The following is a 53865-nucleotide window of genomic DNA, read 5'->3' as shown; positions in this document are numbered from 1 at the left end:
CATGGAATGGAGTCCTCTCTGTAGATGTTCGAGTCAATTGTCCGTTTACACTCAAGCATCATACAAGAGGGCTTTTTTATTTTCAAGTCCACGAAAAGTTTTCTAACAGGAATGCTCCTTTCTTTATTCATTAGACTAGCCGAGCAAGAAACGATTCAATTATAAAATATTTGGAAATAAACAGGTTTTTTAGAGGGAATATGGAGAATTGAATCGAATAGGTACTGTATGTAAGCTATAAAGGGGAGAGAAGATGGAGAAGCTAAATCTGAAGTTACAACATTGTTATGGAATTGATCATTTAGAGCATACATTTGATTTCACAAAAGAAAAGTCTGTACAAATAATTTATGCTCCAAATGGTATTATGAAAACGTCCTTGGCTAAAACATTTGATGATTATAGTAAAGGGAAAGAGTCGTCGGATCAATTATCGCCACATTTAACAACAGTAAGAGATATTTTTGATGAGCAAGGTGAAAAGATTTCTGAAGAATCAATTTTCGTTATCAAATCGTATGAAAAATCATTTAAACCAACTATGGTATCTACACTTTTAGTTAATGAAGAATTGAAAAGTAAATATGAATCGGTGAACGAGAAAATTGAAGCTGAAACCAAAAAATTAATTTCAAATATAAATAAAATCGCGGGCTTAAGAAATGATACTGTTGTTAAATTTTGTGAATCGTTCGATGGTGACAGTTTCATAGAGGTTCTGTTCAGCATTTCGGAACATTTAAAAGAAAAGTCAAATGAAATTTACAGTGATATTAAGTATAATAAAATCTTCGATCCTAAAGTAGTAGACTTAGTTAAAACGAAAGATTTTCAAGATTGCATAATAGATTACATTACAAAGTATGATGATTTAGTAAATAATTCTAAATTATTTAAAAAAGAATTTAATCATTATAATGCGTTAACTATTCAAAAACAGTTAAAAGAGAATGGGTATTTTAAAGCAAATCATAGCGTAGTATTAAATTTGAGTGGTGAAGAACAGCATTTTCAAGATGAGGCTAGTTTGTTAGATGCAATTCAGCGAGAACAGGAAGAAATTTTGGGGGACGCCGCTTTAAAAGAAATTTTTGATAAAATTGACCAGAAGCTTACTACTTCAACATTGAGAGAGTTTCGAAATCTGTTACTAGAGAAGCGATTTTTAGTAACAGAATTACGTGATTTAGAGGCATTGAAAAGAAAGATGTGGCTATCGTACATTTTAAAAAATATTGAGCAATATAATTTGGTAATAGAAGAATACGAAGCGGGACAAGATATATTAAACGAGGTGTTGTTACAGGCTAAACAAGAACGAACTGAGTGGGAAAAAGTGATTGAAATTTTTAACAGCAGGTTTTATGTTCCATACAAATTAGAAATTGAAAATAAAGCAGATGCGATTGTTAAAGATAAGGACCCTAATATACATTATTTTTTTAATAATGTGACGCATCATGTTGAGAAGGAAGTGTTATTGCAAGTATTAAGCCAAGGTGAGAAACGCACATTTTATTTATTAAATATAATCTTTGAAATAGAGTCCAGAAGAAATAAAGGATTAAAAACTGTTTTAGTGGTAGATGATATTGCAGATTCATTTGATTATAAAAATAAATATGCAATTGTAGAGTACTTAAAAGATATTGCTAGTTACGAAAATTTTTATCTCATTGTGTTAACGCATAATTTCGATTTTATGAGGACGGTTCAAGACAGGATAAGCACTAGTGAATCAAAATATCATGCGACATTTATTGCGATGAAAGAAACTGACTCTATCATTTTAGAGAATGTGCCATACAAGTACATTTGTAATCCGTTAAAGAATTGGAAGCGAGATTTATCCGATGAAACAAAGTTAATTGCTTCAATAACATTTGCAAGGAACTTGGCAGAATATATAGGGGATACAGCTAATTTTAAGAAACTGACTTCATTATTACATTTGAAAGATGATACAAAGCATTTAAGAGTACGAGATATTGAAAACATTTATAAAGAAATATTTAAAGAGATAGATACAAGCAAGTTAACTAATAAAGAAGAAACAGTATATGATATTATAATACGATCTGCAGATATGATAGCTACACAGCATAGTCAAAAAGTGAATTTAGAAAATAAGATTGTGCTATCTATTGCAATTAGATTGAAAGCTGAAGAATATATGATTCGAGAAATCAATGACGATGCATTTGTTTCAAATATTAAGGATTGTCAAACAGGAAAATTATTAGGTAAATATAGAGATATTCCAAATAAAAGAAATTCTTCTGTTGATGTTTTGGAACGTGTAAATATAATGACACCCGAAAATATTCATTTGAATTCATTTATGTTTGAGCCAATATTAGATTTATCTAATGATCATTTAATCAAACTGTACAATGATGTAAATGATTTACTTAATCAAGTAGGATGCGTTTAAAGTACATTTTAAGGCATTACTTCATAAATAAGTGTTAAATGATGTAAATAGTAGCTTAATCCAAATATTTTTTATTCTGACGATTCAAAGAGTAGCGAGGACATACGCTGCTCTTTTTTCTTTTGACTGAGCGTATCTCATTTCCGCCAAATATAAAAATCGCCCCGAACGTATTCGAGGCGGTATTTCGTATATACTTCTCTTTGTGAGATCAATCATACTGAGTAGCAGTAGCCATCTCGTTAAAATATCGTCAAGTGGCTGTAATTGCTCGTCGTACTACGCTTTTAAGTACGTATACTGCTTTTTAAAATGTGAGAGTTATTGAAATATGATGTAAAAAGCCACTTCGAACAAGTTCTAGCGACTTCATACGTTACATATGTCGTTGTAATTGTTCGAGCTCGTCGATAGACAGACCCGTTGCTTGTTGAATTGTTTCAAGTTCGACGTGTAATGCAAGGAAGTTTTTCGCTAGCTGAAGTCGTTCCTCGTGGCGACCTTCTTCAATCCCTTTATCCTTCGCATCACTCAATCTCGCCTCGTCATCAATAATCGCCTTCAACCGCATCTCGTAAGCAAACCGTGTCTCCGGCGTTTGACTCAGCTCTTCCCACGTCCCGAACGCGTCAATTAAGTTTTCGTCCTTCATCGCCAACTCCTCCAATTCTTCGTAAATTTCCGTATACACTTTTTCTTTGCGTGCATCGACCATGCCGAGTAGCAACAACCATCTCGCTAAAATATCATCAAGTGGCTGTAATTTTTTATCATGCCACGCCTTCAAAAATTTATTCATCTCGATAAAATGCACTTCTAATACATCATCAATCGGACGTAAACGCTTTAACTCCGCGTCTTCGTACAAATGATACGTCGTGTGATAGTGCGCCAAATCGTTAAACACCGTGAAATTGCAAATGTTAATCGTAATCGTCGGCAAGAGCGTGCGATAACCTTTACCTTTCTCTAATTGTTTCGCAAACAGGCGCGACCAGTAATACAACGTGCGCTTCATCATATCGTCTTGATTCGATAGCTGCATTTCAATGTTAATGTGCTCACCCGACTGCGTTTTTACGAGCAAGTCGAGGCGTGATTGCTTGTCGCCATCATACTGACCACCGAGTTCCTCATTCAAAAACGTTACTTCTTTAATCGTGTCGCGTCCTGTTCGCGCTAAAATGGCATTCAAGAACACAATTGTAATGTGCTTGTTACGCTCGCTGCCGAACAGTTGCTTAAAGGCAAAATCTACTTTCAAATCAATGAGCTTGTGCAGCGGAATGCGTCGCAATGCTTGTTGATTCATCGAAAATCACCTCTATGTTAGTTTTGATTATAGCATACGAGCAAGTCGAGTCGCCGTCGAGGAAGTGGCGCAAAATAAAAATTTGTCTCATATTTTTCATTTTCAGAAAAATGAAAAATAAGTTGCTATTGTCGTGAAAACACCGTACACTGAAACTAATTAAATGATTTTGCAGGGGGACACATGTGTGTTGAGAAGGTTAAAACCTGACCCTTAGAACCTGATCCGTTAACACGGGCGTAGGGAGCAAGCAGTACAGCACCATTGTACATAATGCTCTCCATTTGTTGGAGGGCTTTTCTTTTGCAAATAATTTAGTTGCGGGGGGACGCTTAGCGTTGAGAAGGTTAAAACCTGACCCTTAGAACCTGACAGTTAATACTGGCGTAGGGAGCAATGGAGTGCATACGTATGCATTTTTTTAGGCGTCCCGCTTCGTGTAGGGCGCTTTTTTTAGTGCGAATATTACAGCGCAAATGAGCGACTGCGACGTATGCTTTTAAGTATTCCTCCTTACGCCTCGACAAAAGGAGAATGGATGATGGATTTTTGTGAAAAAGCAAGACAGCAAACCGCATACTTTTGGGAGGCAAGCTTTACCCACCCGTTCGTCACGGGTATTGCAGATGGCACGTTGCCACTGGAGAAATTCACGTATTACATGCTGCAAGATGCGTATTACTTAAAGCATTACAGTAAATTACTGGCGATGCTTGCGGCGAAGGCAACAGAGGAAGCAGACGTGGCGTACTTTTTGGAGTCGGCACATTTTATTCGCGAGGCAGAGCTTGAGCTGCACCGCACGACGTTTCGTGAGCTTGGCGTGACGACAGAAATGATGGCAAACTTTGAGCCAGCACCTGCTGCATACAATTACGTCAGCCATATGTATCAAGCGTTTTTCACAGGCACAATCGCGGAGGCGTATGCGGCAATTTTACCGTGTCCGTGGCTCTATCAAGAAATCGGCGTGCGACTGCGCGGTGCTACGCCAAACGTAAAGCTATACGATGAATGGTTGCAGCTGTACGGCTCTGAGGATATGGAGCGAAAAATCGGTGAACAAAAGGCGATGATGAACCGCTTCGCTGCGATGCCTGGAAACGACGAGCGCACGCTGCTGGAACATTTTAAGCGCAGCTGCTATTACGAATGGCAGTTCTGGGAAATGAGTTGGACGGCGCAAACGTGGGAAAGCGAGGTGTATATGAAATGACGCTAGCACATATTGCGGCGAAACAGCCACTTGTACATTGTATGACGAATACGGTCGTAACGAATTTCACAGCGAACGGCTTGTTGGCGATCGGTGCATCACCGATTATGGCAGATGCGATGGAGGAAGCGGCGCATATTACGTCGATTGCCGATGCACTGCTCATTAACATCGGCACGATTCAAGCACATACCGTTGAAGCGATGCATGCGGCGATGAAATCCGCAAAGGCACATCATAAGCCAGTTGTGCTTGACCCAGTCGGTGCAGGGGCAAGTCGCTACCGAATCGAGACGGTACGCGCATTATTAACGCACGGTGTTACGCTCATTCGCGGCAATGCGGGGGAGCTTGCGGCCATTGCGGGTGTCACATGGTCGGCAAAAGGCGTTGACGGTGGTGATGGAGAAGCGGACGTTGCGCACATTGCGAAAACGGTTGCAAAGGCGCATCGTTGCATCGTCGTTATTACGGGTGAGGAAGATGTCGTAACGGACGGTGAGACAGTCATTCATGTAGCAGGTGGCAACGCACAAGTAACACGCATTACAGGAAGCGGCTGCTTGCTTAGTGCAATCGTTGCGGCGTTACTCGCAAGCTGTGATGGTACGCTCGAGCAAATTGCGGCACTGCTTGCACAATATAAGGAAGCAGCAGTGAATGCGAACGGATTTGCTGGCACGTACGCGGTAACATTTTTAGATGCATTACAACAACTTTCGGAGGTGGACGTATGATTGCATGTACAATTGCAGGATCAGATAGTGGGGGCGGCGCAGGCATTCAAGCAGATGTGAAAACGTTTCAGGAGCTTGGTGTGTTCGGCACGACGGCGATTACGGCACTGACAGCACAAAATACGCTCGGGGTGCACGACATTCACGCAGTAGCACCAGCGTTCGTCGTAGCACAGCTCGATGCGATTTTAGCAGACTTTGACGTGAAGGCAGTGAAGACGGGCATGCTGTTTAGTAGCGATATTATTGAAGCGGTAGCAAGTCGCTTAAAGGTTGAACATTTACCGCTCATTATCGATCCGGTCATGATTGCAAAAGGTGGACAAAGCTTGTTGCAGCAGCAAGCAATCGATGCATTAAAGACGTATTTATTGCCGCTTGCGACCGTATGCACGCCGAACATTCCAGAAGCGGAGGCGTTAACGGGCATCGTCATTGATAGCGAGGAAACGATGCAGCAAGCCGCGTCGCATTTACTTGCATGTGGTGTGCAGTACGTCGTTATTAAAGGTGGACATGCAGCAGGAAATACAGCGCGTGATGCTATTTTTACGCAGCATGATGCACCGTTTTACGTCGAAACGTCGCGTGCGGACACGAAGCATACACACGGTACGGGATGCACGTTTTCAGCGGCGGTAACAGCATGTATCGCAAAAAACTTGTCGGTGCGTGATGCCATTATTGAAGCGAAGCGTTTTGTTGATGCGGCAATTAAGCATCCACTCGGTATCGGGCAAGGGTTCGGTCCGACGAATCATTTTGCATACAATCAAAAGCTAGCGAAGGAGAATGTATATGTGCTGTAATGTGAAAACGTATTTTATTATGGGCTCGGTAAACTGTGTGCGCGATCCGCTTGTCGTGCTAGAAGAGGCACTCGCAGCAGGCATTACGATGTTTCAGCTGCGTGAAAAAGGAGACGGTGCAAAAACGGGCGAGCAGTATGTCGCATTTGCGAAGGCGTGCCAGCATCTTTGTGCGCGCTATGCCGTACCGTTTATCGTCAATGATGATGTGGCGCTTGCAGTCGCGCTCGATGCGGACGGCGTGCATGTCGGGCAGGACGATGCGTCAATTCAAGCATATCGTCGTGCACATCCACAAAAAATCGTCGGTGTGTCGGTGCACAATGTAGCGGAGTTTGAACGGGCAATTGATGACGGGGCAAATTACGTCGGCATCGGTCCGATTTTTGAAACGACGTCAAAGCTTGATGCGAAGCCGCCAAGCATTGCATTTTTGCGCGAGGCTAGACGTGCGTATCCGAATTTTCCAATCGTTGCAATCGGAGGAATTACAACTGAGAATTGTAGCGTAGTACGAGCAGCAGGAGCGGACGGTGTGGCGGTCATTCGAGATATTGCGATGAATGAAAATGTCGCGCAAACGGTCGAGAAGTTTAATATGTCGTCAATTGGGTAAAGTCGCGGGACTAGCAGTAGTCAATTCGATTTACATAAAGGAGCGAATGATTTATTACATCATCTTCGTATACAATTGACGGTGGCTTATATAATGTATAATTAATAAACCCGAGTGTTCACGTTCATTACGTGAGGCACTCGGGTTTTTTTAGACGCTGAATCGGTCAGCGAGTAGTTGTTGATCAGCTGCGCGTGCGTTTAAGTCATCTGAAATGCTCGTTAGCTGTGTAATGACGGTTGAAATGTCTTGTACGGAGCCGTTTACTTGCTCTAGTTGCTGCGACTCGATGTTGATAGCGCTTGCGATATCGGAAATCGATGCCGATACTTCTTGAGCGGATGCCGACAGTTGCTCTGTTACTGCTGAAACGTCACGAATTTCGTCTTGCATATGGTTAACAGAAGCAGCGATTTTTTGGAACGCGACGTCGACTGTTTCGATGGACTCGACACCTTCTGCTACGACGGCATTATTGTGTAAAATGGATTTTTCCACGCTTTGTGTCGAATATTGAATTTGATCAATTAAACCGCGAATTTGCTCCGCTGATGCCTTTGATTGCTCCGCTAAGTTTCGCACTTCGTCTGCTACGACGGCGAATCCTTTTCCTGCTTCACCAGCACGTGCTGCTTCAATCGCGGCATTTAATGCGAGTAAGTTCGTTTGATCAGTAATATCGGTAATAACTTGAACGATTGCTGTAATCTCACTAGATTGTGTTGCAAGCGTGCGCACTTGTTCTGTCGTCTGCTGTGTGTTGTCTGAAATTTCATGCATTTTTTTCGATACGTCCGCAATTGTTTTTTGACCATCCTCTGAAATCATTACGGATTGCTGTGCGGCCTCTTGTAGTAGCTGTGTTGCCTCGGCAATGCGCTGTACGCCGGCTGCTGTTTCGTCCATCGCAATGGCACAGTCATTTGCCGTGAGCGTATTTTGCTGCGCTAAATGAAGGACGTCGCGCACATTTGTTGTAATGCCTACGCTTTTTTCTTCAGTCGTTTCAATTGAGCTACGCATATGACGCGTTGTCACTTGTACGTTGCTCGTGCCTTGCTGAAGTGTGAAAATGACGTCTGTTAGCGATTGTTTCATTTGATTAAATGAGTGAGCGAGTTCAGCAATTTCATCGTTTGTGCGAAGCGTAATGTCGCTGCCACCTAAATTGCCTGCTGCGACTTCTTGAACGGCGCTATGTAATTTTAGAAGCGGTAGCGTAATGACTTGACGTAAATAATAAAGTGTTGCGCCAATGCAACCAATTAATACGACAATTAGTGCAATACCTATTAAAATCGTGCGGTCTGTTTCGTTTGAGCTTTCACCACTCGTTGAAGCGAAAACATTGACGATATTATCTTCTAATGCTTTCGTATGCTCTAGTAAATGGGCTTCTGCTTGGAGACCTTTTGTATTGACTAGCTCGGTTGCATCTTTAATGTTGCGACGTGTTGCAAGCTGCATCGTTTCATCTAAAATTACAATGTATTCATCATATGCTTGCTGTAAATTATGTAGTAGCTGCTTGCTTTCGTCTTTCGTTGCGACTGCTTTCGTTTCCTCCATTAACGTGTTGATCGTTGCTTTAAAATTTTCGTACTTCACTTTGCCATCTGCTACACCTAGAATATAGCTTTGTACAGCGCTTCGACCATCCGTTGCCGCTGTCGAAATATCGCCTGCATTGCGTAAAATTGGCACTAAACTATCGATTCGGCTGCTATACGCTTCATCTGTCTTCTGTAGTTGAAAAATAAAATTAATGCTAATAATAAGCGTTACCGTTAAGATAAAGCTAAGGACGACTAGTATTTTTTTATTAATCGACATACGTAAACCCCCCTATTTTAAATATTTGCAAAAAAGAAGTAGAATTCTCTTTCTGTTTTATTTTACACGATTTATAGCTTTTATACTGTTTTATTTTTAAAGTTACGTGAAAAAATTGTTGTGACGTACATAATGAAAAAGACCCACTTCACTTAAAATAGGAAGTGGGCTATTTTGTATATTATTCGCCGTACAATAGCTCATATTCTTTTTGAAGCATTTTGTATACGTAAGCATCCTTTTTTTCATAATGCTTAATAAACTGTAACATGATCGTATGATGTTTGACGTTATATTGCTCACGATAAAGCGTTGCCCATGCGTAATCTTTGTCGCTAAATAACGAGCCGCGCTTTGAAATACCACACATTAAATCCATTGCCTCATCTGTGCTAACGTCCTCATCCGTTAAGTTTTGAAACGCATGCATATCGACTTTTACCTTCTCTAAAAATTCCAGCATATAGCCTTCATTTTTATTAACGACACGAATTGGCAAATGGAATTCCTTTAATGTTTTATTCAGTAAGTATACGGAGTTATAAATATTGTTCATACCTTTATTTGGCCATAAATCCTCAGACAGCCGCCATTTATTGACGATGCACTGGTGATGCGTCAACAAATATGCAAACAGTTCCTCGACTTTGCGCGTCGGCCATTTAATCGCCTGCTCTTGCGACGCGAACACGGTGAATGTACCGAAGCAATGGATGAAAGGTTCCTTTTTATTTCTTATGTCGTTTACTTCGTTATACATTTGCTGCATTTTATGTTTTTTTAATAGTTTTGGCGTAATGGCCTCGATGTTTTCAGGCATGATAGGTTTAAGCAAATAATCGCTTGCCTCTAGTTTTAGTGCATCAAGTGCGTAATGTGTATAAGCAGTAGTGAATACGAGCTGACAGTTGTCTGATTGAATATGTGTCGCAAGTTCAATACCGTTCATTTTAGGCATTGCAATATCTAAAAATAAAATATCTGGCGCAAGCGTTGGAAATTCCTTTAGCGCTTCCTCAGGGTTTGAAAATGCCCCAACGACTTCGTATGCTGGATGAGCGTTTAAAAAATAAACGAGCATGTGTAATAAATTTTCTTCATCCTCTACTACAACGGTTTTAAGCATGTATTCCTCATCTCTCTTTCTATAACAACTGCTCATATGTCGTTACTATATTACCATATCAGATCTGTTGATACGCCACTTTTATACAGCTGAATTGGTTGTTTTCGGCAGCAAAGTAGTGTAGTGGCATTGAGCGTGCGACGATACTGCTAAAGGAACAGCTGAAATTCTTTTGGCGACGAGTAACCACAGCAGCATGTGCCTCAAAATTTTGTAAGCCGCGAACTGCCAGATGAATGGCGTATTCAAAGAATTATAAAATTGGAATACGTAGTTCGACGCGTGTACCAATACTAGGTGTGGAATCGATCGCCACATTGCTATTTGGCATGAGTTGCAAACGCTTCTTCACGTTCATGACACCGATACCTTGATTTTCGTATGTGCCGCGCTGAATATTTTTAAGTACGTGCGGCTCCATACCGATGCCGGTGTCCTCAACAATGACGAGCAGTATGTTGTCTTGTTTCGTAATTGTAACCGTAACGCTTCCTTCATCAACTTGATTAAATAAACCATGGCGAATCGCATTTTCGACAAATGGTTGAATGACGAGCGGTGGAATAAACAACGACATGAGCGCATCATCGACATAAGAACTGTACGTAATTTTATTCGGAAATCGCGCCTGCTCGATTTCGACATATGCATCAATTAACGACAGCTCCTTTTGCAATGTAATCGCGTCGTTACTATTGTTATTTTCGAAAATAAAGCGTAAGTACGTGCTAAATTTGCCGAGTAAATGAGCGGCCTTCATGTTGTCGATGTAGCAAAGTGCCATAATATTACTTAGTGCGTTATAAATGAAATGTGGTTTAATTTGTGCATTGAAAAATGAGATTTTGGATTGCATTACTTCTTTTTTCGATAAATGAAGCTCCTGTGCTAAGTTGCGATGATGTAGCAAGGCGTATAAGAAAATATTGAAAATAAACATGAGCATCCATAAAATCGTTTGAACGTTTGTACCAAAAATTGTGTAATAGAGTCGCAAGCTTAAATATGTGCATAAATAAAGTAATGCTTGTATTAAAACGACATGCTCTAACGATAGCTCCTTGCGTTTATAAAAGGAGTAGCATAACAGGCATGTGAAGAAAAAAAGTGTCGTAATTAATAGCAGCCATAGTGATAGCTCAAGCTTATTATAAATATGTGTTTGCACGAAAAAGAGCGAGCAGATGGCGACTGCAACTAGTATGATGAGTAAAGAAAATGCCTTTTTTCGCAGCGGTCGATCGTACAACGTCGTAATTAAAACGTATAGTGGGATGATAGTTAATAAGCCGGCGACCGTTTTTAGCTGAAGCGGCAAATTACTGTCAATAAATGGCCACATATCGAGTAAGCCGTCGCTTGAGACGAAAAATGAACAGCTAATAAAAATAAAATATAAACTAATTTGCAGCTGGAACACGAAACGTTTTTGCGCATAAATGCCAAACGAGTACAAACTCACGAAAAGAAAGCTACAAAGAATCATGAGCGTCATAGCAAATTGTTTAAAGATGAATCGCTGCATCGTATCGAGCGGTGCAATCGTCGGAGCTTGCAAAAAGCCGATGCGTCCGTTTACAGGTGTAACGAGAAGTTCGATTGTCGTCACTTTTTTGGGCGCATAAAAGTTAATTGTTTTACCGAAGTTAAATTGCTTTGAAGCATCGAATCGTTGTCCGTCGATAAACATCGTAAACGGTTCATGTTTGTGCGTTGATGAAGTTAACTTTTCTGTTAATATTGGTGCTTTTTCGTCCTTTTCTGAAAAAATAAAACACTAGTTATGTAGTTAACTTAAACGAATAAGGTTAACTTCAAGTTGATTTATCACACAATCGGAGCACAACAAAAAAACGACGAAATGAACTCGTCGTTGAACGTCATATACCTGCATCGCAAATGTTTTGAGGATTTTATTCGTATCAATGCAGCTAAATGATCTTCTTCGTATTTACTAGCTCTTCTTTACATTCAACTGTCTGACCAGAGTCATCTGGATAATACAACTCTTTTCGAAGACATACATCTTTATGAACTAGCTGTTCCCCTTTGAATCGAAGCCAAATTTCATCATCTGCCATCACACCATGTGTTTTGCGGACAATGCCCCAACGGTTGTACGCTTGCATGCCGAGGCTTTCAAGCAGCTCCTTTGCATTTGCGCGTGTCGGTGGGAAGGTACGCCACTTTAGCCACTTCTCCAGCTCCTCTAGCGTAATATGCCCCTCCATATTCGGTGAGAACTGCTTATTGAAATCCGTAATGTAATTCACTACATACGGCGTGCCACCATTTGCGGGCTTTAAATCAACCGTTGCGATAACGTCGTCCATCCACATCACATCGAACTTCATATAATCAATCATGTATTTCACGTCCTTCTATGAAAGAGTGTTGTTAAAATAGGTGTTTCCGTCAGAAAAAATCCCTTAACGTTGTAAATCCGCATTTTTCTGACGGGACCCCATCCCTTCTTAGGACAACTCGCCTTCATTTTTGCTCATCTAATTGTGTTTAACAAAGCATCTAATTCTTGTATTTTTTCTTTTTGAAACGCTTTTAATAGTTTTCTTACTTTTGATTCAGGCGCAATTTTATGTAGACATATGTAATAACAAAAGTCCTTTAGTGTATCTTGTACCAACTTCCTATTTTCCGTTTCGTCTTCTGAAGCAACCTCAAGTTCATTATCATCAATGACCTCTTGAATATCCCCGTCATTACTACAAATAATGGCGGCACTTATTAAGAGAGCTGCAGCTAGGCAATGAATCTCACCTAAGTCATTGGTGCCTTTTAAACGACGTCCTTGTTCCATTTTTTTCTGGTCGAGCTGGCGAAATGCTTGCTTCATCTGATGAACATATCCTTCATAAATATCATACAAATCATCTGATAAGCAATTTTCATCATCTGGATTAAACAAATGCCATCGACCGTCATCAATATATTGTGTCACTTTATTTCGAGCACTCACGCTCAATAGTTCGTCTAATACCATTTGATGAATATATACTTCTTCATACAGTGCGTCGATCCACTCGAAAATAGAATCGTGTTGATACCAATCTGCCTGTAAAAGAATATTTGTATCGACAAATACTTTCCCCAAGCGCTTATTCATTCGCGATTCCCTCTTGTCGCAGCTGTTCACTCACGCTCGGTGCAAATCCTGCTAACTTATTGCTGGCCGTTAACGGGTCTAATCCCTTCTCCACATGCATTAACACTTGTTTTTCATATGCATGAAATTTTGTGTCATGAAGAGCTAAATCAAGTGGCGAATCAGGCAAAGCATAGTGTTGGCGTAATTGTTGCCACTCTTCTTCTGAATGCGATACGTTAATTGTTTCTCCTACCTCAACTATTCTACGTTCAACCGTTTTATAAGGAGCTGCTGATAAATCAGCAATGGTCAGTACAGCCTGTTCTTCGTTCCACTTTTCGTTGAACCGTTTCCAGAGTGCTTTGACAAGAGGCTTTGGTAATAGTAAACAGGCGGCAAAGCGGTCTGCAGCACGTTCATGATCAAACCGTTCTTGTTGCATTTGACTTGCTTCTGAAAGGTGCCAAAGCTCATGTGCCGCAGTAAAATACCGTGTTCGTAATGGGTGATGTGTATTTAATACGACAAATTTATCGCCTGATTGATGTGTAATCGCTGCACCAAAAAAAGCAGGATCTTCAATATTTTTATACACTAAATGTACTTTCTCACTTAAAATACGTTCAATTTGAGAGCCTACAAACAAATCATAGCCATATACATCATCTAAAAAAGAGGCAGCAAAGGCTTCAGCCGTTTTTTCAGCTTGTTCGCGTCTATTCATTTAATCCACCTGCTTCATCGTCACATAATCTTCAATCGCAAAAAGGACGGCTTCAAACGCTCGTTTCGACTGGCGATTCGTCAGTTCCCCTCTAAAAACAACTTCCAAAGGCTCGTTTGTTTCATTCCCTTTGACGAGATCCTTTACTTCAGTACCTAATGCTTTTGCAATAGCAATTAAACGCTCAGGCTTCATAACACGTTCCCCTGATAGCATATGACCGATTAACGATTTACTAATCCCTGTATCATTACTTAAATCTTGATAGGATTTTCCTTGTTCCTGTAATAAAACTTTAATGCGGTTTAACACATATTCATTGGATTTCATACAATCCCTCCATTGTCTACATTTATCCTATTTTACTTGTAGACGTCTACAATATACTCTTATTATATGATGATGCATACAGATTTACAACGTTAGAGCGCTATCACCGAAATGCGGTAGTAAGCGACGATGTATGCACGATTATATGCAGCCTTCGACAAATGTTGAATTTTGTCGAAGGTTGCTGTACCAGTGTTTGGTGGACGTTGCATAAAAAGCTGTATAACGGATGAACACAAAGAAACCCACGAAACGTTGCTGTATCAACGATTTGTGGGTTTTGTCGAGGTTCCCAAACTTTGATTTGGGAACGTTATTTAATTATGAGGTGTATAAGCCATTCAAAAAATGTTTTTATAAAAATTGAATCCACTTATGCCCGGGTTCGTGCAGTTCAAGTGCAGACCGTAGCCATTGTTTTTTTTCATTATCGAGATAGTCTTTTATAGTGTAAAAATCTTGATGGTCTTTTTCTCTTGTATTCCTCGCCTTATATAAAAGTACAATTTCTGGGTTTAGGTAAGGGATGCCTGTATCAGAATAACTCCATACTAAATCAAGTGGCGAGGAAATTCTTAAATCCCTTCTAAATATCCAATTATTATCTTTCGTTTCATTTAGTAGAATTTCTATATTATCTCCATTCAGTTTATTAGTAGCGTGTATTTCGTGAGTAGGTAACTCTAAAAACTCATCTCCCCAATTATGGAACTCACCTTTTACCACTTTTTTAAAATCCCATTCTTTTAAATATTCTTTTAAATTTAGTTGGTCTTTTCGGAATAAAGCAATCTCTAAGTCTTTGTGTTCTCTTGTTTCTTTTCCTAAAAAAAGGTCAATTGCCCATCCACCAGCAATGAACCAAGTTTTATTAAAACTATTCATTAGTGAAATAATACTTTGGCATTGTTCAAATAACATTAAAATTCCCCCTGAAAAATTCATCTTTCCATCATACCATTTCCACTTTAAATTCCAATTCCTTATTAAGGTTCCCAAAGCGCTGTTTGGGAAACAAAAAGCAGTTGAGACAATGAGTGTCTAACTGCTTAATCTGAGGTTCCAAATGTCAAAAGCAAAATACAGATGTTGGACAAGCGTATATTTGTAACGCTACTCTTTGTTACTACTTATTAGAGAAAAAACTTCAGGTATGATTTCACCTATAACAAAAAATCTATTAGATACTTCATACTCATCTTCAAGTAAAACTTCTTGCATACTTACTAGATCCATATTTGTAGAGTAATTTATATTTAGAGTTTTTTTAATGTCATATTCAGGATTAACAACTTCCCAACGTTGCCATAATGAATCTCTAATATAAAAATCTTGATAACTTTCTATATTTTTATGAATAATAATCTGAGTATTTCTAATTTCTTCAGGTCTAATTAATAATGTAATTAATACGTCAGAATAACCCGGAAGTTTATTTTGAATTAAATAAAGTGTACTATCAATCATCTCTTGTAAGATTTGAGAACGCACCTTATTTGAATAATTTAATAGATCACTAGAAGCAGGCACATAAAAATTGAAATAAGAGTCATTATAAAATTCAGTTGGGAAATTCTTGGTTTTTTTTTTGATTTCTAAAAGCACATTACGAACTTTTCTTTTTAAGCCTCGTTGCTTTTTCATACAGTTTGACACCACTTTCTAAATACGTAATAATACCACTTATTTCTTACAGCTTAATAGTACGACCATTTACAGGTCCTTTATACATTGTCCCATCAAATGGATCCATACTAAAGAGTTAATGAGTAAGCGATTTTTTTATTTAATATCCATCGTTTTGTAAGGTGAAAAACTAATAGTGTCGAGAAGACAAATACTAATAAGGTAGTTACAAGAATAATAACGCTAACAACATTTAAATTCCATTCGGTCAGCCTACTAATACGATATATGTTGGCTATAAGTTCAATTGGAATAAATAGTGATAAAGCATATAAGATACTAATAAAATTGATTTTTATAATTTGATTCACATAATTTCTCCTTTACCAGTTAATGTAGTTGAAAAGACGAAATATTGCCATTTGTAAACTGATTAGGTTGCGCCTAAAACTCACTAATTCCGGCTAAATGGAGGTTATAAAATAGTTTCAGACCAAACCTAATAAAAATTAAAAAATTATCAGGTCTGTTGATTAGCCATTTTTATAAAGCTGAATCTGTTGTTTTCAGTAGCAAAACTGACATGAATGCAGCATTGTAGTGGCATGGGAGCGTGCGGCGAGACTCCTTGGGGAAAAGCTCGTGCCTCAAGACCCCGTAAGCCGCGACGTAGGAGCGGTGCGGAGGCATGAGGAAGGTGATGAGCGCCACATCCATGTGGCATCACCTTCATGACCAACATCGTGTTCGCCGCCGAGCCCCAGGAATTTATCTGTCTCGAGTAATCGCAGAGACAAAGCGAGCCGCCATACGCGAAATGCCAGTTGAATGGCTAATCAACACGCTTGATTTAGATATAGATAAATATATTTTTATAATAGCATGATATACATTGATGGAATGAAATTTATTTTTATCAATAAATAAAATGTTTATTTTTAATTTAATTTTCTTTTAAAATCAATAATATATGTATTTTGTTTTGCGAACGCATATAATGGGAGTATGACTAGAAAGGATGGATTTATGGTGAAATCATTATATGAATTGATTGGAGAACGAATTCAATCGTATTTGAATCAATACAATGTATCTCAAAAAGAATTTGCTGAGCAGATTAACGTATCCCCCCAAGTAATGAATAAAATTATTCAAGGGAAGAAAGCAATTAATGCTATGGAAATTCAACAAATTGCGAAAGCATTATCGATTTCAACGGATCAGCTTGTTGGCGAAGTTCAACCAGCTGCGCCAATTACAGACCCTGTACTTTACATGATGGGGAAAACTGAAAATGAGCAGACGAAAGAAAAGCTACGTTTCTTAGACCACATTATGGAGCAAATGCTTCGTATTAAAGAAATTGCGAAGTAAGGAGATTGGACGATGAATGAATTAACCGCAGAAGATATTAAACTTCTCGATCAACGGGTGAATGAACAGCTAGGTCGCTTACAATTAACGAATCAAATTGTCCGAGAACAAATTTTTCGTATTTTACAAAACGAAACAACTTTTATGCACTATCCGATTGAAGACGATGAGCTATGTGCATTTGTTTGTCAGAAAAAGGGGCAATTGTTTTCTTATATCAATAGCTATATACCACACGATAAACAAATCTTTGCGGCAGCTCATGAACTGTATCATATTTGGTATGAAAAGCAACGACTTAACGAAATTGAAATGTTGTTGAATCGAACACTTGAAGAAGAGCCAGTTGAACGAAGTGAGAAGATGGCAAATCGTTTCGCTGCTATGTTTCTTGTTCCAGAGCTAGTTCTGCGCCAGCAATTGAATGCTCTGCAAATTCGCCGAGAAACGATTGCGTTAAAGGATATAGTTAAGTTAATTCCTATTTTCCAAGTGCCTTATAAAACACTCGTGTTGCGTTTATTTGAAATCGGTTTTATTTCTGAAAAACAATGTCAGCAATTTTTAATCGTTCCAGATCGAGATCCTTCGCAAGGTGTCGTGTATCAAATGAAGGTTTCGCAATTGCCGCTAGATTCACAGCAACGCTCAAACGTCATTATGCTCGATGGTTATATTGAACATGTACTGAGAGCGTATGATGACGAAAAAATCTCTTATGCCGAGTTAAGAGAATATTTAGCACTAGCCAATCAAACACCAGGTGATTTCGGCTATCCTGAAATGACAGCAGATGACATGTCGATGCTATTAGAGGACTGCGATGATTAAATGGGAGAAAGCATTATTAGATTCGGACTTTTCTTTTAAACTCGGACAATGGACAAGTGTGAATGTAATTGAAGATTATGTAGGCGCATTAGTCGGAAAAATTTATATACATCGACATATATACGAGCAAGAGATTTTAACGCCTCGCAGTGTGAAAGAGCAAATCGATCGGTTGATTGCGAAAGGAAAAGCAGAAGTCGTTGATTTAAGTACACTTCCTTCACCGCTTGAAAAATCACCTCGATAAATTGCCCGATAAATGGTAGTAAAACTAATCGTAAAAGCGGCTTTCTCGAACTGAATGCGATTGGCGATCTGTTCTCGTGACCACTCTCATGTAAAAACAATTTTTTAACAAGCGCTTTTAATTCAGCGTTGTCTAACAGGCGTTTGCGACTACAGTTTGTTTTTCTTTTCGTATAGTTATGTTGAGCAGTTGAAGGCGAATCGTTTCGTTTATCTTGATTTCTCGCGAGTTCTCGGCTAATTGTAGAAGGACTTCTTTTTACTTTTTTCGCAATCGCTCGAATCGAATGCCCTTGAGCAGAAAGAAGAAATATCTGTTCGCGTTCGTTTATGGTAAGATGTGTATAGAGGCTCATTGCGTTCATTCCTTTCAATAGTTGTCGTCGTAAACACTATTTTACTAGGTTTGAATCGATGCGTCTCTTTTGGTGTTGCACTTAAAGTGTAAATTCAAGTTATAAAACCTAATTCAGCATTAGAACTTTTAGAAAGAACTCTGTTCCTTTGAAAGATTAGAAAGAAAAGCAGCTGCGCGATTTATGCGTAGCTGCTTAAACATTGATTGGTTTAGTAGTGATCTTTCACAGAATAAATATAAATCGTATTGTTCTCTACACGATAAATTAATCGATGTTCATCTGTGATTCGACGCGACCATTTGCCCGACAACTCATACTTTAACGGTTCAGGCTTGCCAATTCCTTCGAATGGATTACAGTCAATGTCTTTAATTAAGCGATTAATTTTTTTGATTGTACTTTTATCTCCTTGATCATGCCAATACATATAATCTGACCAAGCATCATCTGACCAGGTTTTAATCATCTTCGACCTCGATTAATTCACGTACTGTCCCTTGTCCAGACTGAAATTGTTCATCGCCGCGACGAATTTTGTCCATTACATAGTTATTCGATAATGTGCGTAACGTTTCTTGCATGGCATCATAGTCACGTTTTGACATCACAACCACCGTATCTTCTACATTTTTCGTTGTCACAATGAATGTATCCGAGTCTTCGTTGATTTGTCGCATATAGCCACGTAAATTTTGGCGGAAATTAGAATACGCAATAGCTTCCATCGAAAGCACCTCCTAGTTGTACGATATATTGTACAAATAATTATAATTCATTTTGATGTATTTGACAAACGTCACGTTGACGGATATTGGGCATTCGTGTAGGTGTTTCGGTATACGTCTGGGAAGGTGCATTTTCACACCGATTCTCCTATTGTTGTCGAAATTCTGGAAAATATTTGTCAGATGCGCGTGAGAACGCTAGTATGGAAAGTAATATTTCCCTTTTATATTTGGCATATCCAACATAAAGTATTCAGCCTTTACTACTTCGCCACGACTCCCTCGATGACCTTTTAATGAAGCCTTTTCTTCCGTATGTATATAAAAGTATAAAGAAATATAATTTTTTATAACAAAGTATAAGCATGTATAAGAAAATCACTCCTTTTCATTCAACGCAAAAAAACCTGTTTCACGTTAGCAGCACGCGAAACAGGACGAATATGTAACACTCAAAAAAATATTTTCTTGCAAAAAGTTCCCTCAACATCTAGTATTAATTTTAACAAATCAAAACGAACGTGAAAAAAAACCTTCAGCGTGAATAGTTTCGGATTGCCGTCCTTGACTATTCGCCATATCGTACCAAACCTACGATGCAGCTTACTGAAGGTGTTTTCCCATACAAGCTTAACGAGTAAACTTGTACAGACACATCATAACAAGTTTTATTCAATCGTTCAAGCTTTTTGGAAAACACTTTCTGTAAATATGTCATTCAAGACGTCTGCATCGCATTAAATTACGATGTAGGCGTTTTTGCGTTCCCGAAAAGGAGCAATTGACAATGACAAATGAACTGACAATGAACAAAGGCTTTATTATGGTAAACAAAACATTAGCAAAATTAGTCGGGCTAATCCCAACAACAATTTACGGCGAATTACTGAGCACATTCAACTATTGGGCAGGACGCAATAAGTTAACGATGATCGGTGGCAAAGCGTGGTTCTTCTGTACAATCGAAGACTTAGAAGACAAAACAACAATCAAAAAAGGGGCTCAAGCTCAAGCGATTAAATTGTTAGAACAAGAAGGCTTCATCGAAACGAAACGTTACGGCTTACCAGCAAAGCGCTATTTCCACATTACGAATAAATTCGATGAACTGTTTGTTTCGGACGCCGAGCCTGTTGAAAACACAGATGTACATAGCGACGAAGCTTGTTCTAATCAGATTGCCACAATCGAGCAATCTACTATGCCGACATCTGAACAACAACATGTCTCCATTTCAGACACTAATAATAAACAAACTAATAATAAAAAAAATACATTATCAAATGAATTAGCAATTGCCAATTATCAAGGGACGGCTCAAAATATGTCTCCATCTATTCCTAAAAACATACAACAACCAGTCATTGACGTTGACGACATCGCTCAACAAGTCGAACAGCAACGTAAAGCGAATGAACCGATCACAAATGAACACGAAGCAATTCGTTTACTGACAAACACCGCAAACGAATACTACAACGAATTCAAAATCGGACGCTGGAACAAAAAGCAATGGACAACGTTAATTTCTAAATTTGTCTCAGAAACAATTATGCACAAACGTTACCTAAACGTTACGTATGGCAAACTAAAAGGCTATGTATTTGCGGCGCTCAACAATATGGCAAAACACCATGACTACAAGTACAGCGAAGAGTTCAAACAGTATAAAGAAACGATGAAAGAAATGTACAGAGATTTTGAAGGCGTATCATTAGCACCAGGGGAGTACAATTGGTTAGAAGACCGTAGCTAAAGCGATCATATAGTTGCTGTTCTTCCGTGCGCAAAAAAATGCAACGACATTCGTAATAAAGTAATCGTCATTCTCGTTTTGACACCTATTTTGTAAATAAACGTTTATCCGTTTACACGATGATGTTACTATTAATATATAGTTAATTTTTAACATTAAAGTGGGGGGAATGGTAAATGAACGTAGGAACGAAACTGAAGATGGCTTTTTACTCCATCATTATCGTAATGGGCATTACAGCGACACTTAACTTTTTCAATTTAGAAAATATCGAACAGCAACAACAATATGCATTTGACCACAATGTGGAGCAGCTCATATTAGTCGAAGATTTGCGATACAATATGGCGACACAAGGCTTATTTTTACGCGCCTATTTTTTAGAAAGCTCAGATGAAAATAAAGAAACGTTGCAGCTATATGCAAGCAATGTTGATGAAAGCATTAAGTTATTAAAAGAGCGCTCGGTGCGAGAAGATATGATTGCGTTAACGAAAGAAGCTGAACAATATAATAACGCATTTAATACTTCTTTAGCCGATGCCATTGCAGCTATCGAAGCAGGGAAACGTGAGGAAGCGTTAGCTCATATTAACGGTCCGTTACGCGAGGCAAATACAGGCATTTCCACTGTAGCTGGACAAATGATTGACATTCAACGAGGGGATATCGAAAGCGCAAAAAGTAAAACAGCTTCTGAAATCTCAGCATCTAAAATTATCTCATTCATTTCCATCGTAGTTGGCTTTGCGATCGTAATTTTTTTAATTTTCTACGTAAAACGCACAATCGTTGCGCCGTTAAATGCTGTAACCGAAAAGGCAACCTATATGGCAAATGGTGATTTTTCACATGAAGAACTGACAATACATACAAAAGACGAAATCGGGCAATTAGCGATGACATTTAACCAAATGAAATCGAATTTAACGAGCTTAGTGCGCAACATACAAGGAAATGCGGTGCAACTAAGCACAGCAGCCGATCAATTATCCGCAAGCACAGAAGAAGTATCGGCAACGACAGAAGATGTGTCACGTCAAATTGAAATGACATCCGATACGTCTAAAATCGCTTCACAATCTTCTTTAGAAAGTGCACGTGCGATGGAAGAAACGTCACAAGGTGTTCAGCGTATTGCAGAAGCTGCGCAAACGTTAAATCAGTCGTCAATGCATGCAAGCACAACAGCCGAAAATGGTGTAGAAATTATTCACGAGGCGAAACGTCAAATGGAAGCGATTAATGACTCGACGATATTCGTTAACGATCTCGTCCACAAATTAGCGAAGCAAACAGAAGAAATTGAAGTCATGACAAATGCGATTACGAGCATTACCGAGCAAACAAACTTACTCGCGTTAAATGCGTCCATTGAAGCTGCACGAGCAGGCGATCACGGAAAAGGGTTTGCGGTTGTAGCGAATGAAGTGAAAAAGCTAGCAGAAGATTCGAATACGTCCGCAAAATCGATCGTACAACTAACGTCTGCAATTCAAAAAGACACAGCAGATGTCACAACCGCTGTGTCAAATGCGATTCGTTCCGTTGAGCAAGGCGTGACAATCATTAACGAAGCAGGTCAATCGTTTGGCAACATTACACATGCAGTGAACGACATGTCCGCTCAAATTCAAGAAATATCGGCAACGGCTGAGCAACTATCCGCAAGCGCTGAGGAAGTGACAGCTTCGGTGCACGAAATTGCGAACGGAGCTGAACTAACATCGGCAAGCATTGATTCGATTGCGGCTGCGATGGAAGAGCAAACGGCGACGATGCAAGAAGTAAGTGGTGTCGCGACCGCCCTTTCAGACAATGCGACACAGCTACAAAACGAAGTGCAACGCTTTAAAATATAACGAAAATGCCTACATCGTCCGTACACGCGATGTAGGCATTTTTGGCGGCTTACTTTGTTGCAGCTTGTACCCGTGCTTTTCCTTTACTTCGTAAGCATAATAACACGACGATGCTCACGACTGACAGCGCATAAAACGTAATGACGCCCGGTGATTGACTGTCTGAACCTGCAATGATCGCATGTACGAGTGACATCACCCATGCTGGAAATACGATGAAATGAATTTTCTTCCATATAGGAAATTTCATGTTGAAAATCGACACGTCCGACGTATACAGCACAATCGCAAAGCAGTAAAATGCAATGATGCCTAAACTCGTACCGAACGTTTCATAATCGGTTAAAAACGGCACGAACAAATCAAATAGCGTAAACGGCATGTACGAATCAATGAGCAAAATAAGCATATGACCGATAAGCATAAATAGCCCTAGCCAGCCCGCTAACGTATGTAATTGAAACAGTAAATTTTTATTGGATTTCAGCCAAGCTGACTTTCGAATGATGCCACAAATTGCTGAAATCGTAAAAAAATAATAGCTTAAAAATCCACAAAGACGAATCCAATCCCACGTATTTGCTAACATAAAAATCCTCCCTTCACTCGGCGTAGTAGCCGTTCGTCGTCACGATGTAGCGCGGAACATGACGAAAATGTTCCCTCGCCTTCTCTGTAAAAAAGCTTGTTTTCGCCGCCACTTCAGCAATATATGCATGCTTGGCAACGGCCGTAATTTGCAGTTTATCATTTGTCATCATTTGCCCCGTTTGCCCGTTTAACAAATGATGCTTTTTGCCGTTTGCCCAGCTTCTTTTGACCGTGCTGCTCGTCGCAATGCCACCGTTTTGAAGCGTCAGCGTCGCAATCGTTTGTGCCTCGTCGTGCGGGTGTGCAATGCCAATCGACCACACTTTGTCTGTATGCGACCACATTTCCATATCGCCGCCTACATCGACAATGCCAAATGACGTCGTACTTAACGACTGAAGCCATTTTGCGGCATAAAACGCAGCGTACCCTTTTGCGATGCCCCCAATATCCACTGTCGCATCGTTTACTTTTTTAATCGTGTTCTGTCCACAAAACTGTAGTGGCGCTGGACAAATGTTTGGCACACGCTCACTCGTCTCGTCCAACTGCGCAAACGTTCGCTTATAACCATGTGCTTCAATTTGCCTTTTTAAATACGGTGAAAATAAACCGTTCGTTTGCTCATATGAATGATGTGCAAGCTGCAAGCATTCATAGAGCGGCGATGCGAGCTGTAAACATTCCCCGATTGGCAACGTATTTAACGCATGTAGCTCATTGTCCTCTCGAAAGCGCGACCATTCATTCGCCACGTAATGAAACCATGTCGTCATCAGCGGTCTCCATGAAATCGGTTCCTCAAACTGGACACCGATATAAATTTCCGTATCCATTAAATGCAATGTGAGTGTTTCCATTTTATGATGCTTTCGTTTTGCGATCCGTATTTAAAGCGATCGGTTTGTCGCTTTCAAACGGCGTCCAATCAAGCGTCAATAACACTTGCTCATCTTGCTCTAGCGATAAATAGTCGCTATGGCTTATCCATTCATCACGCAGCGGTGGCATGACGTCATCTTTACTTTCTGCGTACTGTATTTGCGTCATAAGCGCAGCTGCTACAGCGACACCACTTGCCCCTAATATCCAACGCGCTCGTTTTTTGTCGACCATCATCGCTTTATTATCTTTCGTTGTCATCTGTTGCTTCCTCCAAAACAATTGCTCGTTGCTGCTCATTCCATTTCAGCTTATAGCCAAAACCATTTGCGACAACGTTAATCGGCACGAGTAAATCTTGCCCTTTTTGTAACGCTTGAGCAGAAGATGGTGTTTTCACGCCGTTTTCGTACACAATTTCCGTATTGCCACGAAACACGAGTGTCTGATCACCTTTTGCAAGCTGTAAAATTAAGCTTTCTGTATAAAATTCGCGCTCGATTTGTAAAAACTGTGCGATTTCTTTCGCGGTTACCGTTAACTGCCCATCTAAAATACGCACGTTCATCGTCGCTTCACGATCCTCTAACAAAAACGTAACGGCTTGATTGGATGCAATCGGCAAGTCTGCCTCTTTCGGCGATAAATCACGTTTCCACATCGACCACATATTTGTGCCATCGCTTTTTACTTCCTCAAATGTGAGTTGCTCACTTTCGAGATATTGTGCATGAATTGTTTGCGCTACGCTATCGTTCGGCTGCAATACTGTATACGTAATTGCCGCAGCTGTGGCACATGCTAATACCGTACTCGCAATCCACTTTCGTTTCATATGTCTCCCCCTTATTCTCAATCCATTCTCAATTATAGTGAAAACATACGGCAACGGACGGCAATTTTGAAAAATAGACAGAAATAGTATGAATTAAAAGAAATATTTGTCATTTAAGCAGCATTGTAGAAAAAATTATACATGTTGTAGCATATAAATGTTGTATTAAGGAAAAACTTGTGGCTAAGCGATGCAAAAATTCCTGAAAGAAATAAAGATGGTGCGTGGAACAGAATGAAATGTGGACGATCATTTTCGGCAATAAGCATAATATATGTACAAATAAGTATAAAAAAGTATAAGGAATTATAACTTTGTATAATCTAATACACGTCAGCCAGCATTTCAGCTTAGGAAACTGTATTAAGGGAATAGGCTCCTAACACTTACATGAAATGAGGTTACTACATGAACAAATATTGGTGGATTGTCATTGCCTCTACATTGTTTGAAATCGGATAGGTAATGAGGTTAAAACATTCGTCTAACTTATTTGAATGGAGTGCTACTGTTTTAGCGATCGTCATTAGCTTTAGTGGACTTATTTACGCCAGCTCCAAAATTCCTGTAGGTACATGCTATGCTGTGTTCGTCGGACTTGGAACAGCTGGCACCGTAATTGTTGAAATGATTTTTTTCAATGAGCCGTTTCAGTTCATTAAAATTGTGTTAATTGGGGTTTTGCTAGTCGGTGTATTAGGGCTAAAATTACTTTCGTCTTCTGAAAAGGCAGGTGCTCATTAATGGATTGGATTGCGTTAATTGCTGCGGGGATTTTTGAAATGCTCGGCATTACGATGATTAATGAAGTCGTCAAAAAACAATCGGATTGCTCGTTCTTTCGTTTGGCATCAGTTTCATACTACTCGCTTATGCGATGGAAACAATTCCGATGGGGACAGCGTATGCGATTTGGACAGGCATTGGGGCATCAGGTGGCGCACTTGTCGGCATGTTTTTTTATAACGAGGGAAAAGATTGGAAGCGAATCGTGTGCATCGCTTTAATTATTGACGCAGTCGTTGGATTAAAGTTTTTAGCGTAACAAAAAAAACGAGCTGTCCACCTGTTGAACGGCTCGTTTTTATATACTTGCAACAAAAGTATAAACTTATATAACAAAGTATAAAGAAGTAGAATAAAGTATAACATTGTATAACCAATTAACGTCGCTCGACCACAGTTGCTAACATGCGCTCCCACAGCTCGTCATGCTCCGTTAAAAAATGCCCCGCCTTTGGAATGTAATACGTTTGGCAATGTGGTATTTTTTGTGCGAGCAGTTTCACTTCCTCGATTGGTGACAACGTATCTTCCTCGCCGTGCCAAATGTTCACAGGCACATCGATGTCCTCTACCGCAAAGCCCCATTCCTTTGCAAGCAAGTTCGACTCGTAAATGACTTCATCAACCCCTTGACGATACGCTTGTGCATTATGTACAACTGTTGTATTTAAAATATCATCGCGCTGCAGCAAATCGTTATCCCATTTCGCTAAATGGCTACCGCTTTTTTTCATAATGTCCTTAAACTTTTCAGGGTTCGTATCGATCATTTTCTTTTGTGCTTTGTTCGACAATTTAATAATAAACGGCAAATGCTTTGAAAGGAAAAAGGCGATGCGATTTTCCTTCGCCATATATTTCGACGGCTTACCGTTAATGAACGGTGTCGCAGTTGATACGAGATTACACACTGTGACGCGCTCTCGCAAACGATGTGCAATCGCAGCCGCAAACGCTCCACCACCCGACACACCAAGTAGCGCAAACGTATCGAGCTGTAAATGATTCGCAAGCTGTTCAATATCATTCGCATAATGAAGCAGCGTTCGATTTTTCAACGCACTCGATAAGCCGTAGCCTGGTCGATCTGTCGCAATTAAATAGACACCAAGCTTCTTTGCCGTTTCATCATCTTCTAAAAACCAAACGCGTGACCCTGGTGTACCGTGTAATAAAATGAGCGGCACACCTTGTCGATCACCGTACACATCATATCCTAACGTTCGTCCATCGCGTAACATCATCGTATTTTCCTGCATCGTTACATCCCCCTATGCTTCTGCAATGCGCAGTAACTTTTGTAAAATTGTCACCAGCGCCTGTAAATCCTCTTCTGGTAGTTGACCGTACATGCTTTCATTAATTTCTCGGTCGAGCGCCATCGTTCGTTCAAAATACGCAACGGCTTTATCTCCGAGCGCAATATCGATTTTGCGTCGATTTGTCGGATTGATCGTACGTACAATGTAACCTTGATGTTCCAGCTTATTTAGCAACTGGCTAATCGCACTTGTCGATACTTGTGCGTGTTCAGCAAGCTCCGTTGAGGACGTCTTTCCGATACGCACAAGTTCTAAAATTAACACTTGCTTTGCTGTCAGCTCGTTATCCATCATCTTTTCAAATTTCGTTGCTAGTCGCACGTTCAATTGCTTTTGCAGCACGTTAATCGTTTCAATTAGCTCTGTACGCATATAATCACCCTTTATAATTAAGTTACCTTAACTATAAAGCTCAATTATACAAAAAGCAACAATTTAGGCTCTTCACCATAACTTGGGGTTGCTTTCCACGCCGAGGCAGGCTTTCCGCGGGCATGGCTTGAGCCTGTAGTCTCAAGCTCATGCTTTTCCCGCTGGAGTCCGCCTCTTGTTCCAAGCAACATTCATGTTCAAACGTCAACCCGAGCTTACGGTGATGAACCACAATTTATAACATCTAGACTGTCGCTTCCATTTTCACCTTTTGTACTAGGCAAAAATCACAACACATGATACGTTACATCGAGTGAAAAGTTACAAAAAAGCTTGCTTCATTCCTCGACCGAGAAATAAAGCAAGCTTTTGTCTATATTACAAACCGAGCGCAACGAACAATTTGTCACCTTTTGCCTCGAAGCTTTTAATTTTGCCAAACGGTACTTTGCTTACAACGTCAATCGCGTTTAAATCAATTGATACGCGACGATCATCATACGTTACAACCGGTGGGCGCTGCAAAATGCGTTTGTTAATTTGGTTGAAATCAAGTGGTTTTAATTTTACGAGCTCTAGCTGCAACGTGCGATTTTCCGCGTGTACAGGCTTTAATTGTAGCTCGAAATTCAATTCTTTTGAGAAGCCGAACTTTTTAATGCTCGTCGTTCCATTGACGATGAAAATACCGTCTTTAATTGAAACAGTTGCCTCGTCAATCGCTTCAATTGGGTACTTTTTTAAAATGGCGTTAAATGCAGATGCGCCAATTGGAATTGTAATTGCTTTATCTTCTTTTGCAGCGCTTAAGCTTGCTTTTAGTTTGTTTAACATGTTAACGCTCCTAACTTATAATGTGAACTTCATCAGCTCACGGTTTAATTCTTTCGCTAAATGTGCAACGTCGTCTGTAGAAGCTGTAATTTCGTGCATCGTCGCAAGCTGCTCTTGTGACAGTGCAGAAACGTTGTGCGCCTCCTCTGTCGTTCGTTGCGCAAACTCGTGTACACCTTCGATTGATGTTGCAACAGTCGCGACATGTGCCGCAATTTGTGTTGTAATATGCGACATGTTTTGTACTTTTTCAGTAACGTCCTTTGACGATAATAAAATGTGTGAGAATGAGCTACCTGTTTCTTCAATCGTCGCCACACCGCGGTGAACTTCGGTAAAGACGCTTTCCATTTGCTGAACGGTTGCAGCTGTTTCTTGCTGCATCGCGCCAATAATGTTTGAAATGCGCTGTGCTGATTCGTTTGATTGTGTCGCTAAATTTTTCACTTCGTTCGCTACAACTGCGAAGCCTTTTCCATGTTCGCCTGCACGTGCAGCTTCGATCGACGCGTTCAGCGCAAGCAAGTTCGTTTGCTCTGAAATGGCTGTAATCGCCGTAATAATTTCACCGATTTCACCTGAGCGCACACGTAATTGCTCAACAAATTTCGCCGTATCGTCAACTGTTTTTTCAATTACTTGCATCGTCATGACAGCTTCTTGTAGTTGTTTTTCGCCGTGCATTGATTGCGATGTCGTCTCCTCAGAAATCGACGCGACCTCATGTACAGATTGCTCGATTTGCTGAATGTTTTGCAGCACGTCTTGCACTGCGTTGCTGCTTTTTTCAATATGCACAGCTTGCTCGCTTGATGAGCTTGCTACATGCTCAATCGCTCCTGTTACTTGCGCTGTTGCTGTGTTCGTTTGCTCGATGCTTGCGTTTAGCTGTATAGAAGATGCCGCTAAATGATCGCTCGCATGATGCACTGTTGATAACACTTCTCGAAGTAACGTTGCCATCGCATTGAATGAACGTGATAACGTCGCAATTTCATCATTACCTGTGACCTCAACCGGTGTAAAATGAATATTCCCTGAAGCAAAACGCTCCGAAATGGCCGCAAGTGGGCGTAATGGCGCTAATTTTTTGAATAATAAGATAAATGTTAATACAAATGTAACGACAACGGATGATAATAAAATCGTTAATAGCCACATATTCGTTTGTACAGCTTGTTGGGCATGCATAATTTGTTCATCTGTCCATTGCTGTAATTCTTCTCTAAACTGAGTTAACGGTTCCGCAATCATCGCTTTTCCGTCTGCGTAATCGCTTCCATATACAAGCTCTCGCGCTAACGTTAAGTCATTTGCCTCAACAGCTGCCATCGCTTGCTCCTCTAATGTGATTAAACTATTCGATTTACTTTGAGCTTCCTCGACTAAATTAAGCAGCTCATTTGGTACTTGTAACTCTTTTAAGCGATTCACAACGAACTCACGTGTTTGTGTCTCGTTTACTTCGCGCCAGTAATTATCAAAATGAACGGTTTCACCAAATTGCGTATACGCACGTACTTCATTCGTTAAATAATCAGATGCGCCTTGAAGCTGCGTTGCAAGTATTTCGAGCTCTTTGTCTAGCTGTAACGTTTCAACTTCTTCCGCCATATGATTTTTTAAAGAAAACAAGCTCCAGCTACACGCTATAATTAAAACTGCTAACACACATGATGTAATTGTTAATAATTGTTTGATTTTCATTTTTATACTCCTTTAATTTTGTACACATATATGCACATATTAAACCATTTTTACTACTTTTTATATATTATTTTCAAATTTAAAGATAAAAAAATTAAAATTTTCTAGTTCTATCGTTGTCGTAATGCATCTATTTATACAATGTGAATAGATAATTGCGACTAAATTCGTAGTTAAAGCCTATGCTAACAAAAGATCGTACAAAAACTGTCATATTGTCACTTTTCATTTTCTATGTTGCTCTGACACGCGTGTTGATTAGCCATTAAATTGGCAGGGTACGTATTGCGGCTCGCGTTCCTGGGGCTCGGCGGCGAACACGATGTTGGTCATGAAGGCGGTGACTCGTGTAGTGGCGCTGATTGCCTCCTCAAGACCCCGCAGTCGTGAGGCACGAACGACGAGAAGGCTGGAGCCGCGCCCGCGGAAAGCCTGCCTCGACGTGAAAAGCAACCCCAAGTTATAGTGAAGAGCCAATAATATATAAACATGTAAATAAGTACTAAAATACGTAATTTTTTGTGACAAATAGGCTTTTTATACTGATTATAAAACTAAAGTCTCGCTAATAGGTAAAAAAAGTATGGATTTCTGAAATGTATATACATATAATGATTCCTACGACATGAATGTATAGAGCCGTATAGATAGTAATCATTTCTACAGTCTATATTACATGAATAACTAGTCTTTTTTGACCAAAAGAGGAGCGATCGACATGAAAATCAGTAAAAAGATTATGCTGTCATTCGGTATTTTAATTTTCTTTATTTTCGGTATTTCTGTATATAGTTATATTGAAATTTCAAAAGTAAATAATGAATACACAGGCATGATTTCATTTGATTTAGAAGGTGTGTATTTAACATCTGAATTACAACAAAACATCGCAATGCAAGGAATTCAACTGCGCCAATATGTACTAGAGCAAGACGACACAACATTGCGTGAGTTTGAAAATATACAAAAAACAGTCGATCAAGGGCTAGTGGACTTATATAACTTCGCGCAATCAGAAGAAATTAAAGAAGTCATTGCAGGCATGCAAGAAAATAATCTAACTTTCAACGAAGCAGCAGAGCATATTACAACAGCTGTTGCGAACAAAGACCAAGAACGAGCAATTCAATTGATTACAAATGAAGCAAAAGTGGCAAACAACGAAATGTTAGCGACTGCACAATCGATTTTAGATACGTTACAAGATCGTTTCACTGTCACAGCAAATGAGACGGATTCGTGGGTAAAAAGCGGCATCGTTACATTAGTCATCATTAGCATTATTAGTTTAGTTATTGCAATCGCCATTGGTGTAACATTAAACAAGACGATTTCACGACCGCTGCGCACGTTAGCAGTAGGCGCTGAACAAATTGCAGACGGGAACTTAGACGTGCCAGATATCCATACAACAACAAAAGATGAAGTTGGTCAACTAAGTGCTGCATTTAACAAAATGAAAGCGTCACTCCAAGAAATCATTCTCGTATGTAAAGATAACGCTATTGATTTATCGGCGATTTCAGAGGAATTAACAGCGAGCACAAACCAAGTTGCTACAACATCAAGCAACGTTGCACTAAACACAGAAAAAATTGCGACGTCGATCAACGACATTGCGAGCGTATCACAGCAAACATCTTCATCGATGGAGCAAACGACGCACGACATTGAAACAATCGTAGGGACGACACAATCGTTAAAGCGCCGTTCACAAAAGGCGAGTGAACTTGCGATCTCAGGTAATGAGCATTTAACACAAGCAAAAGCACAAATGAACACGATTTATGAATCAACACAAGGCACAGCATCTGTCGTGAAAAACTTAAGCATGCAGTCACAAGAAATCCAACAAATGACGAACATGATTACGCAAATTTCTGACCAAACGAATTTACTTGCGCTGAACGCATCGATTGAGGCAGCTCGTGCAGGCGAACACGGTAAAGGATTCGCAGTCGTAGCAGATGAAGTACGCAAGCTCGCTGAAGAATCTCAAAAATCAGCAAGTATGATTACACAGCTAACAGCGAACATTTTAGACGAGACGAAAAATGCCGAAAATTCAATGCTTCTTAGCCTGGAAACGGTATCAGAAGGTGTCACAATTATCGATGAATCTGATCGCATGTTCAAAAACATCGTCGGTCAATTTGGCAAAATTACGAATGACATCGAAAAAATTACCGATATGACCGAACAAATTTCAGCATCTACACAGCAAGTAAACAATGCGGCAACCATTCTCGCAACAAACATGCAGCAGCTTGCTCATGGCGCAGAAGACGTGACACAGCAAACAGAAGAGCAAGTCGCAACGATCGAAGAAATTAACGCAATTAGCGAAACGTTAACGACACGCTCCATGCAGCTAACAACGTCGATCGCACATTTTCAGCTAACGAAATAAGGGCATAAAAAAAGGGTACAACACCGAGAGAAAATTCGGCGTTGTACCCTTTTTAATCTCGCTCCTCCAACCAATTGTAAAACGGTACTTCAGGTGCTTCTAAATCTAATTTAACGAGTCGCTCTAGTCTTGTTAAATACTGTCTTGCACGCAATAAATTAAAATCTGCTTCTTTAAATGTCATATCTTCGATGTTATCGAGTACAATTGCTAACTCCTCTGATTTACGTAAAATATCGATAGCTTCCTTTCGATACTTTTCTGTATTCAAGTCCATATATTTAAACATATCTCTTTGAATTGCGCTCACAATTATTTTTAGTTCATCTATTTGTGCTGTTGTTGCTTGGATAATTTTCGTACCTGTTGACCAATGTATATCAAATCCGATAATTGATCGACCTGATTTTTGTTCGACGTACCATACTGTCAATTCTGTATAGTCGTTGAGTTCTTGAATGGCTATATCTAGTACTTTTTGTTTGAAAACGCTCGTATTAACGTGATAGCTTTTCACATTTTCTACACAAAACAACCTCATTAATTCTTCTTTCGTTAACTTTCGATGCCAGTAGCCGTAATGTGCTTTTAAATAATCATATAACGTCCAGGAGAAGCTACTTTTAAACTTCGACGTAATGGTCAAATCAGCAGTAATATAGCGCTCTTTTAAATTCAAAATATGTGGTAAGAAAAGAGGATTCCATGTAAATGTAAATAATCCTCTATCATATTCCATACCGATAAGTACATTCCAAAAGCTGAATGTGTCATTTAACAAATCCTCGGTCGATATGCGGAGTGTTGCTAATTTTGAGCAATCTTGTTTCGCATGCACTGTTTTATAATCCAATTGAAATTTTTCTTCAAATTCATATTTTTGAAATTCTGTTTTTCCTCCTTTCTGTGTTGAATAAATCGCATATGCCAGCAACTGCATTTGATTTAATGTTAAGCCTTGACTGAGCTTTGCCATTGAAATTTCATTACTTTTTTGAATGCTTGTTTCATAAGAGATTAATTGTTGTTTTTCATTATGTCTCATATGCAAAATCCTCTCATTTTAAAGATACTTATTTCCTCCTTTTAATGATACCTATTAAAAAAGAAGTGTCAATAAAATACCATTATTGATACCTTGTATTTTTCAAGTATCAATACAAAGTGGAAAAAAGTATCGATAGAAGAGGAATTAAGTTTCAATAGAAGTGGAAAAAAGTATCAATAAGCTTCTGAAACCATTGCGGCATAAGGATTCCAGCGTTTGTTAAATATAATTAAAGTAACTAATCTTTCAAATATAATATAATTTAAATAATCATTACTGATACTTGAAATAAGCTAGGTATCAAAACAATAAGGAATTAAGTTTCAATTAAAAAAAGCTATCGCACATTGGCAATAGCTCATCATCTTATAATCGTTGTTGCTGACGTTTCAGTAGCTCCTCAAGCAATGCGTGTATGTCTGTTAGCTCGATCGTTTGCTCTGTTTCTTCATGTAAGGGCTCTTTCGTCGAATCTGTAGCGACACGTACAGACACCTCATCGAATGCTTTTATTTTTTCAGCTAGCTGTTCCTTTGCCGCTAATAAACGCTCGCGCATCGTCGCAGGTGATTGCTCTGTTAATTTGTCTAAGCCGAGTGATGCAGCATTCGTTTGTAGCAAATCGTCTGGCGCATGTTCAACTGTTACATGATGCCCGACTACTTTTTGCATTAAGTCTTCTGTAAACACTCCACCACGCAAGTTTGCGACCTTTTCTACATAGCTTAAGTTGTGCAATGCTTGTGCTTTTTCTTCTACTGTTGTCGCATCACTTTCGAGTAGCTCGACATTGTGTAAATGCATATCGATATCACCACTTAAGTCTTGCAGCGATTGTTTCGCTAAGTCGAGAAAGGCGTATGCTTTTTGTTCGTCGTTCGTTTTGGCTTCCACCGCTTGATCTTCGCGCAGTTGCTGAAGCATCGTTTTCGCTTCATCTGAAATTGTCACGTCATCGAGCTTTTGCGTCATCAGCTCCGCTAGTTTTGTCATCATATTCGGCTGCTTCATCGCGTGCTGCTGTAAAAAAGCCGGCTTCGTTTGTACGTCATTTCGTGAAATGTTCATTAGCAATCCCCTTTGCATTGTGAATGTTTCATACATCTTTAGTATCGTAGCAATTCACGAAAACTTAAAAAACGATCAGGCAAGCTCACCTGATCGTTTCCAAAATATTCGCTTGCAAAAAAAACCGCGAACACGTAATATAACTATTAACTAAAAAAAAACGGACAAAAAAAACACCTTTCCACAGTGACTAGTATCGAGCGCCAACTCTTTACTGATCGCTTTATCGTATCCAAGACATACGATGCAGCATTTCGGGAAAGGTAATTCAAAAATTTGAATATATAGCGCAGAACGCTGATATAGGCATTATTATATCGAGTCTCGCATTATCATTCAAGTGTTTTGAGTTACTTTTTTCGGGATTGTCATATTTATTTATGAACGCTTGCATCGCATTAATTTACGATGTAGGCGTTTTTGCGTTCCCCAGGAGGAAAAAATTATGACAATCGTAAAACGTAAAAAAACAAGCGCATATGCACAAATCGACAATCACGCACTACAAGAAGGCTTACAAGACTTATCAGCAATCGGCTTATTATCATACATCATGTCTCTTCCAAGCAACTGGGAGCTACACAAAACATACTTACACAAAAAATTTACCCGTCGCACAGTTGACGCTGCGTGGAAAAAACTTGTCGAAAAAAAATACGTAATTGGCATTGTTGGCTGGTACGAGAAAAAGAAAACTTACATGTACCAAGTGTCAGACGTTCCATTTACAGAAGAAGAATTTAAATTATTCGAAGAACAAACAATACACAACTTGCAATTAAACGGAAGCGAATTCCATAAACCAATGGCAATCGATGGCTCACCATTCCAAACAAATTTCCAATTACATGTTGCGCCAAAAGAAGAGAGCGAAGTACCACAAACAGCTAAAAGCACGGAAAAACCAAGCCCATCCTGTACTGTACAAAATGAACAGTACACATTGAACAGTACAAATCGTGCATCTACAAAAGAAATAACAACAAATGAAGTACAAACAAAAAAAGAAAAAGATTTATTATCAAATATATTAACAATTGATAATTATCAAGCGCCGGCTAATAATAAAGTACATTCAGTTCCTAAAAAGCAAAAAAATGAAAATCCAATCATTAGCGCAGAAGAAGTGAAAGAACAAATCGAGCAAAAAATAAAAGCAAAACAAATCATCACAGATCCAAACGAAGCACTAAAGTTATTCACAAATGCAGCAAATGAATACTATAATGAATTTGCCATTGGACGTTGGAACAAAAAACAATGGCTCAATCTCATTTCACAATTTGTATCAGAAACATTAACAAACGAACGCTACTTAAACGTTCCATATGGCAAAATCAAAGGCTATGTTTACAGCTCCATTCGAAACATGGTAGACCACCACGACTACAAACATGGCCGAGCGTTTGCCAACTACAACATGACCATGTCCGGAGCGTCGCTTTATCCTGAGTTGGCGTCATATAATTGGCTCGAAGCAGAATGATGGATAGCGTTTTCAATGGATTTTGACATTACACAAAATGTGTATAGCAATTCACCCTATACCATCGTCTTTGGTGGTAGAAAAGGGCTCGATGTGACACTGGCTGACCATATAACGCTTTTACTTGCTTCGTCACATCAATGAAGCTTTCGTCGAGCGCCTGTTTTTGTGCATCGCTTTTTTGCTCAAGTGCAGTTGCTACGTCATACAATTTGTGCTGCGCCATCCATTCTTCATGCACATGCGCCGTTCGCATACTATGGACGAGGCTAAATAGCAGCTCACTATCAATCGTCTTTTGTTGATCGACAAGTGCCATGACGCGCTGAATCGATTCAATTGATTGTGAAATACGTTGTTGTTCTTGCTGCAATGCATCTAAATGTAACGCTAAGCTTTCGTTTAAATTAGCGGTGAAGTGTGTTTCGTGTAACAACGCTTTTATGTCTTCTAAACGATAGCCTAAAAACTTCAAGCTCAAAATCTTTTGTAGTAAAATCGCATCTGCTACTGTATAGATGCGATGCCCTGATGTCGGGTGCTTTGCTGGCTGCAATAAGCCGAGCTCATCATAGTAATGTAGTGTATGCACGGCAATGCCTGTCTTTTTTGAAAATGCGCCAATTGTAAATGTCTGTTGTTCGTTCATGTTTCAAAACTCCTTTGCGAAAGTATAGGTTGAGTATAAAACCTCAAGTTACTTTAGGTGCAAGAAAAAATAGACGAATAACTATAAAAAAGACGCGCTAGTTTCATGCACGTCTTCTTATACTTCTTTATATATTATTATACATATTTATATTTCATTATATATCTTTATACTTTTTCACGAAATCACTTAAAATGGCTTCGACGACAAATCGCTTTGATCGGTTATGTGTGGCGCAATAATCGTCGAGTTGCTGCTTTACAGTCGCATCTAAATTGTAACCGCGATTGGCAAATTCATCTTCTACATAATGATTGAATAAGCTTCGGTCATCTGGCTCGTTCAAAAATTGTTTTAGCTCGGCGTTTAATAAATCTGCAACAGAAATTCCTAACCGTTTCGATAATGTTTTGAATTCTTTTTCTAATGAAATCGAAAGGTGCACAGATAAGCGTTTTTTTTCGTGACGATTGGCAGAAACCGTATTCTTTTTCGTCATCGCTTCAGCAGCAGTTCCTTCACCTACATTAAAAAGTGGTTTTTTCTTCTTTAAATTTTTTAATGAACTAATTGAGTCAGACATGTTGTTTCACCTCTAGAAGTAAGTCGTAAAAATCTTGTAATGCTTCGCGCTCTTTTGCATAGTGTTCGCTAAATCCGGTATCTACCATTTTTTTCACACCTGCACGACGTTTAATAACGGTTTTAAATAGCAAGTCGCCAAATTGCTCCTTCGCTTCTGCCATAATGTTTTTATCAACGAGTGTTCCATCTGTTAGTACTGGTACGACACCGAGGACAGCTAAGTTTGGATTCGTGTGCTGCTCCACTGGCGTCAACGTATCTGAAAATTGCTGCACACTATGGAAGCCAAATCGCTCCGTTTGCATCGGAATTAACACGTTTGTATAACCGCCGAATGAAACATTGAACGTTTGAAGTTGAAGTTCGGTTAAAGATGGTGACGTATCAATGACAATCCAATCGTAGTTGTGTGCTACAGGTGCTAATGTGCGCTGCAACCATTTTGCAGGCTCTTCTAATTGATGGCGCAGCTTCGTAAACTCCGCATCAAACATCGCCACTTTAGAGCTAGATGGTAGTACGTGTAAATGCTCGGTCAGCTCGATAATGTAGTCCGTTGCGTCTTCTTCTGCAATCGCTTCAATTAAGCTACGCCCTTCGAATTGTGAGCGTAATTGACGCGTTGTAAAAAACGTCGCATTGCCTTGTAAATCGGTATCAACTAATAACACTTTTTCCGCTGTACGTTTGTATTTCGCTTCCACTTTTTCATGTGAATCCGTTGAAAGTAAAGATGCTAGCTTGCAGGCGATCGTCGTTTTACCGATGCCCCCTTTTTCATTTGCAACTACAATGACATGAACCAAACTATCCACTCCTCTATACAAATTTATACTTTATTATACTTTATCATATTTTCTTATACACTTTTATATTTTTTTATACTTTTTGGAGGTAGCCTATAAAAAAACTCTGTAAACAACAATGTCTACAGAGTTCCAGCATCGTATATTTAAATGGACGTCCATTCCTCAGCAAGCAGCCCGTACACAACATGATCGACGTAATGATCGTACAGCCACTCCGCTTGTCGAATGTGTCCTTCTTCTTTGAAACCGAACTTTTCAGGGAGCGCTCGGCTTTTGTAATTTTCGGTTGCGACGTGCAGCTCGATGCGATTAAGCTTCAAGTCATGGAAACCATAATGAATTACCGCTTTTAACGCTTTAGACATAATGCCTTTTTGCTGAAAGCTTTCGCCTAACCAATAGCCGATGACGCCAATTTTGCTTGCGTTGTTCATTGTATTAAAGCCAATTGTGCCGGCGATGCGACCTTTGTATATAATGGCAAACGATTGTGGGTAGCCACCGTTTGCTGCAATCTCCTCGCATCTTGCTTGAATATGCTTTGCGGTATCGTCAACCGTGTTCGTATAATCGAGCCAGCCGAGCCACTCCTTTAAATAAGCTTTTGAATCGATCGTTAATTGGAAAAACTCTTGTGCATCGTCCTTCGTAAATAAACGTAACGATACGTCCTCATCAATTGTATGTACGAGCATTGCTTACACCCCTTTTTCTGTTTTTCATATCATATCACAGTGACAGGAGCTGCTTCGTGTAGATGTGATGATCGGACGGAAATTCTTATACAATTTTATATTTTGTTATACAAAACTATATTTCTTTATACTTTCTTATACTTTTTGAGCGAACTATACTTTTGGTGTTTTTGAAAGTACATTTAAAAAGCGAAAACTCTTGGGTAGTAGCGTTCCCCTCAGCCATTCTGTAGATGGTTGATCGTATAAAAATAGCATTTTTTGTTTCACGTGAAAAAAAGTATGCGGCGTTGAAACCTTTTGTTTAATTCGATGCTCTAACGTAGTAGGAGGCGGAAATTTTGGAACAATATATACAAAAAGCACGTGCTGGCGATGAAGAGGCATTTGCTTATTTAGTAGAGCATTACGAAGAACGGTTAAAAAAGGCAGCGTATCGATATGTGAACGATCGAGCAGATGTCGAGGACGTTGTGCAGCAAACGTTTCTACAGGCGTTTAAAGCGCTGCACCAGTTACAGGAGTTGAAGTATTTTTGGACGTGGCTGTATAAAATTTTAGTGCGCGAAAGCTATCGCATTTTGAAGAAACAAGAGCGACTTGGACAATTGCATGAAGCACTTGCGATGCAGCTGGATAATAAGGAGCCGCGCATCGAAACAGATGTAACGACAGCGATTCGTGAGCTAAAGCGACCGTATCAGCTCGCGATTATGTTGCATTACTTTTACGATTTCAAAGTGATGGAAATTGCGCACATTATGGGCAAGCCAGTCAATACTGTGAAAATGTACTTGCACCGAGGAAGAAAAGAATTGCGTGGCGTGCTAGAGCGTCTAAACGAAAAAGAAATAGGAATGAAGGAAGTGAAGCATATGTTAAAACAAGAGATGTTTGCGATGGCACAAAAATATGCGGATGTACCAGCGCATTATGAATTGGCGTTAAACAGTTATGTAGAAGGCGGCGTATCGTCGTTTATGTGGCAAGGCAAAGCGGAAGAAGAACCGGTATATTTGCACATGAACTCAGAAGGGCGTTTAACGGATTTTTTAAAGTTGCCAACGAAGGAAGGCGAGCCGATTTCATTAGAGGAAAAGCGCATCATTGCGAAAAACTTTTTGCATGCGCAGTACCCAGACGCACTAATGCATTATGAGCACGTAACAGAGCGCGATCAAGGTTCGAACACAATTTTTAGATTTGAGCAACAAGTTCATGGGCTGCGATTAGAAGCTTATTATTGCCGTATTGAAGTAACGCATTGTGGCGAAGTAATTTCATTTACGTATAGAGGCTACATTACCGAGCCAGCACAAATTCCAAAAGAGCTGTATCCACCAGAGAAATTGCTCGAAAGATTGTATCGCAGTGAGTGGTCATTGCGTACGGAAAACTTAATCGATGGACAAGGCATTCAAGTGATGTATAAAAGTGCCATGCTAGCAGTAGAAGCGTTCGATGCGATGACGGGCGAAGCGATCGATGAAATCCCAAGACCTGAGTATAACGACGAGCCATTTCCTCATGTTGAGCTGTTAGAGCCACAAACGACCATTGAAGGCATGTTAAAGATTGACGATAGCTGGGAACGTACGGACGACAGTACAGACAAAATTAGCTGGCGCCCAAAAGCGTTCGAGCCATCGATCAATGAAACGTTTGCGGACTATGTGAAAAGCAGCCATAAAGACCATTTATGGGCGGTACTACAGCCAGAAAACAAGCGCATTATTAGCTTCATGGCATTTGTCGAACAACAAGGAGAGGTCGTACTAACAGAAGAAGATTGCCTATGTATTGCAGCGCAGTTTGTTGCGACATACTTTCATGAATTCATGCCCTATTTATTCGTCTCAGTAACGTCTGAGAAGCATGAGGAGGAAGGAAAAGCATATTTCATCTTCTCTTTGCAAAAAGACGGTTATACGATTAGCAATGAATATTTCCACATCGGTGTCAGTAAAAAGGATGGCTCATTGTTACTGGTCATGACACCCGATATGTCGTTTGAGGAGTTAGCAGCTTTTTCACCACCATCGATTCGCCCAGTTGAAGCGTTGCTGCCGGCTGAAGGCATTTTTCCGAAGCTACAATGGAAAAAGGTATATGGCGAAAAGCCCGGCTTGCGTTTAATTTACAGCTTCGAAACAGCAAACAGTGAGCCAGTTCTCGGCATCGATGCACAAACAGGAGTTGTTGTAGCGTGCAAACTAACATTATTGTAAACATTGTTTCTTCGGTACACGAAACGTAATTCTTTCTTTTTATTTGGTATTTATTGTATAATAAAGGTAGTCGAGGAGACGACCAAATGCAGAGGATATTTTCTCTGCATTTTTTGTTGCGCTTTTTTCGAATGAGACGTGAGTAAGACTTCTTCTGTAATTGCTAATAAGTCGATCAAGGTTTCATTTTTGTAGTTGTATCCCTTTGAAATGTTCTCACGATGTCCTTCATATGCTTTAAACGTCGATTTCATAATCGCTTCCACTTCCGACTTTGATAATGGCGTTTGCAGTGCATCATTGAAATCATAAATCAGTCCACGTGCGACATGATAATTGTTGTGAATTAGAAACATGACATACGCATACACATGCACGAAATCATTTCAATAGCCAACGATATCATAATTTCGTAGCTGGCAAAGTTTCTTGAGATCATTCGCTCTAGCTACAGCCAATGTAAACGCATTGTATAAGTACTGCACGTTCCATTTCGTTTTTAGTGTTTTCTTCTTCAACTTTTTTAGGTCCTCTACGTTAATCATCAACGTATTATTTATGAACTATTGTAAGTAACTAGATTGCTGTAACAGCATTTATATATATTATGTATAATCTCTTTTAAATATTAATTACCTTTACAAACGCCTCAAAACCTTAAGCCGTAAAGGTTCTACGATTTTATTACGACTTTTCGCTCCCTTTATTGCGACTTTTACCTCCTTTTTCTACGACAATTACCTCCCTTTTATTGCGACTTGATGTTATTATAAGTCGTAATAGAGGGGTGTTCAAAATGCGGAAAAATAATAAATTACACACGATTAACTTTGAAAATAGCATTAAGAAAAGTAATCAATTGTCAATGGCAAAGTTGAGCCAAGGATTATCATTAAACCAACTACAATTGTTCTCGTTTGCGATATTTTCAACTCAGAGAAATGGTCAAACTAAATTTCACAAATCAGACTTTGAGCAAAAGTTTGGTTTACATCGTTATAAAACAGAAGATGCTAAGCAGGATACAAAAGCCATTTTGAATTTAAAATTTAGTATTGAATCCTTACAAAATGATGTTTTTGAATACTACAATGTGTTTCAATTCATTAAATACGATTCAGGGCTATTTCAGTTTGAATGGACGACCTTTATACTTCCACACATTTTAGAATTGAAGGAAAAATATATTACAACCGACCTATCTATTACGGCACAATTTAAAAGTGCATTTTCATGGTTGCTATACGAATATTTGAAAGCTCATTACGGCTACTGGCATAAGCAAATGACAAAACAAGAAATGATGAAATTATTTGGGGTGGAGTCTAAAAAATCTTATGCGACGAATACAGCAGATTTTAAAAAAAAGGTACTCGACGTTGCCATTGATGAATTAAATAAATATACAGAGCTGGAAGTATGGTATAAGGAAAAGAAAAACGGACGTGCTATAGCTGCATTTGATTTACATTGGTCTGTACCTAGCCAATCAACTATATTAGCAAGTAAGAGCCAAGTTGATGAATTGTATAGCATTATTGATACGATTGAAAATGACATGTTCAACTACTTAGACGTCGTGGAAGGTTTAGAAAAGGAAGAACTTTCTATGATAAAAAATATTAAACGCATCTTAGATTATCGAAAAAAAATTACAGATACATTGACAGCAACGGAAGCTAAAAATGCTCGTAAAGATTTGATATTGTATGTAAGAATACTAGAAAATCAGTTAGAGTCTGCTCGCAAATTAAAAAAAGTGCTAGATGACCCTAACTATGTGCCATTTTACAATTGGTTAGAGGAAAGAGATTAACTTGACGGTTTACGGAGCAGCCCTTTCAAATACCTATATAGCTCACGTTTAAATGCAATAACTTCCTATACCTATGTATATCTTTTTGAGGTTATCTTTACACGATTTAAAGTATACATCGCCTTTAATTTTGTAAACATTAGAAAAGGCCATAACGTTCTCTCCTTTAGGCGCAAAAAAAGCAAACGAAGACAACTTTTCCAGTCGTTTATGAAGCTACCTGGAGCTACTATTGGGGATTCCCGTCCCCTTTAATGGCGTCGATAGGTAGCTTTTTTTACGCTCGGTTTTTAATTACTTTCCATACTAGCGTTCTCACGCGCATCTGACAAATCTTTTTCGCATTCTCAACAAGAACAGGAGAATAGGCGCGAAAATGCCCTTTCCCGTATGTATACTGAAACACCTACAAGGACACCCAATCTCCGTCAACGTGACGTTTGTCAAATACATCAAAATGAATTATAATTAGTTGTACAATATATCGTACAACTAGGAGGTGCTTTCGATGGAAGCGATTGCGTATTCTAATTTCCGCCAAAATTTACGTGGCTATATGCGACAAATCAACGAAGACTCGGATACATTCATTGTGACAACGAAAAATGTGGAAGATACGGTGGTTGTCATGTCAAAACGTGACTATGATGCCATGCAAGAAACGTTACGTACATTATCGAATAACTATGTAATGGACAAAATTCGTCGCGGCGATGAACAATTTCAGTCTGGACAAGGGACAGTACGTGAATTAATCGAGGTCGAAGATGATTAAAACCTGGTCAGATGATGCTTGGTCAGATTATATGTATTGGCATGATCAAGGAGATAAAAGTACAATCAAAAAAATTAATCGCTTAATTAAAGACATTGACCGTAATCCATTCGAAGGAATTGGCAAGCCTGAACCGTTAAAGTATGAGTTGTCGGGCAAATGGTCGCGTCGAATAACGGATGAACATCGATTAATTTATCGTGTAGAGAACAATACGATTTATATTTATTCGGTGAAAGATCACTACTAAATCAATCAATATTTAAGCAGCTACGCATAAATCGCGCAGCTGCTTTTCTTTCTAATTTTTCACGTTGGACACATGCAAATGATGATGCATGAGAAACAAATAGATTCCAAAATGAAGCGCACGTTGTTAGAAAAATAAATGTGTTTAACAAATCTGCGTGCAAAAATCATACATTATTTGTGCGCGTATCGTTGAAAAACGAATTGATTTTTTCTACTAAACGTTTTTCGGCTTCTTTTCACGATCTGCCCGTTTTAGTGAGAAAGAGCATAAGGGAAACGTGCTTGCACATTCGTGGCAAGACCAGGCAAAGCCTGGTGTTTCGCTGGTAGCGTGATTTTTCAAAAAGGGCTCAAAACGAGCCCTACAAAAATCGCAAAAGGGCTCAAAATGAGCCCTATCTTTTTTTACGATATGGAGAAAAAACAATCGCTGCTATTCCATTTTTCCATCTATATTTCGACAAAAATAAAATGCTGTGACCAGAAAAACATGTCAGCAAAAAAATAGATAACACAATTTTTTTCAAACGTGTGAACGTGTATTTCTGCATTAAAAAAGATTCCCAAACAGCGCTTTGGAAATCTTTATTTCCTTGTCACATGATATATTTAATCAAGGAATATAAAAAATGAATTAGGGAGCGTTCTAATGTATATCTCATTATTTTATTTAGCTGTTATTGGTATGTTAGTCAGTAGCATCTCTAGCTTTATTATTTATAGATTTCTTTTAGTAAATCTAAAGATATCCTCTACAATAAAGGTCATTCTAGGCGCATTGTGCTCCATCGTTATATGCTTTCTCCTAAAGGATATTTTATTTTTTGGGGGAAATATTTATTGGCTCACGATTACGCTTACTTTAAGTGTCTTAGCATATTTCGGCTGCATTGCCATTTATAAAAAGTCCATAGCGTAGTATTCCACCTATGCAATTCCATACAAAAAAGATTCCCAAATGACTCTTTGGGGACATTAAAAACAACTAAGACTACGCTTGTCTTAGTTGTTTTCACTCAATAAAAATTGTTAAATTACCAGTATAATTTATTTACATCTTTTAAGGCGGTGTTGATATCTGCATTCATAGCTTTTACCGCATTTTTGATTGCTAATTGTACTTCTTCACCTGTTTGTACTTTATTTTTTTCGTAAGCAAAAATAATACTTCTAGATGCACTAATTAACGCGCCGAAGCCATCTGAATTAAAGGCGTTTGTAATATCTTTACCTGTACCACCTTGCGTTCCGTAACCAGGGACTAAAAATAAAGAGACCGGCATTGCTTCTCTAAATAAGCGCTGTTCCTCTGGGTATGTTGCGCCTACTACAGCGCCAATAGAAGAATAGCCACTTGTGCCGATATCGCGCATTGCATAGTTATGTACGAGTTGTGCCACTTGCTCTGCAATCGTTCCATTTGCTGTCACAACATCCTGTAAATCACCAGATGATGGGTTACTTGTTTTAACTAAAATAAATAAGCCCGTTTGTTTCGCGATGGCTTGTTCAACAAAAGGCTCTAAACTATCTGCTCCCAAATAAGGATTAATCGTTAACGAATCGACTTTTTTAGGCGTTTGCCATTCATTTGAAGCATCTCCAAAAAACGAACGCGCATAGGCACTCGCAGTAGAATCAATATCGCCTCGCTTTGCATCTGCAATCACGATTAATCCTTTTTGCTGTGCATAATTTACTGTTTGCCAATATGCATCGATTCCTGCAGCACCGTATACTTCATAATAAGCAAGCTGTGGTTTAACAATTGCCACGTACGGTGCAACCGTATCGATAATAAAACGATTAAAGGCAATAAATGCTGCTGCTGCACCTTCATCATTTTTACCATAATTTTGTTCAGCTTCATCTAATATAAAAGCTGGTAATCGTTCAATGACTGGATCCAAGCCAATCACAGCGTGCGATTGTTTTTTCTTAATTTCAGCACATATTCTATCTGCAAAATTCATCCCTATACCTCTTTTCAATTTTTTACTATTTTAGTATATAATAAAAATAAAGAAATTTCTGTATTTTAAATACTGATAAGGTAGAGGATTTATTTATATCATCTAAAAATAGTAGCACCTTCACTTCAATCGTCCATTTGGAAGAGAATGATTAACTTTTGTAAAAGAGTGAATCAAAAGAAATTTGTACATGATAACATATTAAAATTTTGGCGAACGATTAGAGGAGATTCATATGGAAGAAATATTACATAAAGCTAAAACAGTAGCAACCAAGCTAGTAATTGAGGCGGGAGCTATAGCGAAAGAGCGATTTGATCAATTTACTCGTTTAGAAGAGAAAGATGACTATGGAGATTTAATTACGGAAGTTGATACTTTAGCCGAACAGTTAATATTAACGGAATTAACGAATATTTTCCCTGACCATCAAATACATAGTGAAGAAGCCGGCGATAACGGTAAACAAAGTGACTGGTTATGGCAAGTAGATCCTTTAGATGGTACGAATAACTTTGCGATTGGGTTACCCGTCTTTTCTTCGTCTTTAACACTTTTATATAAACGTGAGCCAGTTCTTGGTGCTATATATGAACCTATGGTAAACCGATTATTTATATCTAGTGTAAATGAAGGTTCATTCTGTAATGATGTTCAATTAACTATGAATAAGAAGGCTACTCCCGAAAAATCTACGATTGCATGGATACAGGGACACAGCATTCAAAATGATGAAAAAGCGGTAAAATTACGGCGTTATATCGATGTAAATTGTAAAAGAATGATGAGGCTTTGGGCGCCAACGTTACAATGGTGCATGCTGAGTAAAGGCGCTATTGATGCCATTATCCTTTATAACTCTGAAGGAGATGACCTGTATTCCGGCATACTTATGGTAAAAGAGGCTGGAGGAATTGTAGTTGACTTTGAAGGAAACGACTTTACAGGTATGAATGATGAGCCTTATCTTGTTGCATGCCATCCAGATCATAAAGAGTATTTTTTAGAAATGGTGAATGAAGGATTAAAATAAGATTAGAATGTTCCCAAATGCCACTTTGGTAACTAAAACCCCTTATTCCAATTGAATAGGGGTGTTTTAAACTGCGTGTGTACGATACGTCTCCAAGCTATGCTTTAGGAATTATATTTGCTATGATGCGGTTTAATTGTTAAAATTATCAAAAAAGTTATGAGGTGTGGGGTAATTGAAAAGAATCATAGTATGTTTCAGTCTTATGTTCATTCTCGTTGCTTGCTCAAATAACAGTGAGGATAACGCTACAAATAGTGACAAGATAGAGAAAGTGAACGCTTCAGCTCAACTTTCAGAAGATACAACTCTTCAGATTAACAAATTAGAATTACAAAATGAGGAATTACAATCTGCTTTGAATAGTATGGAAACGGACCTCAATTACAAAAATGAAGAAGCTGAGTATTATAAAAAATTGATTAATGGCCTTATTAAAGATTATAGTGACACCCAATTAAAAGATTTAGCAATACAGTTATGGGATTATAAATTAGAAATTAACGGAGTTCCTGTCCCGACGAATGGAATAGTTGAAATACAAGAAAACACGATTGAAATTTCTTTGGTAGAAAGTCAATCAGCCTACCCTATTTTACCAACTGAAATTTATATGCAAGGGCAAATAAGTGGGAATTATATAGACCATTTAAAAATGACTTCAAATCCTTCTGAAACCTATGTAACGGATGGCACAGTTGTTACTGCTATACATCATAAATTTGTAGATGTAGAAAAGGGTTCAACTATTTCATTTGCTGTATCCGAAGAACTAAAAAAGCGATTAGGACTAGAAGCTACTCAAATTACAATTAATAACAAGTAAAACTTCAATAACTTATCACACCAAAAAGACCCGCATATTAAAGGATTTTACTGTAATTATAAATATACAAAAAGAATCTAATAAACGTTCCCAAAGAAAAGTTTGGGCACATATCTAAAAGTCCGAAACGTTAAATTAACAGCGTTTCGGGCTTTTTGTATGGAACATTCTTTATACCAGATTTTATACATATTCCTCTAAAATCAGAGCCAGCAACAGGCTGAGCATGTTTTGGTGAGGGCTGCGTTTGCAACGATACTGCATAGAATCGTGTATATCCTTAACGTTGTAAGTTCGTATTTTTCTGACCCTATCCCATATAAATGGCACTCGAGGCGTTCTTTTTTAGGCATCGATTTCAACATGTTTAAAGAGTTTGCTATTTGTGTATAGCTAACTAAGGATATAAAAAGACATTTTTTGTACAATAAAAATACAATTGATATTATGATGGGGGCTAGTACTATGAAAAGCAGCGAAAGAAGGGTAAAAGAAATGACTGTATCTTTAGATTTTCCTATTCAAGAATTAGAAAGAAAGCTACCCAATACTAATAGAGTAACTCTTTCAAATTTACGCCATTCTAAAGAGTGGTTACCATTGGTTTCCGAGCATCGTATGGTTGAAGTGATTTCAGGTTCTGATACGGTAGCGATGTTGAACGATCCCAAGTTAATCATGGAGTTAATTCAAGTTGTTAAATCTCAAAAAAATGAAATCGAAAAATTGAAAATCAATGCGCTGTATGCGGAACGATTACATTATTCACATGAATTCAAAAATAGCCTTGAAGCAGAAGATGAAACCATGATGTATCTACAACAATTATTAGACGGGCGAGTGGACTAGCTATATGGCCGTAAGCAACCATTTAATCACTACGTTTACGAAAGAAATACTTAACACTGACATAAATATTATTCCACGCTTTTTAGCTTTAGATGTGTATGCTTTATCTTATATTTTCGATAATGATGAAGATTTTTCTCTCGTTACAGATTTTCCGAGCGAGAAAGCCCATTGCTTTAGCTATGGGATGAAAGCCAAGTCAGTCAAGGGGTAGCTTTTGCTAGCTCAATTGACTGAAAACATGGTACACTTGTTCTATAGACAAGTAAAAGTCTCTAAAACATTCTCGTTCATTGATAACTAGATATTGTATGAGGTTCGATAGCCAAATTCATGCTATCGGTAAAACAATATGTGTCGTCAAGCAAAAGACGTTAAAACATATGACGAACCAAAAGCTGTACACTATGGTAACAGTAGTGTAGCCCTATCTGCTAGATGCACTGGATAGGGAGGGGCAATGAGATACCCTAATCTTGAGGATTGTTCAAAGCAGAAATGAATTGCGAACGGTAAATCACTCAAGAATCCCACCCGTACATCGCAAGATGAAGGGCTTGCGGCTTTAGCCGTGGGAGTCTCAAGAGCCGTTTATAAGAAAATAGATACCTCTTTAAATGTATTGGGGTTTGGACACCGATATATTCCTTCAGATTTCTATGAAAGAATTAAATCACGTATTTAAACGATCATAAACCAATCGATTTTCTATTCAAATGGTACATTTGAGAAACTGCTAAAAGTAGCTGGGACATTCATAGTCTCAGCTGCTTTTATTTATCGTAAATGACGAAAAAGCGTGAAAATGAATGCAAGACAATTTGCCATGAACATGTACTAACTGCAACATTATAATCTTACTTTTACACGTTCACCTTTTTCATTGCGCTGCGCTGTTGTAAAGTCGCCCAACCCTTCATTTTCCTGATAGTAATCATATTTCGCATGGTAGGAAAACTTTTGGGTAAACAGCGAGCCATTACGGTTTTTCAAACAGACAAGTTCAATGTCGCGTATTTCTGCTGCTTTTGACTTGTTCACCATGATGATTTTTTCCGATTGCTTGTCGAGCTTTAAGAACTCCTCTGTACTAATAACTCCTAGTTGAAGTCCCCACACAACATCGGCGGTATATTCAATGCCACCACTTTCTTTAAATGCTTCAAAGCTAACAGGCGCTAAATAATTAGCACGATTAAACGAGCTAATGACAAAGATCGGCACGCCTTCTTGATGACTCATGCGTTTTAGTTCTCGGACATTTACATCAACAGCTGCTTTATCACTCATCCCTTTTTCGATTGGCGGCATGATTTGTAAGTAATCAATCATGACAATGGGGCGTACGTTATTCAGTTCGATATATTGCTGAATGTATGCTTGTATCGTCAGCACATTCGTTTCGAAATTGCCTTCAATCACGCTAATATTGCTAGCATATGTTTTATACGTTTCGATGGCTTGCTGAAGCATGCTATTGTTTGCACCTTTACGAATCGCAATGCTGCTAATTGCTTGTTTTAAATCTAGTTTCGCTGACGTTCTAGCAATGGATTTTGTCACCATTTCAAGCTTTGATTGTTCCAGTGAAAAATAAAGCACATGATTCCCTTGTTCTGCTAATTGATCGGCCAACTGATGCACAAATGTTGTCTTACCAACAGAAGAAACACCACCAACTACATACAGCCCAACTTGTAACCCATTCATTTTGGCATCTAGCTTTGGAAAACCAATTTGTTTATCTTGATAAGCACTGATTTTTGCTAAGTCACTTAACATATCAAACTCTAAATAGCTTTCTACGTTGTCTACACGCCCTCTAAGAGCGATTTGTTTATCGATGGATACTTTTATACTCAAATCATCTAAATCATCATCAGGAGCATTCTGAGCGTTTTCAAGGCTATGTACATACCAGTCGTTAATATCTGTTGCGTCTTCTAACAATCCTTGTTTCGTTTGTTTCACCTTTAAACAAGGCTTTTTCAGCGAGATATAGCCGTATGATAAGAGCTTTGCGGCACATGCTTGCCCTGCTTGGTCGCTATCAAACGCACCAATTAACACCGTTTGACTTGCTTTTGATGCTTTGAATTTTTTCATGAAGTTGTCTAAGTTGCCTGTACTGTTAATCGCAATCGCTTTATAGCCAAGTTCTTCAAGGTTCAATGCATCAATTATGCTTTCTGTTAACAAAATAGGCTCACGATGTATTTCGTCTAAATAATCGATATTAAAAATCGCCTCGCTTTTAGACACCCCTGAGACGTCCATAAAACGTGTTTCTCCTTCGGGGGCATCAATAGCCCTTCTTGTGTACCAAACGACGCTACCGCCCTTCCAGACAGGTAAAATGACGCGTTTATATTGTTCTCCTGTTTTTTTACTTGTCCAATGAATAACAGCAAGTTTATGTTCAAATACTTGTGGCGCAGTTAAAAGTCGCTCTGCGCAAAATGTTCGCAATGCTTCAGCTAGCTCTGGATCGTTCAATGTGGCTTCATGTGCACGTAGAACATAAGACGTTAAGTTTTCTGTATCAAGCGGTTGTGCAACAATTGCTTCTTGATTATTCATGACAGGTGGAACTTCACCAGCTAACGCATATAGCTTTTGAACAGACTCTTTTAAGCTAAGCTTTTCTATTTGCATGAACCAATCAATGATGCTGCCACTTTTCACGCAGTTGCTGTAGCTGAAAAAAGAATTCGTATTCGGATAAATAAATAAATGCCCTTTGTGTCCACAAGCAGGACATGCTCCTAGAACGCCTCGATATGCTTTATGTCCACTCCCACGTAACGCGCTTAATGAATAACCTTGACTCTCTACATAATCAACTAAAGATACACGTTGTTTGAGTTCACTTAAATTCGTCGTCATATGTCGTCACCTCATCCTTATTAAACGTTTCTCATCAGCCGCGGCCAGATGATGTCTTGTAATTGTAAAATAGAAAAGCCGAGGCGAAGTGTCAAGCTGTCGCCTTGGCTTGCTACAGTATTTATAATACTTATAATACTTACAGTGATTTTATTGAAATCTTGAACCCCTTGTAGCTGTAAGGATAGAATCACTTTTTTTGTCTTTATAAAGTACCCAGTTATTGCACGTAAGGTACTCACTTATTGCACGTAAAGTACCCAGTTATTGCACGTAAAGTACTCACTTATTGCACGTGAACATATGTTCTTCTAAGTGTTTATTGATACGCCTGCAAAAGCATTCCCTTTCTTAAAAAATGTGAATTCTGATATATATCCATCATCTTTAAATTTAGTTAGAATTTTTTCAACCGTATCTCGGATTTTCTTGCTCTTTTTTTTATCAATATCAGTTAAATTTAACTCCGTGTGAATTTTCTCAAAAAGAATACGATTTGATTTTTTTAAATCATTTTTCATTACGGCGATTCGTCGGATTAAATATTCACGTATGACTGTTACTTCGGGTGAAGTTCGTAAATAATCCTTTGTATTAAGTAAATTGATCGGTACAGATATGATCTGATTATTATGCTGTGAATAAGTATAAATAATAGGTTTCTCTAAAAGTTTATATCCTTGTACGACACCATTTGAAGTAGTAAGTTCTACTTTACTTAAAGCTAACAAGTAGCTGCTAATAATATATTTGCTTAAAGACTCGCTTGTAGGATGTTTATATAATTTTGTTGCTTCTTCTGTATAATCAATTTTCACTTCAAGTAATCTCATTTTGTCTATACTTTCAATAATACGAGCTCTAGACTCTTTACTAACAAATTCTCGTTCAGTAAGACCATTCATTGTTCGATATATTTGATCAGGAGTGAACGTTAAATTCCCAGCTTCATAACGACTGCATACACTATTTAAAACGCTACGGTCAAAAGCTGTTAATCGCTTTCCGTTTTTCTCTACAATTTCGATGTTCTCGTCATCGAAATTTAACGTCACTTGAACAGAAATGTCTTTTTGTTTGTTTACTTCGACATCAAACGTTCCGACATCGAATGTTATAGCAGGATTGGTTAAAGAGTTTGCAACTTTACTGTTAGGGATGTAAAAAGTTTGAGGCATGATTTTGTCTAAAAAATCTGTTTGTATATATAATGAGCGTCGGTTCTGAGGGAATAATTCTATACGGATCGTTTCATATAATTCAGCTTTCCCCATTTCCGATAGAAATTCATTGAACTCAGATAATGTCAATTGTTTACGATGTGCAAGTTCAGAGACAGTTGCATCAAAACCATTTGTATTTAAGTATTCAATTTCTTGCTTATATTCGGTATTAATAGATTCTAATAATTTATCATAATGTTTTTGAATTTCTTCGATGTCATTTTCGGTATATTGAATACCCTGCTTATTCAATTCAGCTTTCATACGTTCAATAGCAGACTTAGCTAGTTCTTTTGTCAAATCTAGAAAACGTGCTTGTTTTTCAGGAGACAACGATAAAAAATCATTAGCTGATAAAGAGAGATTCGGATTCTTGTTCATTTGGGGACCTCCCTAATTCATTTTTTGGTGTATATTACGTCCACTGCTTTTGGATATTCAAGTATGCTTGATTCAAGTGAGTGGTACTTGAAAAATATAAAAGCTAAGGCGAAGTGTCAAGCTATCGCCTTGGCTTATTAGAAAGCTTATCATATCTTTAAGGAATCTATTATCCCTTGTCGCTGTAAGATGGAACGCTATTTCGGAAAAGCTTTAATGTTACCAGTTTTTCGCCTTAACGTTACCACTTTTTCGTCTAGGACTTTTCGATTAAAAAATGGGCAGTGGGTTATCGATGCGCCATTTTAGATTACGATGTTATCGGAAGATTTTTTTGTATATTTATGCATAAGTAGTGTTTGAAGAGTATGTATTAAAGTGCAATATCAGGTCTGTTGATTAGCCATTTTTATACAGCTGAATCTGTTGGTTTCAGTAGCAAAACTGACATAAATGCAGCATTGTAGTGGCATGGAGCGTGCGGTGAGACTCCTTGGGGAACAGCTCGTGCCTCAAGACCCC

Annotated in this window: 49 protein-coding genes, 2 pseudogenes and 2 riboswitches; of the genes and pseudogenes, 21 read left to right on the top strand and 30 right to left on the bottom strand. The window is 38.7% G+C overall.

Features of this window, described 5'->3' with window-relative positions; translation table 11 throughout:
- Positions 1–253: 253 nt before the first annotated feature.
- Positions 254–2434, top strand: a complete 2181-nt coding sequence (locus tag A6K76_RS03840; protein WP_066462271.1) for an AAA family ATPase — start codon at positions 254–256, stop codon at positions 2432–2434.
- A 376-nt stretch (positions 2435–2810) separates the two neighbouring features.
- Here the strand turns inward: A6K76_RS03840 and A6K76_RS03835 are convergent, their stop codons facing one another.
- Positions 2811–3746 (bottom strand): Rpn family recombination-promoting nuclease/putative transposase, encoded by a 936-nt coding sequence (locus A6K76_RS03835; RefSeq protein ID WP_083995267.1) that lies wholly within the window; start codon positions 3744–3746, stop codon positions 2811–2813.
- A 163-nt stretch (positions 3747–3909) separates the two neighbouring features.
- Positions 3910–4009, top strand: a riboswitch (TPP riboswitch).
- A gap of 49 nt (positions 4010–4058) precedes the next feature.
- Positions 4059–4156: riboswitch (TPP riboswitch) on the top strand.
- Positions 4157–4287: 131 nt separating this feature from the next.
- Here A6K76_RS03835 and tenA point away from each other — a divergent pair.
- From tenA to thiE, 4 genes are read left to right on the top strand one after another with little or no spacing between them, the layout of a single operon-like run.
- The gene (gene tenA, locus A6K76_RS03830; RefSeq protein ID WP_066462269.1) at positions 4288–4962 is read left to right on the top strand and encodes a thiaminase II; all 675 of its coding nucleotides are present in this window, start codon (positions 4288–4290) and stop codon (positions 4960–4962) included.
- A complete protein-coding gene (gene thiM, locus A6K76_RS03825; protein WP_066462267.1) occupies positions 4959–5699 on the top strand; it encodes a hydroxyethylthiazole kinase in 741 nt (246 codons plus the stop codon). Before tenA ends, thiM begins: the two co-directional genes overlap by 4 nt.
- Complete coding sequence (gene thiD / locus A6K76_RS03820; protein ID WP_066462265.1) at positions 5696–6508, top strand: bifunctional hydroxymethylpyrimidine kinase/phosphomethylpyrimidine kinase; 813 nt, start codon at positions 5696–5698, stop codon at positions 6506–6508. The genes thiM and thiD overlap by 4 nt, the downstream gene beginning before the upstream one ends.
- Positions 6492–7124: a thiamine phosphate synthase gene (gene thiE, locus A6K76_RS03815; protein WP_066462264.1), complete on the top strand. Its 633-nt coding sequence runs from the start codon at positions 6492–6494 to the stop codon at positions 7122–7124. The genes thiD and thiE overlap by 17 nt, the downstream gene beginning before the upstream one ends.
- A gap of 150 nt (positions 7125–7274) precedes the next feature.
- On the opposite strand, the gene A6K76_RS03810 is transcribed toward thiE, so the two are convergent.
- The 9 genes from A6K76_RS03810 to A6K76_RS03770 all read right to left on the bottom strand — a co-directional run bounded on the left by A6K76_RS03810 (position 7275) and on the right by A6K76_RS03770 (position 15887).
- On the bottom strand, positions 7275–8957 hold the full coding sequence (locus tag A6K76_RS03810; protein ID WP_066462262.1) for a methyl-accepting chemotaxis protein: 1683 nt from the start codon (positions 8955–8957) through the stop codon (positions 7275–7277).
- 181 nt (positions 8958–9138) lie between these two features.
- On the bottom strand, positions 9139–10083 hold the full coding sequence (locus A6K76_RS03805) for a response regulator (protein ID WP_066462260.1): 945 nt from the start codon (positions 10081–10083) through the stop codon (positions 9139–9141).
- Positions 10084–10336: 253 nt separating this feature from the next.
- Positions 10337–11773: a sensor histidine kinase gene (locus tag A6K76_RS03800; protein WP_066462259.1), complete on the bottom strand. Its 1437-nt coding sequence runs from the start codon at positions 11771–11773 to the stop codon at positions 10337–10339.
- Between the two features lie 241 nt (positions 11774–12014).
- On the bottom strand, positions 12015–12449 hold the full coding sequence (locus A6K76_RS03795) for a hypothetical protein (RefSeq protein WP_066462257.1): 435 nt from the start codon (positions 12447–12449) through the stop codon (positions 12015–12017).
- A 134-nt stretch (positions 12450–12583) separates the two neighbouring features.
- Entirely contained in the window at positions 12584–13207 is a 624-nt protein-coding gene (locus A6K76_RS03790; protein WP_066462256.1) for a PIN domain-containing protein, read from the bottom strand.
- The gene (locus tag A6K76_RS03785; protein WP_066462255.1) at positions 13200–13913 is read right to left on the bottom strand and encodes an ImmA/IrrE family metallo-endopeptidase; all 714 of its coding nucleotides are present in this window, start codon (positions 13911–13913) and stop codon (positions 13200–13202) included. The genes A6K76_RS03790 and A6K76_RS03785 overlap by 8 nt, the downstream gene beginning before the upstream one ends.
- A complete protein-coding gene (locus A6K76_RS03780) occupies positions 13914–14243 on the bottom strand; it encodes a helix-turn-helix domain-containing protein (RefSeq protein WP_066462254.1) in 330 nt (109 codons plus the stop codon). It abuts the gene before it with no gap.
- A 354-nt stretch (positions 14244–14597) separates the two neighbouring features.
- Positions 14598–15164: a nucleotidyltransferase domain-containing protein gene (locus A6K76_RS03775; protein WP_066462252.1), complete on the bottom strand. Its 567-nt coding sequence runs from the start codon at positions 15162–15164 to the stop codon at positions 14598–14600.
- A 192-nt stretch (positions 15165–15356) separates the two neighbouring features.
- Entirely contained in the window at positions 15357–15887 is a 531-nt protein-coding gene (locus A6K76_RS03770; RefSeq protein WP_066462251.1) for a DUF3916 domain-containing protein, read from the bottom strand.
- A gap of 1008 nt (positions 15888–16895) precedes the next feature.
- On the opposite strand from A6K76_RS03770, the gene A6K76_RS03755 reads away from it, so the two are divergent.
- The 3 genes from A6K76_RS03755 to A6K76_RS16990 are packed head-to-tail and all read left to right on the top strand — an operon-like array spanning position 16896 to position 18321.
- On the top strand, positions 16896–17243 hold the full coding sequence (locus A6K76_RS03755; RefSeq protein WP_066462245.1) for a helix-turn-helix domain-containing protein: 348 nt from the start codon (positions 16896–16898) through the stop codon (positions 17241–17243).
- Between the two features lie 12 nt (positions 17244–17255).
- Positions 17256–18074: an ImmA/IrrE family metallo-endopeptidase gene (locus A6K76_RS03750; RefSeq protein ID WP_066462243.1), complete on the top strand. Its 819-nt coding sequence runs from the start codon at positions 17256–17258 to the stop codon at positions 18072–18074.
- Positions 18067–18321, top strand: coding sequence for a hypothetical protein (locus A6K76_RS16990; RefSeq protein WP_066462241.1), 255 nt, complete (start codon positions 18067–18069; stop codon positions 18319–18321). The genes A6K76_RS03750 and A6K76_RS16990 overlap by 8 nt, the downstream gene beginning before the upstream one ends.
- A gap of 265 nt (positions 18322–18586) precedes the next feature.
- On the opposite strand, the pseudogene A6K76_RS17260 reads toward A6K76_RS16990, so the two are convergent.
- The 3 genes and pseudogenes from A6K76_RS17260 to A6K76_RS03735 form a co-directional block, all read right to left on the bottom strand.
- Positions 18587–18676: pseudogene (locus A6K76_RS17260) on the bottom strand (helix-turn-helix domain-containing protein); the annotation flags it as partial.
- A 211-nt stretch (positions 18677–18887) separates the two neighbouring features.
- Positions 18888–19145 (bottom strand): Txe/YoeB family addiction module toxin, encoded by a 258-nt coding sequence (locus tag A6K76_RS03740; protein WP_066462239.1) that lies wholly within the window; start codon positions 19143–19145, stop codon positions 18888–18890.
- A complete protein-coding gene (locus A6K76_RS03735) occupies positions 19138–19404 on the bottom strand; it encodes a type II toxin-antitoxin system Phd/YefM family antitoxin (protein ID WP_066462207.1) in 267 nt (88 codons plus the stop codon). Before A6K76_RS03735 ends, A6K76_RS03740 begins: the two co-directional genes overlap by 8 nt.
- Positions 19405–20191: 787 nt before the next feature.
- On the opposite strand from A6K76_RS03735, the gene A6K76_RS03730 reads away from it, so the two are divergent.
- The gene (locus A6K76_RS03730) at positions 20192–21160 is read left to right on the top strand and encodes a hypothetical protein (protein ID WP_066462238.1); all 969 of its coding nucleotides are present in this window, start codon (positions 20192–20194) and stop codon (positions 21158–21160) included.
- Between the two features lie 176 nt (positions 21161–21336).
- The gene (locus tag A6K76_RS03725) at positions 21337–23022 is read left to right on the top strand and encodes a methyl-accepting chemotaxis protein (protein ID WP_066462237.1); all 1686 of its coding nucleotides are present in this window, start codon (positions 21337–21339) and stop codon (positions 23020–23022) included.
- Positions 23023–23071: 49 nt separating this feature from the next.
- On the opposite strand, the gene A6K76_RS03720 is transcribed toward A6K76_RS03725, so the two are convergent.
- From A6K76_RS03720 to A6K76_RS03705, 4 genes are read right to left on the bottom strand one after another with little or no spacing between them, the layout of a single operon-like run.
- A complete protein-coding gene (locus A6K76_RS03720) occupies positions 23072–23611 on the bottom strand; it encodes a ferric reductase-like transmembrane domain-containing protein (protein ID WP_066462235.1) in 540 nt (179 codons plus the stop codon).
- 13 nt (positions 23612–23624) lie between these two features.
- Positions 23625–24449 (bottom strand): FAD:protein FMN transferase, encoded by an 825-nt coding sequence (locus A6K76_RS03715; RefSeq protein ID WP_281181408.1) that lies wholly within the window; start codon positions 24447–24449, stop codon positions 23625–23627.
- Positions 24450–24474: 25 nt separating this feature from the next.
- On the bottom strand, positions 24475–24756 hold the full coding sequence (locus tag A6K76_RS03710) for a hypothetical protein (RefSeq protein ID WP_066462232.1): 282 nt from the start codon (positions 24754–24756) through the stop codon (positions 24475–24477).
- Positions 24740–25330 (bottom strand): stalk domain-containing protein, encoded by a 591-nt coding sequence (locus tag A6K76_RS03705; protein WP_066462230.1) that lies wholly within the window; start codon positions 25328–25330, stop codon positions 24740–24742. The genes A6K76_RS03710 and A6K76_RS03705 overlap by 17 nt, the downstream gene beginning before the upstream one ends.
- 465 nt (positions 25331–25795) lie before the next feature.
- Here A6K76_RS03705 and A6K76_RS03700 point away from each other — a divergent pair, with 465 nt between their 5' ends.
- Together A6K76_RS03700 and A6K76_RS03695 are read left to right on the top strand one after the other, a co-directional pair.
- Positions 25796–26074, top strand: a complete 279-nt coding sequence (locus tag A6K76_RS03700) for a DMT family transporter (protein WP_245671950.1) — start codon at positions 25796–25798, stop codon at positions 26072–26074.
- Positions 26074–26375 (top strand): annotated as a pseudogene (locus A6K76_RS03695) (DMT family transporter). Before A6K76_RS03700 ends, A6K76_RS03695 begins: the two are co-directional and overlap by 1 nt.
- Positions 26376–26493: 118 nt before the next feature.
- On the opposite strand, the gene A6K76_RS03690 reads toward A6K76_RS03695, so the two are convergent.
- From A6K76_RS03690 to A6K76_RS03675, 4 genes are all read right to left on the bottom strand, one after another.
- Positions 26494–27375 carry an alpha/beta fold hydrolase gene (locus tag A6K76_RS03690; protein ID WP_066462228.1) on the bottom strand — a complete coding sequence of 294 codons (882 nt, stop codon included), beginning with the start codon at positions 27373–27375 and terminating at the stop codon, positions 26494–26496.
- Between the two features lie 12 nt (positions 27376–27387).
- Positions 27388–27810 (bottom strand): MarR family winged helix-turn-helix transcriptional regulator, encoded by a 423-nt coding sequence (locus tag A6K76_RS03685; protein ID WP_066462226.1) that lies wholly within the window; start codon positions 27808–27810, stop codon positions 27388–27390.
- A 378-nt stretch (positions 27811–28188) separates the two neighbouring features.
- Positions 28189–28644 (bottom strand): hypothetical protein, encoded by a 456-nt coding sequence (locus A6K76_RS03680; RefSeq protein WP_066462225.1) that lies wholly within the window; start codon positions 28642–28644, stop codon positions 28189–28191.
- 15 nt (positions 28645–28659) lie between these two features.
- A complete protein-coding gene (locus A6K76_RS03675; protein ID WP_066462224.1) occupies positions 28660–30351 on the bottom strand; it encodes a methyl-accepting chemotaxis protein in 1692 nt (563 codons plus the stop codon).
- A gap of 718 nt (positions 30352–31069) precedes the next feature.
- Between A6K76_RS03675 and A6K76_RS03670 the strand changes: the two genes are divergently transcribed.
- On the top strand, positions 31070–32761 hold the full coding sequence (locus tag A6K76_RS03670; protein ID WP_066462222.1) for a methyl-accepting chemotaxis protein: 1692 nt from the start codon (positions 31070–31072) through the stop codon (positions 32759–32761).
- Between the two features lie 52 nt (positions 32762–32813).
- On the opposite strand, the gene A6K76_RS03665 is transcribed toward A6K76_RS03670, so the two are convergent.
- Both A6K76_RS03665 and A6K76_RS03660 read right to left on the bottom strand, forming a co-directional pair.
- The gene (locus A6K76_RS03665; RefSeq protein WP_066462221.1) at positions 32814–33806 is read right to left on the bottom strand and encodes a replication initiation protein; all 993 of its coding nucleotides are present in this window, start codon (positions 33804–33806) and stop codon (positions 32814–32816) included.
- Positions 33807–34175: 369 nt separating this feature from the next.
- Positions 34176–34877: a hypothetical protein gene (locus A6K76_RS03660; protein ID WP_066462219.1), complete on the bottom strand. Its 702-nt coding sequence runs from the start codon at positions 34875–34877 to the stop codon at positions 34176–34178.
- A gap of 445 nt (positions 34878–35322) precedes the next feature.
- Between A6K76_RS03660 and A6K76_RS03655 the strand changes: the two genes are divergently transcribed.
- Complete coding sequence (locus A6K76_RS03655; protein ID WP_066462218.1) at positions 35323–36363, top strand: hypothetical protein; 1041 nt, start codon at positions 35323–35325, stop codon at positions 36361–36363.
- A gap of 28 nt (positions 36364–36391) precedes the next feature.
- Here the strand turns inward: A6K76_RS03655 and A6K76_RS03650 are convergent, their stop codons facing one another.
- The 4 genes from A6K76_RS03650 to A6K76_RS03635 all read right to left on the bottom strand — a co-directional run bounded on the left by A6K76_RS03650 (position 36392) and on the right by A6K76_RS03635 (position 39101).
- Positions 36392–37012 (bottom strand): MerR family transcriptional regulator, encoded by a 621-nt coding sequence (locus tag A6K76_RS03650; protein WP_066462217.1) that lies wholly within the window; start codon positions 37010–37012, stop codon positions 36392–36394.
- 157 nt (positions 37013–37169) lie between these two features.
- Entirely contained in the window at positions 37170–37595 is a 426-nt protein-coding gene (locus tag A6K76_RS03645) for a hypothetical protein (RefSeq protein WP_066462216.1), read from the bottom strand.
- Positions 37588–38403, bottom strand: coding sequence for a ParA family protein (locus A6K76_RS03640; protein ID WP_066462214.1), 816 nt, complete (start codon positions 38401–38403; stop codon positions 37588–37590). The genes A6K76_RS03645 and A6K76_RS03640 overlap by 8 nt, the downstream gene beginning before the upstream one ends.
- Positions 38404–38549: 146 nt before the next feature.
- The gene (locus A6K76_RS03635; protein ID WP_066462211.1) at positions 38550–39101 is read right to left on the bottom strand and encodes a GNAT family N-acetyltransferase; all 552 of its coding nucleotides are present in this window, start codon (positions 39099–39101) and stop codon (positions 38550–38552) included.
- Positions 39102–39442: 341 nt separating this feature from the next.
- Here A6K76_RS03635 and A6K76_RS03630 point away from each other — a divergent pair, with 341 nt between their 5' ends.
- The 4 genes from A6K76_RS03630 to A6K76_RS03610 all read left to right on the top strand — a co-directional run bounded on the left by A6K76_RS03630 (position 39443) and on the right by A6K76_RS03610 (position 44170).
- Complete coding sequence (locus A6K76_RS03630; protein WP_066462210.1) at positions 39443–41329, top strand: RNA polymerase sigma factor; 1887 nt, start codon at positions 39443–39445, stop codon at positions 41327–41329.
- Between the two features lie 796 nt (positions 41330–42125).
- Positions 42126–43145 carry a replication initiation protein gene (locus A6K76_RS03620; protein ID WP_066462208.1) on the top strand — a complete coding sequence of 340 codons (1020 nt, stop codon included), beginning with the start codon at positions 42126–42128 and terminating at the stop codon, positions 43143–43145.
- Between the two features lie 508 nt (positions 43146–43653).
- Entirely contained in the window at positions 43654–43920 is a 267-nt protein-coding gene (locus tag A6K76_RS03615) for a type II toxin-antitoxin system Phd/YefM family antitoxin (RefSeq protein ID WP_066462207.1), read from the top strand.
- Positions 43913–44170 (top strand): Txe/YoeB family addiction module toxin, encoded by a 258-nt coding sequence (locus tag A6K76_RS03610; protein WP_066462206.1) that lies wholly within the window; start codon positions 43913–43915, stop codon positions 44168–44170. The genes A6K76_RS03615 and A6K76_RS03610 overlap by 8 nt, the downstream gene beginning before the upstream one ends.
- Before the next feature lie 1036 nt (positions 44171–45206).
- Here A6K76_RS03610 and pyrF read toward each other — a convergent pair.
- Positions 45207–46145 (bottom strand): orotidine-5'-phosphate decarboxylase, encoded by a 939-nt coding sequence (gene pyrF, locus A6K76_RS03600; protein WP_066462201.1) that lies wholly within the window; start codon positions 46143–46145, stop codon positions 45207–45209.
- 235 nt (positions 46146–46380) lie between these two features.
- Here pyrF and A6K76_RS03595 point away from each other — a divergent pair, with 235 nt between their 5' ends.
- The 3 genes from A6K76_RS03595 (at position 46381) to A6K76_RS03585 (ending at position 48853) form a co-directional block, all read left to right on the top strand.
- Positions 46381–47178, top strand: a complete 798-nt coding sequence (locus A6K76_RS03595) for an inositol monophosphatase family protein (RefSeq protein ID WP_066462199.1) — start codon at positions 46381–46383, stop codon at positions 47176–47178.
- A 175-nt stretch (positions 47179–47353) separates the two neighbouring features.
- Positions 47354–48004 (top strand): hypothetical protein, encoded by a 651-nt coding sequence (locus tag A6K76_RS03590; protein ID WP_066462197.1) that lies wholly within the window; start codon positions 47354–47356, stop codon positions 48002–48004.
- Between the two features lie 465 nt (positions 48005–48469).
- Positions 48470–48853: a hypothetical protein gene (locus A6K76_RS03585; protein ID WP_066462195.1), complete on the top strand. Its 384-nt coding sequence runs from the start codon at positions 48470–48472 to the stop codon at positions 48851–48853.
- 849 nt (positions 48854–49702) lie between these two features.
- On the opposite strand, the gene A6K76_RS03575 is transcribed toward A6K76_RS03585, so the two are convergent.
- Positions 49703–51739 carry a bifunctional DNA primase/helicase gene (locus A6K76_RS03575; RefSeq protein ID WP_066462193.1) on the bottom strand — a complete coding sequence of 679 codons (2037 nt, stop codon included), beginning with the start codon at positions 51737–51739 and terminating at the stop codon, positions 49703–49705.
- Positions 51740–52050: 311 nt separating this feature from the next.
- Positions 52051–53343: a hypothetical protein gene (locus A6K76_RS03570; RefSeq protein WP_066462192.1), complete on the bottom strand. Its 1293-nt coding sequence runs from the start codon at positions 53341–53343 to the stop codon at positions 52051–52053.
- Positions 53344–53865 lie beyond the last annotated feature (522 nt).

The sequence above is a fragment of the Caryophanon latum genome, assembly GCF_001700325.1.
Lineage (GTDB): Bacteria > Bacillota > Bacilli > Bacillales_A > Planococcaceae > Caryophanon > Caryophanon latum.
Note: the sequence above shows the minus strand (reverse complement) of the source record. Positions and strands in the feature narration are given on the sequence as shown.

Excerpts from the sequence above, each read along its gene's own strand:
- A6K76_RS03840 (WP_066462271.1), top strand. The coding sequence starts at position 254 with ATGGAGAAGCTAAATCTGAAGTTACAACATTGTTATGGAATTGATCAT.
- A6K76_RS03835 (WP_083995267.1), bottom strand. The coding sequence starts at position 3,746 with ATGAATCAACAAGCATTGCGACGCATTCCGCTGCACAAGCTCATTGAT.
- tenA (WP_066462269.1), top strand. The coding sequence starts at position 4,288 with ATGGATTTTTGTGAAAAAGCAAGACAGCAAACCGCATACTTTTGGGAG.
- thiM (WP_066462267.1), top strand. The coding sequence starts at position 4,959 with ATGACGCTAGCACATATTGCGGCGAAACAGCCACTTGTACATTGTATG.
- thiD (WP_066462265.1), top strand. The coding sequence starts at position 5,696 with ATGATTGCATGTACAATTGCAGGATCAGATAGTGGGGGCGGCGCAGGC.
- thiE (WP_066462264.1), top strand. The coding sequence starts at position 6,492 with ATGTATATGTGCTGTAATGTGAAAACGTATTTTATTATGGGCTCGGTA.
- A6K76_RS03810 (WP_066462262.1), bottom strand. The coding sequence starts at position 8,957 with ATGTCGATTAATAAAAAAATACTAGTCGTCCTTAGCTTTATCTTAACG.
- A6K76_RS03805 (WP_066462260.1), bottom strand. The coding sequence starts at position 10,083 with ATGCTTAAAACCGTTGTAGTAGAGGATGAAGAAAATTTATTACACATG.
- A6K76_RS03800 (WP_066462259.1), bottom strand. The coding sequence starts at position 11,773 with ATGTTTATCGACGGACAACGATTCGATGCTTCAAAGCAATTTAACTTC.
- A6K76_RS03795 (WP_066462257.1), bottom strand. The coding sequence starts at position 12,449 with ATGATTGATTATATGAAGTTCGATGTGATGTGGATGGACGACGTTATC.
- A6K76_RS03790 (WP_066462256.1), bottom strand. The coding sequence starts at position 13,207 with ATGAATAAGCGCTTGGGGAAAGTATTTGTCGATACAAATATTCTTTTA.
- A6K76_RS03785 (WP_066462255.1), bottom strand. The coding sequence starts at position 13,913 with ATGAATAGACGCGAACAAGCTGAAAAAACGGCTGAAGCCTTTGCTGCC.
- A6K76_RS03780 (WP_066462254.1), bottom strand. The coding sequence starts at position 14,243 with ATGAAATCCAATGAATATGTGTTAAACCGCATTAAAGTTTTATTACAG.
- A6K76_RS03775 (WP_066462252.1), bottom strand. The coding sequence starts at position 15,164 with ATGTTATTTGAACAATGCCAAAGTATTATTTCACTAATGAATAGTTTT.
- A6K76_RS03770 (WP_066462251.1), bottom strand. The coding sequence starts at position 15,887 with ATGAAAAAGCAACGAGGCTTAAAAAGAAAAGTTCGTAATGTGCTTTTA.
- A6K76_RS03755 (WP_066462245.1), top strand. The coding sequence starts at position 16,896 with ATGGTGAAATCATTATATGAATTGATTGGAGAACGAATTCAATCGTAT.
- A6K76_RS03750 (WP_066462243.1), top strand. The coding sequence starts at position 17,256 with ATGAATGAATTAACCGCAGAAGATATTAAACTTCTCGATCAACGGGTG.
- A6K76_RS16990 (WP_066462241.1), top strand. The coding sequence starts at position 18,067 with ATGATTAAATGGGAGAAAGCATTATTAGATTCGGACTTTTCTTTTAAA.
- A6K76_RS03740 (WP_066462239.1), bottom strand. The coding sequence starts at position 19,145 with ATGATTAAAACCTGGTCAGATGATGCTTGGTCAGATTATATGTATTGG.
- A6K76_RS03735 (WP_066462207.1), bottom strand. The coding sequence starts at position 19,404 with ATGGAAGCTATTGCGTATTCTAATTTCCGCCAAAATTTACGTGGCTAT.
- A6K76_RS03730 (WP_066462238.1), top strand. The coding sequence starts at position 20,192 with ATGACAAATGAACTGACAATGAACAAAGGCTTTATTATGGTAAACAAA.
- A6K76_RS03725 (WP_066462237.1), top strand. The coding sequence starts at position 21,337 with ATGAACGTAGGAACGAAACTGAAGATGGCTTTTTACTCCATCATTATC.
- A6K76_RS03720 (WP_066462235.1), bottom strand. The coding sequence starts at position 23,611 with ATGTTAGCAAATACGTGGGATTGGATTCGTCTTTGTGGATTTTTAAGC.
- A6K76_RS03715 (WP_281181408.1), bottom strand. The coding sequence starts at position 24,449 with ATGGATACGGAAATTTATATCGGTGTCCAGTTTGAGGAACCGATTTCA.
- A6K76_RS03710 (WP_066462232.1), bottom strand. The coding sequence starts at position 24,756 with ATGACAACGAAAGATAATAAAGCGATGATGGTCGACAAAAAACGAGCG.
- A6K76_RS03705 (WP_066462230.1), bottom strand. The coding sequence starts at position 25,330 with ATGAAACGAAAGTGGATTGCGAGTACGGTATTAGCATGTGCCACAGCT.
- A6K76_RS03700 (WP_245671950.1), top strand. The coding sequence starts at position 25,796 with ATGAGGTTAAAACATTCGTCTAACTTATTTGAATGGAGTGCTACTGTT.
- A6K76_RS03690 (WP_066462228.1), bottom strand. The coding sequence starts at position 27,375 with ATGCAGGAAAATACGATGATGTTACGCGATGGACGAACGTTAGGATAT.
- A6K76_RS03685 (WP_066462226.1), bottom strand. The coding sequence starts at position 27,810 with ATGCGTACAGAGCTAATTGAAACGATTAACGTGCTGCAAAAGCAATTG.
- A6K76_RS03680 (WP_066462225.1), bottom strand. The coding sequence starts at position 28,644 with ATGTTAAACAAACTAAAAGCAAGCTTAAGCGCTGCAAAAGAAGATAAA.
- A6K76_RS03675 (WP_066462224.1), bottom strand. The coding sequence starts at position 30,351 with ATGAAAATCAAACAATTATTAACAATTACATCATGTGTGTTAGCAGTT.
- A6K76_RS03670 (WP_066462222.1), top strand. The coding sequence starts at position 31,070 with ATGAAAATCAGTAAAAAGATTATGCTGTCATTCGGTATTTTAATTTTC.
- A6K76_RS03665 (WP_066462221.1), bottom strand. The coding sequence starts at position 33,806 with ATGAGACATAATGAAAAACAACAATTAATCTCTTATGAAACAAGCATT.
- A6K76_RS03660 (WP_066462219.1), bottom strand. The coding sequence starts at position 34,877 with ATGAACATTTCACGAAATGACGTACAAACGAAGCCGGCTTTTTTACAG.
- A6K76_RS03655 (WP_066462218.1), top strand. The coding sequence starts at position 35,323 with ATGACAATCGTAAAACGTAAAAAAACAAGCGCATATGCACAAATCGAC.
- A6K76_RS03650 (WP_066462217.1), bottom strand. The coding sequence starts at position 37,012 with ATGAACGAACAACAGACATTTACAATTGGCGCATTTTCAAAAAAGACA.
- A6K76_RS03645 (WP_066462216.1), bottom strand. The coding sequence starts at position 37,595 with ATGTCTGACTCAATTAGTTCATTAAAAAATTTAAAGAAGAAAAAACCA.
- A6K76_RS03635 (WP_066462211.1), bottom strand. The coding sequence starts at position 39,101 with ATGCTCGTACATACAATTGATGAGGACGTATCGTTACGTTTATTTACG.
- A6K76_RS03620 (WP_066462208.1), top strand. The coding sequence starts at position 42,126 with ATGCGGAAAAATAATAAATTACACACGATTAACTTTGAAAATAGCATT.
- A6K76_RS03615 (WP_066462207.1), top strand. The coding sequence starts at position 43,654 with ATGGAAGCGATTGCGTATTCTAATTTCCGCCAAAATTTACGTGGCTAT.
- A6K76_RS03610 (WP_066462206.1), top strand. The coding sequence starts at position 43,913 with ATGATTAAAACCTGGTCAGATGATGCTTGGTCAGATTATATGTATTGG.
- pyrF (WP_066462201.1), bottom strand. The coding sequence starts at position 46,145 with ATGAATTTTGCAGATAGAATATGTGCTGAAATTAAGAAAAAACAATCG.
- A6K76_RS03595 (WP_066462199.1), top strand. The coding sequence starts at position 46,381 with ATGGAAGAAATATTACATAAAGCTAAAACAGTAGCAACCAAGCTAGTA.
- A6K76_RS03585 (WP_066462195.1), top strand. The coding sequence starts at position 48,470 with ATGAAAAGCAGCGAAAGAAGGGTAAAAGAAATGACTGTATCTTTAGAT.
- A6K76_RS03575 (WP_066462193.1), bottom strand. The coding sequence starts at position 51,739 with ATGACGACGAATTTAAGTGAACTCAAACAACGTGTATCTTTAGTTGAT.
- A6K76_RS03570 (WP_066462192.1), bottom strand. The coding sequence starts at position 53,343 with ATGAACAAGAATCCGAATCTCTCTTTATCAGCTAATGATTTTTTATCG.